The 46270-nt window shown below is 61.4% G+C and carries 38 protein-coding genes and 5 pseudogenes; 36 read left to right on the top strand and 7 right to left on the bottom strand.

The window, feature by feature from the left end; translation table 11 throughout:
- Positions 1-187 (bottom strand): annotated as a pseudogene (locus tag E4Q23_RS23300) (ISL3 family transposase); the annotation flags it as partial.
- Positions 188-2184: 1997 nt separating this feature from the next.
- On the opposite strand from E4Q23_RS23300, the gene E4Q23_RS14615 reads away from it, so the two are divergent.
- The 12 genes and pseudogenes from E4Q23_RS14615 to E4Q23_RS14560 all read left to right on the top strand — a co-directional run bounded on the left by E4Q23_RS14615 (position 2185) and on the right by E4Q23_RS14560 (position 13370).
- Positions 2185-3204: a GNAT family N-acetyltransferase gene (locus tag E4Q23_RS14615; protein ID WP_169067312.1), complete on the top strand. Its 1020-nt coding sequence runs from the start codon at positions 2185-2187 to the stop codon at positions 3202-3204.
- An 11-nt stretch (positions 3205-3215) separates the two neighbouring features.
- Positions 3216-4076 (top strand): class I SAM-dependent methyltransferase, encoded by an 861-nt coding sequence (locus tag E4Q23_RS14610; protein ID WP_169067311.1) that lies wholly within the window; start codon positions 3216-3218, stop codon positions 4074-4076.
- Positions 4077-4778: 702 nt separating this feature from the next.
- Positions 4779-5603 carry a class I SAM-dependent methyltransferase gene (locus E4Q23_RS14605; RefSeq protein WP_169067310.1) on the top strand — a complete coding sequence of 275 codons (825 nt, stop codon included), beginning with the start codon at positions 4779-4781 and terminating at the stop codon, positions 5601-5603.
- Positions 5604-5709: 106 nt separating this feature from the next.
- On the top strand, positions 5710-6669 hold the full coding sequence (locus tag E4Q23_RS14600; RefSeq protein ID WP_169067309.1) for a polysaccharide deacetylase family protein: 960 nt from the start codon (positions 5710-5712) through the stop codon (positions 6667-6669).
- A gap of 226 nt (positions 6670-6895) precedes the next feature.
- The gene (locus E4Q23_RS14595) at positions 6896-7624 is read left to right on the top strand and encodes a tetratricopeptide repeat protein (protein WP_169067308.1); all 729 of its coding nucleotides are present in this window, start codon (positions 6896-6898) and stop codon (positions 7622-7624) included.
- 166 nt (positions 7625-7790) lie between these two features.
- The gene (locus tag E4Q23_RS14590; protein WP_169067307.1) at positions 7791-9023 is read left to right on the top strand and encodes a glycosyltransferase; all 1233 of its coding nucleotides are present in this window, start codon (positions 7791-7793) and stop codon (positions 9021-9023) included.
- Between the two features lie 487 nt (positions 9024-9510).
- Positions 9511-9861 (top strand): annotated as a pseudogene (locus E4Q23_RS25265) (oligosaccharide flippase family protein); the annotation flags it as partial.
- The gene (locus E4Q23_RS14580) at positions 9836-10261 is read left to right on the top strand and encodes an oligosaccharide flippase family protein (protein WP_336511698.1); all 426 of its coding nucleotides are present in this window, start codon (positions 9836-9838) and stop codon (positions 10259-10261) included. The pseudogene E4Q23_RS25265 and the gene E4Q23_RS14580, both read left to right, overlap by 26 nt.
- Before the next feature lie 7 nt (positions 10262-10268).
- Positions 10269-10640, top strand: a complete 372-nt coding sequence (locus tag E4Q23_RS25260; RefSeq protein WP_423753346.1) for a polysaccharide biosynthesis C-terminal domain-containing protein — start codon at positions 10269-10271, stop codon at positions 10638-10640.
- A gap of 233 nt (positions 10641-10873) precedes the next feature.
- Positions 10874-11227, top strand: a complete 354-nt coding sequence (locus E4Q23_RS25255) for a hypothetical protein (RefSeq protein ID WP_169067303.1) — start codon at positions 10874-10876, stop codon at positions 11225-11227.
- 95 nt (positions 11228-11322) lie between these two features.
- Positions 11323-11886, top strand: a complete 564-nt coding sequence (locus E4Q23_RS14565) for an asparagine synthase-related protein (protein WP_169067302.1) — start codon at positions 11323-11325, stop codon at positions 11884-11886.
- Positions 11887-12992: 1106 nt separating this feature from the next.
- Positions 12993-13370, top strand: coding sequence for a hypothetical protein (locus E4Q23_RS14560; RefSeq protein ID WP_169067301.1), 378 nt, complete (start codon positions 12993-12995; stop codon positions 13368-13370).
- A gap of 162 nt (positions 13371-13532) precedes the next feature.
- Here the strand turns inward: E4Q23_RS14560 and E4Q23_RS14555 are convergent, their stop codons facing one another.
- From E4Q23_RS14555 to E4Q23_RS24905, 3 genes and pseudogenes are all read right to left on the bottom strand, one after another.
- The gene (locus E4Q23_RS14555) at positions 13533-14972 is read right to left on the bottom strand and encodes a sensor histidine kinase (protein ID WP_169067300.1); all 1440 of its coding nucleotides are present in this window, start codon (positions 14970-14972) and stop codon (positions 13533-13535) included.
- Positions 14969-15631 (bottom strand): response regulator, encoded by a 663-nt coding sequence (locus E4Q23_RS14550; protein WP_169067316.1) that lies wholly within the window; start codon positions 15629-15631, stop codon positions 14969-14971. Before E4Q23_RS14550 ends, E4Q23_RS14555 begins: the two co-directional genes overlap by 4 nt.
- A gap of 163 nt (positions 15632-15794) precedes the next feature.
- Positions 15795-15857 (bottom strand): annotated as a pseudogene (locus tag E4Q23_RS24905) (hypothetical protein); the annotation flags it as partial.
- Here E4Q23_RS24905 and E4Q23_RS24900 point away from each other — a divergent pair.
- The 10 genes and pseudogenes from E4Q23_RS24900 to E4Q23_RS23945 all read left to right on the top strand — a co-directional run bounded on the left by E4Q23_RS24900 (position 15828) and on the right by E4Q23_RS23945 (position 25528).
- Complete coding sequence (locus E4Q23_RS24900; RefSeq protein ID WP_336511699.1) at positions 15828-16031, top strand: hypothetical protein; 204 nt, start codon at positions 15828-15830, stop codon at positions 16029-16031. The pseudogene E4Q23_RS24905 and the gene E4Q23_RS24900 sit on opposite strands and share 30 nt — an antisense overlap.
- Positions 16032-16259: 228 nt before the next feature.
- Positions 16260-16664 (top strand): DUF1924 domain-containing protein, encoded by a 405-nt coding sequence (locus tag E4Q23_RS14540; RefSeq protein WP_169067299.1) that lies wholly within the window; start codon positions 16260-16262, stop codon positions 16662-16664.
- Between the two features lie 58 nt (positions 16665-16722).
- Positions 16723-17241 carry a diheme cytochrome c gene (locus E4Q23_RS14535; protein ID WP_248595462.1) on the top strand — a complete coding sequence of 173 codons (519 nt, stop codon included), beginning with the start codon at positions 16723-16725 and terminating at the stop codon, positions 17239-17241.
- A gap of 122 nt (positions 17242-17363) precedes the next feature.
- On the top strand, positions 17364-17780 hold the full coding sequence (locus tag E4Q23_RS14530) for a PepSY domain-containing protein (RefSeq protein ID WP_169067298.1): 417 nt from the start codon (positions 17364-17366) through the stop codon (positions 17778-17780).
- An 82-nt stretch (positions 17781-17862) separates the two neighbouring features.
- A pseudogene (locus tag E4Q23_RS14525) lies at positions 17863-19186 on the top strand (ferredoxin reductase family protein).
- 287 nt (positions 19187-19473) lie between these two features.
- Entirely contained in the window at positions 19474-21903 is a 2430-nt protein-coding gene (gene nirB, locus E4Q23_RS14520) for a nitrite reductase large subunit NirB (RefSeq protein ID WP_169067297.1), read from the top strand.
- Positions 21904-21927: 24 nt separating this feature from the next.
- Positions 21928-22272, top strand: a complete 345-nt coding sequence (gene nirD / locus E4Q23_RS14515; protein ID WP_169067296.1) for a nitrite reductase small subunit NirD — start codon at positions 21928-21930, stop codon at positions 22270-22272.
- A 46-nt stretch (positions 22273-22318) separates the two neighbouring features.
- The gene (locus E4Q23_RS14510) at positions 22319-23530 is read left to right on the top strand and encodes a nitrate/nitrite transporter (protein WP_169067295.1); all 1212 of its coding nucleotides are present in this window, start codon (positions 22319-22321) and stop codon (positions 23528-23530) included.
- A gap of 77 nt (positions 23531-23607) precedes the next feature.
- Complete coding sequence (locus E4Q23_RS14505) at positions 23608-25290, top strand: bifunctional protein-serine/threonine kinase/phosphatase (protein WP_169067294.1); 1683 nt, start codon at positions 23608-23610, stop codon at positions 25288-25290.
- Positions 25291-25324: 34 nt separating this feature from the next.
- Entirely contained in the window at positions 25325-25528 is a 204-nt protein-coding gene (locus tag E4Q23_RS23945) for an FAD-linked oxidase C-terminal domain-containing protein (RefSeq protein ID WP_169067314.1), read from the top strand.
- Between the two features lie 172 nt (positions 25529-25700).
- Here E4Q23_RS23945 and E4Q23_RS14495 read toward each other — a convergent pair whose 3' ends face one another.
- Entirely contained in the window at positions 25701-26291 is a 591-nt protein-coding gene (locus E4Q23_RS14495; RefSeq protein WP_169067293.1) for a PEP-CTERM sorting domain-containing protein, read from the bottom strand.
- Positions 26292-26819: 528 nt separating this feature from the next.
- Between E4Q23_RS14495 and E4Q23_RS14490 the strand changes: the two genes are divergently transcribed.
- The 11 genes and pseudogenes from E4Q23_RS14490 to E4Q23_RS14440 all read left to right on the top strand — a co-directional run bounded on the left by E4Q23_RS14490 (position 26820) and on the right by E4Q23_RS14440 (position 39512).
- The gene (locus E4Q23_RS14490; RefSeq protein WP_169067292.1) at positions 26820-27227 is read left to right on the top strand and encodes a VOC family protein; all 408 of its coding nucleotides are present in this window, start codon (positions 26820-26822) and stop codon (positions 27225-27227) included.
- 384 nt (positions 27228-27611) lie between these two features.
- On the top strand, positions 27612-28952 hold the full coding sequence (locus E4Q23_RS14485) for an anaerobic C4-dicarboxylate transporter (RefSeq protein WP_169067291.1): 1341 nt from the start codon (positions 27612-27614) through the stop codon (positions 28950-28952).
- A gap of 579 nt (positions 28953-29531) precedes the next feature.
- Positions 29532-30869 (top strand): dicarboxylate/amino acid:cation symporter, encoded by a 1338-nt coding sequence (locus E4Q23_RS14480; protein ID WP_169067290.1) that lies wholly within the window; start codon positions 29532-29534, stop codon positions 30867-30869.
- A gap of 326 nt (positions 30870-31195) precedes the next feature.
- Positions 31196-32002: a DUF2092 domain-containing protein gene (locus E4Q23_RS14475; RefSeq protein WP_169067289.1), complete on the top strand. Its 807-nt coding sequence runs from the start codon at positions 31196-31198 to the stop codon at positions 32000-32002.
- Positions 32003-32035: 33 nt separating this feature from the next.
- Positions 32036-32512: a hypothetical protein gene (locus E4Q23_RS14470; RefSeq protein ID WP_169067288.1), complete on the top strand. Its 477-nt coding sequence runs from the start codon at positions 32036-32038 to the stop codon at positions 32510-32512.
- Between the two features lie 36 nt (positions 32513-32548).
- Entirely contained in the window at positions 32549-33208 is a 660-nt protein-coding gene (locus E4Q23_RS14465; RefSeq protein WP_169067287.1) for a response regulator, read from the top strand.
- A complete protein-coding gene (locus E4Q23_RS14460; RefSeq protein ID WP_169067286.1) occupies positions 33208-34590 on the top strand; it encodes an ATP-binding protein in 1383 nt (460 codons plus the stop codon). Before E4Q23_RS14465 ends, E4Q23_RS14460 begins: the two co-directional genes overlap by 1 nt.
- Before the next feature lie 82 nt (positions 34591-34672).
- Positions 34673-36121 (top strand): DegQ family serine endoprotease, encoded by a 1449-nt coding sequence (locus E4Q23_RS14455; RefSeq protein ID WP_169067285.1) that lies wholly within the window; start codon positions 34673-34675, stop codon positions 36119-36121.
- Positions 36122-36203: 82 nt separating this feature from the next.
- Positions 36204-36716, top strand: coding sequence for a tetratricopeptide repeat protein (locus E4Q23_RS14450; protein WP_248595461.1), 513 nt, complete (start codon positions 36204-36206; stop codon positions 36714-36716).
- Between the two features lie 436 nt (positions 36717-37152).
- Positions 37153-37809: pseudogene (locus E4Q23_RS14445) on the top strand (chemotaxis protein CheB); the annotation flags it as partial.
- A 137-nt stretch (positions 37810-37946) separates the two neighbouring features.
- The gene (locus tag E4Q23_RS14440) at positions 37947-39512 is read left to right on the top strand and encodes a gamma-glutamyltransferase (RefSeq protein ID WP_169067283.1); all 1566 of its coding nucleotides are present in this window, start codon (positions 37947-37949) and stop codon (positions 39510-39512) included.
- Between the two features lie 95 nt (positions 39513-39607).
- Here E4Q23_RS14440 and E4Q23_RS14435 read toward each other — a convergent pair whose 3' ends face one another.
- Both E4Q23_RS14435 and E4Q23_RS14430 read right to left on the bottom strand, forming a co-directional pair.
- Positions 39608-41311: a DUF1302 family protein gene (locus E4Q23_RS14435; protein ID WP_211203774.1), complete on the bottom strand. Its 1704-nt coding sequence runs from the start codon at positions 41309-41311 to the stop codon at positions 39608-39610.
- Positions 41295-42152 (bottom strand): ABC transporter ATP-binding protein, encoded by an 858-nt coding sequence (locus tag E4Q23_RS14430; RefSeq protein WP_169067282.1) that lies wholly within the window; start codon positions 42150-42152, stop codon positions 41295-41297. The genes E4Q23_RS14435 and E4Q23_RS14430 overlap by 17 nt, the downstream gene beginning before the upstream one ends.
- Positions 42153-42206: 54 nt before the next feature.
- On the opposite strand from E4Q23_RS14430, the gene E4Q23_RS14425 reads away from it, so the two are divergent.
- From E4Q23_RS14425 to E4Q23_RS14415, 3 genes are all read left to right on the top strand, one after another.
- Positions 42207-43028, top strand: a complete 822-nt coding sequence (locus E4Q23_RS14425) for an outer membrane lipoprotein-sorting protein (RefSeq protein ID WP_169067281.1) — start codon at positions 42207-42209, stop codon at positions 43026-43028.
- A gap of 99 nt (positions 43029-43127) precedes the next feature.
- A complete protein-coding gene (locus tag E4Q23_RS14420; protein ID WP_169067280.1) occupies positions 43128-43919 on the top strand; it encodes a PEP-CTERM/exosortase system-associated acyltransferase in 792 nt (263 codons plus the stop codon).
- Between the two features lie 78 nt (positions 43920-43997).
- Positions 43998-46181: an HDOD domain-containing protein gene (locus E4Q23_RS14415; RefSeq protein ID WP_169067279.1), complete on the top strand. Its 2184-nt coding sequence runs from the start codon at positions 43998-44000 to the stop codon at positions 46179-46181.
- Positions 46182-46270: the final 89 nt, after the last annotated feature.

Here is a 46270-nt window from a genome sequence, read left to right as displayed (position 1 = left end):
GGCGCCAGGAACGCGCCAAGCGGTCATGCAGCGGCTGCGCTGCCGCACCGCAAGCCGGGCAAGCATGATTGGCCGCGCCAAATCGGACCTGGAAATCGATCCGTCCCGACTCTGGCTTGAAGATGACTTCAGCTACCTGCCAAGGAGCAACGAGGCCCAGAGCCTGGGTGAACAGCGTTTCAATCATGAGGAAGAGGCCGCGAGAGGAAAGGCCGCTATTGTCCTCCATGCCGAGGGCGGCAGACTGCCTTCCTCGGCCCGGAGGAAGCGTAAGCGAGCGGGCAGCGATGTAAAGGGTTCGGCTGCGCCCGGACTGCGCCCGGACTGCGCCCGGACTGCGTCCGCCCTTGACATCGCCGCCCCCTCAAACCGCCAAAACCAGCGCCCGTTCCACACGAAACGACATAGAGCCCTTCTCACCCAGTGCCAATGCCCGTCTCTGCGAACGAATCTGCCCAAGTAAATCTGTGCATCGACTACCCGCCATTTAATGAAGCCGGCCTTCATGATTCCGGCGATGGACGCTTCGTTGTCCTCGAGAACCTCGACGAACACAGCCTTATGCCCTTGCGCGCCAAGTTTTCGTGCGGTCAGAACGAGTGCACGGCTGTAGAGCCCTCGTTTCCGATGCGCACGGACCGTGCCACAAAGTCCGACGAGGGGGGGCCCGTAGATTCAAACCAAGCACCGAGTGCTGGCGAGTCCCGCACATTATCGCGCCGTATGACGCGACTTCCCTGCCGTACCAGACAACGTACAGGCCATCTGCTGCTCCAAGTTCAGCCACAAAACCGGAGGCATTCATCGCCTCAAGAGCACTATGTTCATCCGATGTGAGGTCAGTGGTTTTAGGGTATAACTGGTATTTGTACCCGGCTGGCCACTCAACTGGCGGATGATCAGCGGACATATCATCAACAAAAACCACGCTCCGCCAACGCTTGAAAACCAGTCTCCGGAACAGCGTACGTGCCAATGCGCGAACACCACCAGTTCGCAGCAGCGCGAGGATTTTTTCTATTTTACGCATCAGGACCCATGCCGAAAGAAATAATGAAACGTGGAGTCGCACTCAATTGATCGTCTCCTCGCACCACCGTTGGCAACGGAAAAGCGTGGGCTCGATTTTCGCTGTGGGAGCCGAAGCCCGGGGAAGGCGCAATCGTAAAAAGTGCCCGAATTCTCCGGCGGCCGCGTTCCTGGCTGGCCCGCCGCAGTTAAGCGGCCGAGGATCAAAGGCGATCAGGAGCGAAGCGGTACAAGGTGTTCCGTGCCGGCGCCTGTTCGAGGGTGGTGACAATGGCCGACTTCTGACGGTACCCGACTCCCGCCGCGCGCCACGGCCGTCTCGACGAACGGGCCGTCCTGGCGGCAAGGCCTCCAGACAGTCGCTTCGTTGCGGGAACTGTCTCTGTTGCAGCATATGGAAGGCGGTAGGTGCACGATTCATCCGCTTGACCGAGCTTCGCATCCAACACCGATTAACACTCGGCTTCCCGCAGATTAGGTCTTCCCAAAGCCGCGAAAAAAGCGCCTTGCCCACGCTGACAAAGATCACGATCGGTAAGGTGCATTTCAAATGCGCAGGAAATTCAACGTCGAGCAGTCTAGCCCAGATTCCGCCCAGAACCAACGCCACTGGATCTTGCCCTGTCCTGCGGCTAGCCGATGGCTACACGGCGTCCGGATCTGACCCACGACAAGTGATGAACCCATGGGAGAAGCGGCGTTGCGCCTAAACCGTGTCGCCGCAGCCGAGGGACACCTTAGTGGCTGTTGCCAACATGAGGCTTTACGCTCAACTGCAGCACTTCGCGCAATCTGGAGAAACGGCAATCTGTTGCTGGCGACATGGTCGCCATCCGGCTCGTGGGTTTCTCGACCCGCCTCGCTGCTAATCCGACCCAACCGACCCAGCCAGTAGCCCGGGGCGTTCCCCGCACGCGCAATCGTGCAGAGCGTGCAGATCGACACGGAACTGCCGTGTCCACTCACCCTTCGTGGCAGGCAGGACCTACTGAAACCCCATAGTTTGCTAGCGCCGATCATGGCCAGCGAATCGACCCGATGCGAGAATAAAGTCACCGTTTTCGGACGGAGCTTTCGGTAGACTGTCCGCACACGTCCTGTTACGCTTCCCGGCCACTCTGGCACCACCCACCGCGTCCCTGGCATGCTCGCACAATGAACCCCTCACCACCATCTGCAGAAGCCTCTCCTGCCCATCGCCCGGCTCCGCAAGCCCCTGCCGAGAGCGGCGTCGAGCCACCGCTTCCGCCAGAGATTACCTGGAAGGAGCGTACCGCGTGGCTGAACTTCCGCCTTGGGGATCTACACCTGTTCGAAGCAAAACTACCGGTTCGTACGCCCTCGAACTTCTTTCCCGAGCTTGAAACCGCAGTAAAGCTCGAAGAACTTGTGCCCGGACCAGGCGAAACCATCCTCATCAGCTCGCTCCCGATCAAAGACCCGCTGCCGCGCCTGACGCGCCGCAATGGCGTCCTGCACTACACGCCCCGTACCTACCATCGCTACATGGCCGACCTGACTGGCTCGATCGACGGCATCTTCGAACATATGTCGGGCAAATCACGCTACAACATCCGACGCACGGTAAAGAAATTCGGCGAAGCGCACGGCTCCCCGATCGACATGCGTGAGTACAGGACAGCCGACGAAGTAACTGAATATCTCGAACACGCGTGGCGGGTTTCCTCAACGACGTACCAGGACCGGTTGCTCGACTCCGGCCTGCCACGTGACGATGGATTTGTGCAACGCACCCGCAACTTTGCCGCGGATGGACGTTGGCGCGGTTATCTGCTGTTCGTTCAAGGACAAGCCATCGCCTTTGTCTACTGCTACATGCATGACCGCATCATGCGTTACGCCTACATCGGATTCGACCCGGCCTACTCGAAGGTATCACCCGGCGTCGTTCTGCAGGTTCTCATGCTCGAGCGCATGTGTGCCGAACGCTGCTCACCATGGCTTGATTACACGCAGGGAAATGGCTTGCACAAGGAACTCTTCTCTACGCATGCCTGGCTCTGTGCCGACGTCTGGCTGCTGCATCCGACGCTGTACAATCGCGGACTGCTCGGAGTCCACACCTTCGTCGACCACGTCGGCACTTCGGTCGGGCGTTTGCTCGACCGGTGGGGCATCAAGACCTGGATCAGGCGGCGAATGCGAAAACAATGACAGGTGGGCCCATGCAGCGTTTGACATCCATTCCACCGAGCCCATCCGGAGCAGAAGCACCGGAGGTCGTCGATCAGGCCGCGGACGCCGAATTCCGAAGGGCGGCCCATGCCTTGGGCTGGGATCCCGACTCACTTTGGGTCGGCGGTTATGTCCAGTACGAATGGGATCATGCTCGACATGTCTTCGAGACGTGCACCACTCCGATTCGGGGCGCAAAAGTCCTGGAATTCGGATGCAATTTCGGGGCAACGTCGGTGGTTCTGGCAGCGCTGGGAGCATCCGTCATAGCCGTAGACGTTGATTCTGAAGCCATTGATCTCGCGCGCCTAAACGCGCAGCGCTACGGCGTCCTTACCCACATAGACATCCGTCACGTCGCAGACACCAGGCAACTCCCAATCGACGACTGCACCATCGACATCGTCAGCTGCAATAGCGTCCTCGAATACGTGCCTCATGACATCCTCCCGGAAGTCCAGGGGGAAATCGCCCGCGTACTGCGTCCCGGTGGCACGATACTGATAACGGGTACCAGCAGCCGCCTTTGGCCGCGCGAAGTCCACTCCGGAGTGTTCGGGCCCAACTGGCTACCACGGTTCGTCGACAAGCTCACGGCCCGTTCGCCACAGCGAGGCGTCTGGCCTTGGGAACTTCTCAACGGCTTCGGGCCGGGGTTCGAAAATGCCGATCGCGTGGACGCATGCAGAAGTTATCTCGAGGCAAAGCACCGGATGGGCCTTTCGCCTGGCCGACTCAATGTCCTGCGTGCGATGGCACGGATTACGACCTTGCTCCGCGTGACCCCTGGCCTTCTGACTCCAAGCATATCGGTGAACCTCCTTAAGCGCGACGCGCAGAAAGTGGTCTAGACATAACGCCCAAGGACATCCGCATGCTATGTAATCTAGCCAGCGTGGTGAATAGCCGTCTGCGGTCGCTGACTCGCGAAGATTGCACTCTCACCATTTCTCGCCGATCCCCAAGGCACTCCCGGCCCGCTTCAGCGGATGCACTGTGACGAAGGGGCTCAAGGGCCTGGTGCTGTTTTCTGCTGCTTGCTGCTTCGTACCGTAGAAGACTGAGCTCCCGCGGCGGTGACGGCAAAACCACCCTCTCGCGCGGGCACGCCAACAGGCTCCACCGCGACATCCTGCTCTAGCGGGTCCCGGCGACGGGAAACAGCCCTGAACTCTTACAAATCTAGCCAAACGCGGAATAATTTCACACCCCACGGACCTGCAGTCGTTAGAATTCTTCTGCAGCCCATGCACCCAGCGCGCAATCAGTGACAAGACGAACGACAAAGCGTAGGCAGACGTGCCTCGGTTGCGGCCAGCCGTCGCGAACCAGCGCCTGTCGCCAATACCGCGAGGATTGCCATGCGCAACCATTTATCCGATGCACTAAAACGGTTGCGTGACGCAATCGCCCATGACGAGCATAGAAAAAAAAATGAGCAGCAAGATATCTGACGGCTTATCAACGACCGCCGGCAAAACCGTTTGCCTAGCGCTATCGAAGTCGGCGAATCATCTCAAGACGGTGACGACAAACGAGGTACGGTGTGTTTTATGAGTGAAGAAATAGACAATTATTCCGGCGACCTGGATTCCAGCTCAGACCCAAACTTCTTCAATTATTATGAAAACCAGAGCTTGGCGCCGGCCACCGTAGAACGTTTTACTACAGTACGTGACAAAGCCCTGAAGCTGTTTTTTGGTAAGGACCAGCCAGCCACAAAGGCACTTGACGTTGCGGATATCGGCTGCGGGGCCGGAACGCAGTGTCGGATATGGGCGCAAAAAGGCCATAACGTCTCTGGCGTTGACATCAACAAGCCACTTGTTGAACTGGCACGGCGTCGCTCGCTTGAATCCGGTCTTTCCATCCACTTTGACGTGGGATCGGCAACCAAGCTTCCATTCTCGGATGAGTCAATGGACGTATGCCTCCTACCTGAGCTTTTAGAGCATGTCGAGGACTGGCAGGCTTGTTTACGTGAGGCCGCCCGAGTATTGAAGCCCGGCGGAGTCCTATACCTTAGCACGACGAACGTCCTGTGCCCCAAGCAAGAGGAGTTCAATCTTCCCATGTATAGCTGGTATCCAGGTTTTCTCAAGCGGAAATATGAACGCTTGGCGGTAACAACAAAGCCGGAATTAGCGAATTTTGCGCGTTATCCAGCTGTTCACTGGTTCAGCTTCTATGGACTTTCGTCATTCCTTTCAGCATACAAAATTCGTTGCCACGACCGCTTCGAGATGCTGAATACTGACAAGATGGGAATCGTCCCACGCACTGCTGTGTCGCTTGTCCGCGCGCTGCCGCCGTTACGGTTTTTGGGACACGTTCTTACCCCGGATACTACAATATTCGGGGTGAAAGAGTGCACATAGCCAATCCCCTCCGACTGTGCCCTCGCCAGCCGTCGGCAACCAACGATAAGCCCGCACACGCGGGACGGCAAGACTTGCAGACTCGTAACGACCCACACTCAAGGCGATGAAAGTCTATCTTACCTTTGATATCGAGATTTGGTGCAATAGCTGGGAAGAACTCGAAGCCCGCTTTCCTCGGAGCTTCCAGCGCTACATCTATGGCCGCTCGCCTAGCGGGGATTATGCACTGCCAAAGACCATGGAGGTTCTTGATCGCCACGACCTGATGGGAGTTTTCTTCGTGGAGCCGCTATTCGCGGGTCGTTTTGGCGTCGAGCATCTGGCCATTATCGTCGAAATGATTCGTGCCGGCAAACACGATATCCAGTTGCACCTGCATCCTGAATGGACCGATGAAATCCGCCCGCTATTGTTTCCCGGTGCAAGCGCGAAGCGCCAGCATCTATCCTACTATACGCTGGAGGAACAGAGCACCCTCCTTGACTACGGACGTAGGCTTTTGGCTAGCGCCGGCTGCGATAAAATAACCGCCTTTCGGGCCGGGAGCTTCGCCTGCAACGCGAATACCTACCGCGCTCTTCGACAAAGCGGAATAGCAGTCGATAGCAGCCTCAACGCCGCCCACCCGGATAGCGGAATTGATCTCAGGAACACTCTGGATTTTAACCAACCCCAGAAATTTGAGGGTGTCAGCATCCTGCCAATGACTGTATTTCGCGACGGCTTCGGCAAACCCAGACCCGCTCAGATCGGTGCCTGCAGTTTTGCTGAAATGCGCGGCGCACTGGAGACCGCAGCCCGCAACGGAAGCCAACACTTTGTCATACTTTCCCACAATTTCGAGATGCTCCGACCGGGACGCTGCGATCCCGACAGAATCGTGGTCAGGCGTTTCGAAGCTCTTTGCGCGTTTCTGGCATCGCAGCGTGACAGATTCGAAGTCAGCACGCTGTCTCCTGCGCCAAGCATCGATCGCGAAACGCGGGGACATATTGCCAGCACGAGCCTGTCCGCAACTTTGCAACGCCACGGTGAGCAATTGGCAAGAAGACTTTTGGCTTAACAGATGTCGCCGCAGACCTCGCACTCGCCAGCGGTGCAACTATTGGCACTCCCGCGGCGTTTCACACGGGAAGCCGAATCCTCCACGACTCAGGGTGCACCGCCTTACGCTTACTTTAATTGTTTCATTCAATGATGGTGACGAACTGCTACCCGTCACCATCGGGACGAGCCCGACAGCCAAGCGGTACGCAAAGAGAATCAAGTCACACATAGGAATCCCAAGAATGGTCAATTACCAAAAGCCAAAAAGCTATCTCTTTGGAGCCACGGCGCCATACCTAACCACTGCTCTGGTTCTTCTAAGCGTGGCGACCAACGCTATCGCCGCCAAACCACAAGAAATCACCAGGCAGGAAATGGCCCTGATCCCAATCTACTGCCCATATGCTCAAGGCATGCATTTGCATGAACGATCACGTGAGTACAAAAACTGGGTTGCAAGAACGGGTCCTGGTTTTACGACAATTCATCACTATTGTTGGGGACAAATCAATCTGCTTCGTGCCTTGCGAAGCAGCACACCGCAAGATCAGAGAAAGCACCTCCTCAGCCTGGTCCTTGGTGATTATACGTACGTCATCAACAACAGCCCGCCTGATTTCATACTGCTTCCCGAAATATATACTGAAATCGGAGAAGTCGAGCTTCGCCTCGGCGCATTCAGCGATGCCAACAATTCATTTGCCAAGGCCAGAGCACTAAAACCAGACTACTGGCCCGCCTATTCGCATTGGATTGAATTTCTGATGCAGTCAGGAAACAACACGGAAGCGATGAAAGTCTTGACATCAGGTTTGAAGCACAGCCCGAACTCCAGGGTGCTACGCGAGCAACATCGCCTACTGACAGGCAAATCATCCGGCGCGAATAAGCAAAACAAACCGCTGCCCGATGGCGCTGCCCGCGAAACGGAGACGCCAGAAGCCGAAAAGCCAGCAGGCCGTACAGATTAGCGCCAGGAGAAACGCCCAAATGCGTAGAATTCGCCTTACCATAGACATTCTCCGGTTTGCAAAGAGGTAGCACCGGCTCCAGATAGGCTTTCACTGACAGGCTAAAATATAAAATGGACATTAACCAAACGTGGGACAGCATGTGGCAAATACCAGAAAACTGCTAATGATCGCCTACCACTTTCCTCCCTTCCAAGGGAGCAGTGGCATCCAGAGAACCCTGAAATTCGCGACCTATCTTCACGAGCATGGCTGGGAACCACTGGTTCTCACTATTACGCCTAAAGCCTACGAATCGACCAGTGCGAATCAGCTCAGGGAAATCCCCGAGAACCTTGTTGTCGAACGTGCCCTTGGGCTAGACAGCGCTCGCCACCTCGCAATTCGCGGCCGCTATTTCCGCTGGATGGCACAGCCGGACCGCTGGCTCAGTTGGTGGCCAGGCGCGGTCTGGAGCGGGATGCGAATGATCCGCCGCCATAAACCGGCCGCAATATTTTCAACGTCGCCAATCGCCACGGCTCACATGATTGGACTAAGCCTCTGCAAGCGCAGCGGGCTACCCTGGGTCGCTGACTTTCGTGACTCAATGACCGAACCAGGCTACCCGCGCAATCCGAAGACATGGGAAATCCATCGCAAGCTTGAGCATGAAACAGTCCATCATTGCACACGCGCCGTGTTCACCACAGAACCGACTCGACAGATGTATTCTCAAAGATATAAGGACATTGCACCATCGCGATGGGCGGTCATCGAAAACGGCTTCGATGAAGAGAACTTTCGCGACGCCGAGCTTGACCTCCCAGCGGTTCCGCTTTCAAGGCCAGGGCAGATCACGCTTCTTCATAGTGGTATTCTATACCCCATAGAAAGAAACCCTCGCCCCTTCTTCGACGCTTTGGCAATGCTCAAGCATTCAGGCAGCATCAACGGCTCGAGGCTCCAGATTATTCTTCGGGCGACTGGAAACGACGACTTTTACCGGCCGCTAATTGCGGAACTGGGCATTGGTGATATCGTCCGACTGGCAGCAACGCTTAGTTATCGCGACGCCCTCCAGGAAATGCTGCGCGTTGATGGACTCCTGTTATTCCAGGCCGCCTCCTGCAACCATCAGATCCCGGCAAAGATCTATGAGTACTACCGTTCAGGGCGCCCTATTCTGGGCTTGGTTGATCCCGACGGAATTTCCGCAAAAATGTTGTCGGATGCCAAGGCACGCCATATTGCCGATATAGCCAGCGCAGAAGATATTGCGAAAACGATCCCACGGTTCCTAGAGAGCCTCTCCGCGGGCCTTGAGCCCGGCATATCGAAGCAGTTCGCCATGAAACATTCCAGGAAATCGCGCACAAAAGAGTTGGCCCTGCTTCTCGATGAGCTGGCGAAATCATGAAACTTCTCGCGAATACTGTCGTTCCGCGGTTGCCGGTGACTCACTCCCGACTTACTCCACCAAACGAACTTAGCTACTACTTAGAACGTCTAGACATCTCTGCTTCCGCCCCGCATCGCTGCCATTTCGCTACGCTGGCGTGCGATGGCTTTTTTTTTGCGGTGCACCCCAGAGCCTATATGAACTTTAAATCACAAGTTATCGGCGGTCTAGGGTGGGTTGCCGGAACAAACTTCCTTGGGCAACTCGCCACCTGGAGCATCACCATTGTCGTCATGCGCCTACTCAGTCCGACGGACTACGGTTTGCTGGCAATGGCAAGCGTTTTTTGTAGCATTCCTAGGACTAATGGCAACAGCCGGTTTAGGGCCTGCAATTGTACAGGCAGGCACGCTGGATGACGCAATCCTTCGTCAGCTCCTCGGCTTGATAATCATTGTCAATGCCGTTCTTTTCTGCCTGCTTTACTTCGCCGCCCCAATTATAGCTGATTTTTTTTGACGAACCCAGACTAGTCGTGATTGTGCGTGTCCTGTCTTCGCAGTTTGTAATTTCGTGTTTCTCTGTAATACCTGAGTCGCTATTGGCACGCGCACTCAAGTTCAAAATACGCGCCTTGGTTAATCTTGGAGCTCAGCTTGCCGGTGGCGCCCTAACACTCGCGCTGGCTTTTTCAGGATATGGGGTATGGTCCTTGGTCGCCGGTGCTATATTCTCCACCACCATAAATATGGTCGGCGTTAATTTTGCGGCACCCTATCTTCACTGGCCGCATTTTTCATTCCTCGGCGCAGGGACTTTGATCAGTTTTGGTGGCAAGGTTACGGCCGGGAGAGTTCTGTGGTTTTTTTTATTCTCAGGCAGACATGTTTGTTGCTGGCAAACTACTCGGCAAAGAGGCGCTCGGTTTTTACTCAGTTGCAATGCACCTTGCCTCCCTGCCGGTGCAAAAGGTATCGGGCATCCTTAATCAGGTAGCATTCCCTGCATTCTCCAAAATCCAGAATGACTCGGCGACGGTCAAGCTCCACGTTCTAAAATCAGTACGTATCTTGAGTTTTCTATCTTTCCCTGTTCTCTGGGGGATATCTAGCATTGCGCCAGAAATTGTTCAGCTACTGCTTGGACCGAAATGGGAGCCGGCGATTCTTCCCCTTCAGATCCTTCCCATGATCATGCCGCTTCGCATGATTAGCAACTTTTTTACCGTCAGCTGTGGATGCGATTGGTCGCCCTGACATCACGATGAAAAACCTTATCGGTGCGAGCATAATAATGCCGGTCGCTTTCCTTATTGGCTGCCAATGGGGGGTCAAGGGTCTATGCATTGCATGGTTAGTTGGATTCCCTTTGGTCTTCCTTATCAATCTAATGCGTTTATTGCCCGCAATAAATATCCGGGTCAGAGACCTCATGGGAAGCATGATTCGGCCGGCGCTTTCCAGCATGCTCATGTATGGTAGCGTGGCCTTGGTCAGACTAAGCATGCCCGAAGAAGGGTACGTCGAGTGGCGCCTCCCGGTGATGATATTGGTCGGCGCACTGGTTTATGGTGGTGTCGCGATGACTGCGAATCGTAAAGACTTCCAAGAGGTACTCGGGGCGCTAAAACGATAGCAGCCGTAGCTTATAAAGGAATGTATCATGACGATTTTTGCTGGAGCTTTTTCTCTTGCGCCCGGCCTCGAGGTCCCGAGAGTTTTGAAGGACGCCGTTTCGAGAAACCTCCGTAGGGTCGATGACGACAAAGGGAGCCGGCAAACCCACTGTACGCCCAAGTTGTTTCTTACCAAGTGGGATTCTGGCGCTTTTTCCGAACCAGCGTGGCGGGAAACACCCGATGGTTCGGTATGTACAATCGCTGGCGATCCTCTCTTGATCGAAGCTGGTCACAGATTGAATCGCGAAAAGCAAATGTCGATAATCAGCCTACCGAGGGTTCAGTTAGTTCGACTTCACTAGCAAAGTGCCGCGGCTCTTTTTCGCTAGCCCACTATTCGGCTAAAGACGATCGGCTTTACCTGGCTACCGACGCTGTCGGCTTGCGCTCCGTTTACTATACGATTCAGGGCGGGTTTCTTATTTTCTCTACCGCACTTCGCATCCTCGAAGATTTGCCGGAGGTACGAAAGAATTTGTCTTTCCTTGGCATGGCAGAACTCGGGGTTTTTTTCGTTCCCACTCGCCGAGCGGACACCGTATGAGGGTATAAATGTTTTGCGGGAATGCCAGATACTGTCGACGACTGGGTCCGACGTCACGCTGCGCAGCTACTACGACTGGGAAAAACCGGAGACTTTTGCCAATAGCCCTGTGGATTCGGCCGCCAAACTTTATAGCACTTTTTTATGAAGCGGTTCGCATACGTGCTGGTGACGACATTCGTTCATATAGCTTTCTAAGTGGCGGCATGGATTCGCGCGCAATAGTGGCCACACTGATAAAGATGGGCCGACACGTCGAATCGCTGAACTTTTCTTCTTCTGGCTCACAAGATCAGTACTATGCGCAACAATTTGCCGAAACCACCACAAGCCAGTGTCGGCTGAATTATTATTCGGGCGGAGTTTTTCCGAATTTTTCCTTTCTGGCTCTTGCTGCAAAAGCCAATCTTGAAAGAGGGGAGCACACACCAGTAGATCGGCCGCAGTTGATTTGGTCCGGCGACGGTGGCAGCGTCGGGCTCGGGCATGTTTACATGGATGAGCGCATGCTGGAATTCGGTGACAAGGGAGATATCGAGGGCATGGTGAAGCATTTTTTTCGACGTAAACGCACTAGCGCTTCAACACGGCATTCTCACAGCACCTGCTCGAAAGAAGCTGCCCCAAATGCTGCTGAAAAGCGTCTTGGACGAGGTTAACAGGTACCCACGAGATGATATTGGTCGGCGCCTTTATTTTTTTTCTTCTTTTTTAACGACCAGCGCCGCCATCTATTCAAGCATTTCGAAACAATCGACCAGCACGGATTGGAGTTGCTAGTCCCATTCTATGACGCCGAGTTCCTAAAAGCCGTGGCGGCAACCCCCTCTCGCTGGGGTATTCTGCATCGCCTTTATGCGAGTTTTTTTTCAACACCTGCCCGAGTTTGCACTCAAAACACCGTGGCAGACCTACCCGGGACATCAGCCTTGTCCAGTGCCCCCCGACAAAAATGCAAGTTATCAGTGGGAAAAATCACAAAAACGAGGCAAGGGGACCCTTGTTGAGCGCAGCAAGACGGCAATCCAGATAGCCGGCTCGTTCAGACGGGATATGGAGCCGCAAGTTTTTTCTCGGACGAGAGTCTGGCGAGCAGCACTGGTACATGCCTTGGGTATTAGAGACTATTGGTATACTTTGCGCCTGTTGCAGATCTATCGTCATTACGACTGCATCTCGCGGGGAGATTAATAAACGGCTTATTGCAGATGACTCCTGGTAATCAGTCAGTTTCAGTCAGCGATTGGCGGACAGCCCGGTGATCTGCGACAACCACGAAAATCCGGCACCATGCGGCACATGGGCACGGGTGCGGACATCATCTAGGGCGGATCGGCGGCAAGTCGCGGCCAAGTGGCGCCGTTTGCCGAGGTGTTGGTGACGCTGCTGCCGAGCCGCTGGCACCCGCCCACCAACTGCTGGAGCCCTCGCCGCACCCAGCGACGTCGTCGTGAGCACGGGTCAGGACGCCTTGTTGCGAGTGTGCTGCCGACAAATGCGATGATGGTGGCCGGCCCACCCGGCTGTCCTTCGGCAGCCGTTCGCAAGCCGCCTGCGAGCACGCGCCCCTTGATCAAGCACCACGGATCAAGGGACAGCCCACAGAACTCGATAGCGACAGGGCGGTGCAGTAGTCATTTCGAGCACGCGGCATGGCCATGGAATTATCCCCGGCCATGCTTCTTGTGAACGCGCGGACGTGATACGTTTCCGCCTGTGCCGGCAATGGTGCTGCGCAAGCTCACAACTTCAAGGATAGAGAGAGATGGCCAAGAGACAGTTTGAGGCGATAGTGCCGGCGGAGGCTGGCTGGGTAGTGATTCACGTCGACACTTCGGCGAAAGACGACATCAAAAAGTGGAGCATCACCGAGCACCTCAACGTGATTGGCTTCGGCGTGCGCGCGGACGACGGCTACCCTGTGCCAATCACCGCCATCGGTCCGATCACGCTGTGCAACATGGATGATGGCGGTGACAAGACGCACGACTGCTATACCGGGTTCTTCCTGCAAGCGCCGAACGGCTGGATTACCGGGGCCGTGCCGGAGACGAGATGGCCTGATCTCGACAGCTTCGTCAATCAGGCCGCCCACGTTTATATCGGCATGGGACGTATTGAGCATAGCGAACTCGTCGTCTGAAGCGCGCAAGGGCGGTCGCGCCGCGGCTCGCTTCGCGCCGCGCGTTGGTGCAGACAATCATCGCCCCGTCTGGAGGCGGTAGGCGGCTGCGCCTCCACGCAATTACCGAGCAGGTGCATGATTGCGTGAAGGGGCCCGGGTGTGGCGACGGGGACCCGTCGCTCACGCCACCGCCGGCAACCTCAATACCACCCGCAAACCACCTAGCGGCGAGTCGGCCAGGCTCGGCTCACCGCCGTAGAGCTGCGCCAGATCGTCGACAATCGACAGGCCCAGCCCGGAACCCGGCACCTGCTGGTCGGCGCGCACACCACGGCGGAGCACGGCATTGCGGTCGGCGGCGGCGATTCCCTGGCCGTCGTCGTCGATAGTGATCAGCAGATCCTCGCCTTCGGCACGGGCGGCGACTTCGACGTGGCGGCTGGCCCACTTGCAGGCGTTGTCGAGCAGGTTGCCGAGCATTTCCTGCAGGTCCTGCTCTTCGCCGCGAAAGGCCAGACTCTCGGCGATCGGCTGCAGGAGCAGTTCGAGCTGCCGCTCGGCGTGAATCCGGCGCATCGTGCGCAGTAGCGCTTCGAGCGCTGGTCGCAGCGGCGTGCGCGCGCCGGGGACGCGCAGGGTCGCCGCGGCCTGCGCACGCGAGAGGTGGTAGTCGACCTGGCGCTTGGCGGCATCGACCTGGCCGACGACCAGGCGGGCGAGTTCATTGTCCTTCCCGTTGGCGGCGTTGGCGAGGACGCTCAGCGGCGTTTTGAGCGCATGCGCCAGGTTGCCCGCTTGCGTGCGCGCGCGTTCGATGACCTCGGAGTTTTGCGCCAGAACGGTATTGAACTCGTCGACCAACGGCGTGATCTCTGCCGGAAACCGGCCTTCAAGGCGTTGCGCATCGCCCTTGCGAACGCGGCCGAGTGCGGCGCGCAGGCTGCGCAGCGGCGCCAGTCCGACCATTACCTGCACCAACGCGGCGATCACCAGGCCGGCAGCGAGAATGCCTAGCGCCAGCGAGAGCTCGCCGTTGAATCTGCTTAGCGGCTCAAGCATCAGGGTCTCGTCGGCGGCAATGATCAGCCGAAAAGCGCGTGCCGCAGGCTTGGCTCCGGCAGTTGTGCCGCTGCCCTCGTCGATGCGTACGACGCGTTCGACCATGCCCAGCCACCCGCCACCGGGACCGGCCACGCGGTGCTGATGAATCTCGCCGTCTGCCGGGGCATCGGGCGGCACGGCGAGCACGCTGTCCCAGAGCGAACGCGAACGCAGCAGGCCGGCGCGCGCCGCGCGTGCCTGGGCTGCGTCGCCCTCGGCTGCCAACGCGTCGACCTGCCAATAGAGCCCGCTGTACGGCAGGCTCAGGCGCGGGTCGCTCAAAGGCACCGACAGCGTCGCCTGCTCTTCGCCGTCGACCGCCAGATGGGCGGTCAACTGGTTGAGGTGGGTTTTCAGCTCGGCGTGGAACTGCGTCGCCACGTGTTCGCGAAACAGGCTGCTCAGGCCCCAGGCGGCGACCGCAATCGACGCGGCGATCCAGAACAGCGTTCCGGCCAGGAGGCGGATACGCAGCGAGCCGCGCGCGGCAAGCGGGAAGTGCGGGGCAGGCACGCTCATCCGCCCGCGGTCAGGCGATAGCCGAGGCCACGCACGGTTTCGATCAGCCCCGGCGGCAGTTTCTTGCGCAGACGACCGATGAAGACCTCGACGGTGTTCGAGTCACGATCGAAGTCCTGCGCGTAGATGTGCTCGATGAGGTCGCTGCGCGAGATCACCTGCTCGCGATGGTGCATCAGATAGGCGAGGACACGATATTCGTGGCTGGTCAGCGTCAAGGCCTGGCCATTGACGCTTGCCCGGCTGTTGCGCGTGTCGAGCGTCAGCGGACCGCAGAGCAGTTCGGCGCTGGCGTGGCCACCGGTGCGGCGAATCAGCGCACGCAGGCGGGCGAGCAGTTCTTCCATGTGGAAAGGCTTGCTCAGGTAGTCGTCGGCGCCGGCGTCAATGCCGGCGACCTTTTCGGGCCAGCCGTCGCGGGCGGTCAGGATCAGCACCGGCATGGCCCGGCCGGCGGCCCGCCACTTCTTGAGGACGCTGATACCGTCGAGCTGCGGCAGACCGAGGTCGAGAACGATAGCGTCGTAGGAAGCGCTGTCGCCAAGGTGGTGGGCGTCGACGCCGTTGCTCGCGGTATCGACCGCGTAGCCTGCCGTGCGCAGCGCGTCGGCGAGTTGCTTCTGCAACAGGGCTTCGTCTTCGACGATCAGGATGCGCATCAATGCTGCTCCCCAGCCGGCTCGCCGCGTCCGCACCACGGCGTTCGTCGTCACTGCCACGACGCTCGCCTTGCCCGCGCTCCTCGCGCTCCTTGCGCCCCTTGACCCCTAGAATGCTGCCATCACGCGCGTCGACCTTGAGTTTAACCAGCGATCCGCCGCTGCGCAGCAGCTTGATCTCGTACTCCCAGCGGCCGTGCTCGCGCTCGAGCTCGACTTCGACGATCTGCCCCGGATAAGCGCGCTCGACGCGTTCGAGGATCACCCGCAGCGGCAGCACCTCACCGGCTTCGAGCGCCTGACGCGCACGATCGTGGTCGCCGCCGTGACGGTCGCCGGCACTGCCGGCGCTGACGACGGTACTCGCCCACGCGAGGAGCAGCGCAGCAATGGCCAGTAAAGTATTTCTCAACTGATTCATCTCCATAGTTTAACGGGCACAGACGCTTTCCAGACCGCTGCGCGCGCCTTGTAGCGGCCTGGCCCGCCCGTTCTACCGCGTTGCAGCTGAACGCAGGATGAACGAGCGCTTCAGCATCGGTTCAGTCAGCGCCGGGCAAAGTAGCGCCATGTCAAACCGAAGCGAAAGGGCACACCCATGAAACACCACCCGCGCAAGCAACCAGGAATGCTGCTATTGACAGCGACGCTGGCGCTCCTGCTCAACACAACGGCGTTCGCCGCACCCCGCGACGAGCTGCTGGCCGGCTACGCCGCGGCGGCGAAAAGCGCCGACCCGGCCTTCGCCGGTTTCTCGGCAACACGCGGCGAAGCCTTCCATCGCCAGTCATTCGCCGGCGGCAAAGCCGATACCCCGGCCTGCACCAGCTGCCATGCCAAGGACCCGCGCACATCGGGCCAGACGCCTGCCGGAAAAGCCATCGACCCGGTGGCCTTGTCGGCCAGCCCCGGCCGCTATGCCGACCCGGCAAAGGTCGAGAAATGGTTCAAGCGCAACTGCAACGAGGTGCTCGGCCGGCAGTGCACAGCGCAGGAAAAAGGCGACTGGCTGAGCTTCATGATCAGTCAGTAAGCCCGCGCAGGAAGCGATCCACAGCCACACGCAGGCAAGCACTGCCAAGGAGAATCTGATGAAGCCAATGAAGCCAATGAATGCAATAGCTCTGCCCTATCGCCAGATCGCGCTCGGCCTGCTCGCGATCGCCTTTTCGGCACTCGTTTTCCAACGCGCGCAGGCCGGTGGCAGCCATTACTTCCCGCCGGTTGGCGACCCGGTGGTCAAGGAGGAATGCGGCAGTTGCCACCTCGCCTTTCCGGCCTCGATGCTTCCCGCCAGTTCGTGGAAGCGAATGATGGGTGAGCTGACGAACCATTTCGGCGACGACGCCAGCGTCGATCCTGCCACAGCCAGGCACATCACCAACTATCTGGTGAGCAATGCCGGCGATACCGGCGGCCAACGCTACAGCGACAAACTACTGCGCGGGACGTCGACGAGCAAGGCGCCGCTGCGCATCACCGAACTCGACCGCTGGGTCAAGGAACACCGCGAAGTTCCCGCCTGGGAGTGGCAGCACAAGGAGGTGCGCAGCAAGGCCAACTGCCTGGCCTGCCACGCCGGTGCCGAACGCGGCTACTACGACGATTAAGCAGCGCAACTTCCACAACGCCAGAGGAACCGCTGCTTCACAAGACGTTCAGAAAGCGCCGCGCACCCTTGTCCCGCCCTCACCTGCGCCTCCCCACAGCCCACCAACCGGAGATTGCCCGCATGACACTGAAAAGAATCCTTCCTGCCCTGGCCATCGGCATAGCCCTCGGCGCCGCCAGCACATGGGTCACCCCTGCCTTCAGCGACGACAAGCGTGCGCCCGCCGCCGCTGGCCCTGCTGACCGGCAATGGCTGTCGATTCCGCAAATCGTCGACAAACTCGAAGCGGCCGGCTATCGGAACATCGAGAAGATCGAACGCGAGCACGGCAACTACGAAGTGCGCGCCACCAACCGCGATGGCAGGCGCAGCAAGCTCTACGTTCATCCGCAGACAGGGGAAGTCATCGACCATCGCCAGCGCGAGAGCGACGAAGGTGGCGAACGAAAAGGCGCCTCGGCCGACTGCAACGAACGGCGTTGCCGCGACGACCTGCCGCCGAGCGCCGTCGATGTGCCTCGGCCTGCCGGCAAATGAGCTCGAATTTCCATTCGCCGGGCGCCTCCCCCGGCGCCGGAGACTCCCCTGCCTGACCCACTGACGGAACGATGCGCTGACCATGAAAACTGCTCTCACCCTGATCATCACCCTCATCACCCTGGCCTGGGGCTGGGATGTACTCGTCGCCGGTACGCCCTCCGGCGGCGCAGCACTTTGGGTACTGCGCCAGGAGGCCCTCTACCTCAGCGGCCTGCTCTCGATCGCCCTGATGTCGGTGGCGATGTTTCTGGCCACCCGCCCGACATGGCTCGAAGCCCCACTGGGAGGCATGGACCGCGTCTATCGCACGCACAAGTGGGCGGCAATCCTGGCCTGCGTTTTCGCTGCCCTGCACTGGTTGATCGAAATGTCGAGTGACATCCTGAAGGCCATCATCGGCCGCGAAGGGCGAGTGCCCAAGGAAAACTTCGGCGGCTTTATCGAAGTGCTGCGCGATCTCGCCGAAGACCTCGGCGAATGGGCGATCTACGCACTCCTGGCGATGCTGGCCATCAGCCTGTGGCGACGGTTCCCGTACCGGGTGTGGCGGTTCCTGCACCGGGCAATGCCAGTGCTCTACCTGATGCTCGCCTTTCACGCGCTCCTGCTGGCGCCGACTGGCTACTGGACGCAGCCGGTCGGCGTACTCCTGGCGGTGCTCATCGCCGGCGGCGTCTACGGCAGCGTGCTCGCGCTGGGCGGACGCATCGGTCGCTCGCGCCAGGTGCGCGGAAGCGTCGTTGCGCTCGACCATCCGGCTGCCGATGTGCTTGCCGTGCGCTGCCGCCTGGACGCTGGCTGGCCGGGGCATCGGCCGGGGCAGTTCGCCTTCGTCAGTTTCGACGACAGCGAAGGTCAGCATCCCTTCACGATCGCCAGCGCCGACCACGGCGACGGTGAAATCAGCTTCCAGATCAAGGCCCTCGGCGACTATACGCGACAGCTCGCGCGGCGCCTGGCCGTCGGCCAGCCGGTGCGCATCGAAGGGCCCTACGGACGCTTCGACATCGCCCGCCAACAGCTCGACGCGCAGCAGATCTGGATCGCCGGCGGCATCGGCGTCACACCTTTCCTCGCCTGGCTGGAAGCGCAGCAAGCCAGGCCCGCCGATGCGCCCGCCTGCCGATCTGCACTACTGCACGCGGGATCGCGACGGGGATCCTTTCGTCGCCCGCCTGCAAGCGCTGTCCGCGCAGCTTCCCGGTATCCGCCTGTACGTGCACTCTGCCAGGCAGGGTCAGCAACTCGGCGCTGAAGAGCTGGCCGCCGCACACGATCGCGCACGCCCGGCCGAGGTCTGGTTTTGTGGCCCGCAGGGACTCGCCGACAGCCTGCGCAAAGACCTGCACGAGCTGTGGCAGGGTCGCCTGCGCTTCCATCAGGAGGCATTCGTTATGCGTTGATCGGGTAATGCCGGCAGTGTGGAGCAAGCGAATGCCTCGCCATGAGCGCTTGCGTCGACGACGCTGCCCCTCGCCCGCCTGGCCGCGCCCGTCGGCAAGCCACCTTCCCTGCACCAAATCCCGCACCCGAACACGGCGGCGCGCCCCGAAGTTGTGCGCCGCATCATTTTCGCGGCCGACAACTTCGCGCCGGCCAGGAAAACCTCCTGAAAAATCAATGCACACGTCTTCTGGCACGCCACTTGCTTAAGCCCCTTCATCAAGACGCATCGAATGGAGTCGCGAAGATGAGCAAGAAGAAACTGGTGATGGTCGGCAATGGCATGGCGGGCGTTCGCACGCTCGAGGAGTTGCTGAAAATCGCCCCCGAGCAGTACGAGATCACCGTCTTCGGTGCCGAAGCACACCCGAACTACAACCGCATCCTGCTCTCGCCGGTGCTCGCCGGCGAGATGACCATCCAGGACATCATTCTCAACGATCACCAGTGGTATGCCGACAACGGCATCAAGCTGCATCTGGGCAAGGCGGTGAACCGCATCGATCGCGTCAAGCGCCGGGTGATCGCCGACGATGGCACCGAAGAAAGTTATGATCGCCTGCTGCTGGCAACCGGCTCCAACCCCTTCATGCTGCCGATTCCCGGCAATGACCTGCCGGGGGTGATTTCCTACCGCGACATCGCCGACACCGACGCCATGATCGACGCCGCGAAACGCTACCAGCACGCGGTGGTCATCGGTGGCGGCCTGCTCGGCCTGGAAGCGGCCAACGGCCTGAAGCTGCGCGGCATGGACGTGACCGTGGTGCATCTCGCCGACTGGCTGCTCGAACGCCAGCTCGACGAGACGGCCGGACGCATGCTGCAGAAGTCGCTCGAAGAGCGCGGCCTCAAGTTCCTGCTCGGCAAGCAGACGGAGGCCTTGATCGCCGGCGAAAGCGGCCGCGTCGCGGCTATCCGCCTCAAGGACGGCCTGCAGATTCCGGCCGATCTGGTGGTCATGGCGGTCGGTATCCGTCCGAACATCGCGCTCGCCGAGTCGGCCGGCATCTACTGCAATCGCGGCATCGTGGTCAATGACACCATGCAGACCTACGACCCGAAAGTGTACGCGGTCGGCGAGTGCGTGGCCCACCGCGGCATCGCCTACGGCCTGGTCGCGCCGCTCTTCGAGCAGGGCAAGGTGGCGGCCAATCACCTCGGCAACTATGGCATCAGCCGCTACACCGGCTCGGTGACCTCGACCAAGCTCAAAGTGACCGGCATCGACCTGTTCTCGGCCGGCGACTTCTTCGGCGGCAAGGACAGCGAGGAAATCATCCTCAACGATGCCGCCGGCGGGGTGTACAAGAAGCTGGTCATCCAGGACAACAAGCTGGTCGGCGGCGTGCTCTACGGCGACACGGCGGACGGGCCCTGGTACTACCAGCTGCTGCGCGACGGCCAGGACATCCACGAAATTCGCGACCACCTGCTCTTCGGCCAGTCGCACGTCGGCGACGTCGGCCATCAGGGGCACAGCAAGGCGGCGGCGATGGCTGACAGCGCCGAGGTCTGCGGCTGCAACGGTATCAGCAAGGGCACGATCGTCAAGGCGATCAAGGAAAACGGCCTGTTCACGCTCGACGACATCAAGAAGCACACCAAGGCGGCATCGTCCTGTGGCTCCTGCGCCGGTCTCTGCGAGCAGATTCTCTCGGCAACCATCGGCGGTGCCTACACGCCGGCGGCATCCAACCGCAAGCCGGTCTGTGGCTGCACCGAGTTCTCGCATCAGGAAGTGCGCGATGCGATTCGTCAGCAGCCGCTGCTGAGCATCGGCGAGACCATGCGCTTCCTCGAATGGACAACGCCCGATGGCTGCGACAAGTGCCGCCCGGCACTCAACTACTACCTGATCTCGACCTGGCCGAAGCAGGCCAAGGACGATCCGCGCTCACGGCTGATCAACGAACGCGCGCACGCCAACATCCAGAAGGACGGCACCTACTCGGTGGTACCGCGGATGTGGGGCGGGCTGACCACTGCCGCCGAGCTGCGGCGCATCGCCGACGTCGCCGACAAGTACAAGGTGCCGACGATCAAGGTCACCGGCGGCCAGCGCATCGACCTGCTGGGAATCAGGAAGGATGACCTGATCGGCGTCTGGAAAGACCTCGACATGCCTTCCGGACATGCCTACGGCAAGTCGATCCGCACCGTCAAGACCTGCGTCGGCGCCGAGCATTGCCGCTTTGGCACGCAGCTGGCGATGGACATGGGCGTCAAGCTCGAGAAGATGCTCTTCGACATGTATTCGCCGCACAAGGTCAAGCTCGCCGTTTCAGGCTGCCCGCGCAACTGCGCCGAAGCCGGCATCAAGGACGTCGGCGTGATCGGCGTTGATTCCGGCTACGAACTCTACGTCGGTGGCAATGGTGGCATCAAGACCGAAGTCGCGCAGTTCTTTGTCAAGGTCGGCAGCGACGAAGAGGTCATGGAATACTCCGGCGCCTTCCTGCAGCTCTACCGCGAGGAAGCCTTCTATCTCGAACGCACCTGTCATTACCTCGAACGCGTCGGCCTTGAGCACGCCAAGACTCGCGTCGTCGACGACGAGGAAAACCGCAAGGCGCTGTACGGCCGCCTGCTCGCCGAACTGAAAGACGCCAAGGACCCCTGGGCCGAGCGCATCGCCGGTGTCGAGAAGAACGAATACGAAACGCTTGCGGTATGAAGCCGAAAAACCTGGAGAACAGCAATGCCTGAATGGAAATCGATTTGCCACATTGACGACATCCCGCGACTCGGCAGTCGCGTCGTCAGGCCAAGGAACGGCGGCAGCGGCGCGAGCCCTGACAGCGACGAGGGCGCTGACATCGCCCTCTTCCGCACCTCAAGCGACGAAGTGTTTGCGCTACGCGACCGCTGCCCGCACAAGGGTGGTCCGCTGTCACAGGGCATGGTGCACGGCAATCAGGTGACCTGCCCCCTGCATGGCTGGAAGCTGCGTCTCGATTCCGGCGAGGCCGTCGCCCCCGACCAGGGTTGTGCCCGCCGTTACCCGATCCGCATCGAAAGCGGCACGGTTTTTCTTGAAATCTGAAAGCTGATACTTGCCCCCTCCCCCCTCCCTCTGACGGACTACGACCATGGATAACTCGTTCTGGAAGGCCGGCCACCGGCCAACCCTCATCGCCTCGTTTCTCTACTTCGACATGGCCTTCATGGTCTGGGTGATGCTCGGCCCGCTGGGCGTGCAGATCGCCAGCGATCTCGGCCTGACCCATGCCCAGAAGGGAATGATGGTCGCCACACCAGTGTTGGCCGGCGCGCTGCTACGCATCGTCATGGGCCTGATGGTCGATCATCTGAAGCCCAAGCTGGCCGGTGCCATTGGCCAGGTTACGGTGATGGTCTCGCTGTTTTTTGCCTGGTATTTCGGCGTCCATAGCTACGAGCAGACCCTGATCCTCGGTGTCTTCCTCGGCGTCGCCGGCGCCTCTTTCGCGGTCGCGCTGCCGCTGGCCTCGCGCTGGTATCCACCGGAGCATCAGGGAACGGCCCTGGGCATTGCCGGTGCCGGCAACTCGGGTACCGCGCTGGCAGCGCTGATCGCACCCAGCCTGGCCATCGCCTACGGCTGGACCAACGTCTTCGGCCTGGCGCTGATGCCGCTGCTGCTGGTCTTCATCTATTACATGATCGCCGCCAAGGATGCGCCGGAGTGCCCACCGCCAAAATCGCTGGCCGAGTACCTGAAAGTGCTCAAGGACAGCGACGCCTGGTGGTTCATGTTTTTCTACTCGGTGACTTTCGGCGGCTTCGTCGGCCTCGCTTCCTCACTGACCATCTACTTCAACATCCAGTACGGCCTCGACGCCAAGACTGCCGGCTTCTTCACCGCCGCCTGCGTCTTCGCTGGTTCGCTGGTCCGACCGATCGGCGGCAATGTCGCCGACCGCATCGGCGGCATCAAGAGCCTGTCGGTGATGTACGTCTTCGCGGCGATTTTCCTGGCCATCGTCAGTATTGGCCTGCCGGAAGCATGGATGGCACTGCTCGCCTTCGTCGGCGCGATGCTGGCACTGGGCATGGGCAACGGCGCAGTCTTCCAGTTGGTACCGCAGCGCTTCCGCAAGGAAATCGGCGTCATGACCGGGCTGGTCGGCATGGCCGGCGGCGTCGGTGGCTTCTACCTGGCTTCGTCGCTCGGCTTCGCCAAGCAGCTCACCGGCAGCTATCAGATCGGCTTCCTGATTTTCGCCGCGCTGGCATTGCTGGCTCTGGCCGGACTGAGCGCCGTCAAGAACCGCTGGCGCACCACCTGGGGCGCGGCGCACCTGACCGCGGCCAAGATCTGAACGGGCGTTTCCTTTGAACAACCGGGGCGGCAAGGTACATTGCGACCTTACGCCCCATTTTCGTTTGCGGAGACTGCATGCCGCTTAGAGTCGATATCGGTCACTCCTCGCTCACCGGACCGCGCGAGCGCAACGAGGACTTCTGCGGCATGGTCACGCCGCATGGCGCCGAGCTCGACAACAAGGGCCTGATCGCTGCCGTCGCGGACGGCGTCGGCGGCCACCAGGGTGGCCGCGAAGCCGCCGAGTACACCGTGCACGGCCTGCTTTCCGACTACTACGCGACCCCCGATACCTGGAGCGTGCCGCACGCGCTTGAGAAGGTCGTCGTCGCACTCAACCGCTGGGTGATGGCCGAAGCGGGCCGGCAACCGGAGCTCACCGGCATGGCCACGACGCTGACCACCCTGGTCCTGCGCGGCCGCCGCTACATCAGCGCCCATGTCGGCGATTCCCGCCTTTACCTGCTGCGCGACGGAGTGTGCACGCGCCTCACCAGCGACCATCTCTGGGAACATCCCGAACTCAAGAACGTGCTCTCGCGCGCGGTCGGCCTCGACCGCCACTTCCAGCTCGATTTTGCCGACGGGGAACTGAAGGTCGGCGACTGTTTCCTGCTCTGCAGCGACGGCGTCTGGGCAGCCATCGGTGACGGTCGTATCCGCTCGGCACTGCTCGCCCATCCCGATGCGCAGCAGGCGGCAGCGTCGCTGACCAGCCTGGCGCTGGCTGCCGGCGGCCAGGACAACGCCAGCGCCGTCGTCGCCCGCATCGAAGAGCTGCCGGCAGAGAAGCTGCGCGACTCGCTCGAGGGAAGCGCGCGCCTGCCGCTGCCGCCACAGTTCAAGCCAGGCCAGGAAATCGACGGCTTGCAGATCAAGGAAGTGCTGCACGACTCGCGCAGCACCCTGCTCTACCGCGTCACCGATCTCTGCTCAAGCCAGCAACTGGTACTCAAGACGCTGCGCCCGGAACGGGCCGACGACAGCGACGAGATTCGGGCGCTGATCATGGAAGAGTGGCGCGGCCGGCGCATCACCTCGCCGTTCTTCGCGCAACTGCTACCCGCCGAAGGCCGCAGCTGCCTCTACTACCTGCAGACCTGGCACGAAGGCGCGACCCTGCAGCGAATGCTCGATTCCGGTCTGCATTTCACCGTCGCCGACGCCGTCCAGCACGGCGTGCGCCTGATGAAGGGCCTCTCGGCGCTGCACCGCCTCGACGTCGCCCACCGCGACATCAAGCCCGACAACATCCACATCGGTCGCGACGGTCGCCTGCGCATCCTCGACCTCGGTGTCGCCCTCAGCCTCTCCGAGGACGATCAAGCGACCGGCAGCCCCGGCACTCCCAGCTACATGGCACCCGAACTGCTCGCCGGCGAGCGCGCCGGCCCGACCCACGACCTCTATGCGGCCGGCGTCACGCTCTACCACCTGCTGACCCGCAAATATCCCTACGGTGAAATCGAACCTTTCCAGCATCCGAAATTCGGCGAGCCGGTGGCGCCGACGCGCTACCGGCCCGATATTCCCGGCTGGCTGGAGAACCTGCTGCTCAAGGCGGTCGCCAAAGACCCCGGCCAACGCTTCGAGACTGCCGAAGAGTTCCTGCTGGCACTCGAGCGCGGCGCCAACCGCCCGCTCGACCGGCCGCCGGTGACGCCACTGGCGATGCGCAACCCGCTACTCACCTGGCGGATCGTCGCCGGTGTTTCGCTGCTGCTCAATCTGATCCTGTTGATGTTGCTGACGCGCTGAGTCGCCATCGACGGCCGACGAGAACGCCGCCTTCATTGCCGCGCAAGCCGCGCTCCAGCGCATCGTTTATGAACGGGGGCACGAACTCGGCGGCAACATCAACGCCGAGCACGGCAGCGGTCGGTGGCAGCGTGACGAACTGCAGCGCTACAAGAGTCCGGTCGAGATCGAGGTGATGCGGGCGATCAGGCGAACGCTCGATCCGCAGGGCCTGATCAACCCGGGCAAGATGCTCTGAACGAACCGCCACGGCGGGCAGCGGGCAATCGGCGGCCTACGGATCGGCGGGGCCAACAAATCCGTCGCTCGTCAGTGCCCGCCGCCAATGTCCATCGCGCTCTCGCAGCGCAATAGAAAAACGGCGGCTCGGCGCCGCCGTGCAGGTGCAACCGACTTCGCGAAGCGCTTGATCAAGCCTTGCGGCGTAGCGCGCGCAGGCCGACGAGGCCGATGCCGAGCAGCGCCAAAGAGGCAGGTTCGGGTACGCCTGGCTCGGGCGGCGTCGTCACGGTATTGGTGAACGAGAAGCTGAGGTCGTTGTAGACGAAAGCGCCGCCATACAGGTCTTCAAAGCTCACCAGCGTCGTGTCGACGGCCCAGTTTTCCTCGACCCGCGCGTGCTCATGAGCGTCGGGGTTGCGGCTGGCCGGACCGGTGAAAAAGTCATAACCAGTGTTATTGACATGCAGACGGAAGATCAATTCGGTGCCGATCGCAAACGAACCGAGAGTCACCGTGCTGCCGACAGCCGACAAATGGTTATTGAAGATGAACATGTCGTTGCTCGCAATGCCGTCGTCGCCAGGCGTGCCCGAGCTGTCGAGCATCAGGTAGAGGTCGTTGCTGTATGACGCCGAGTTGCCTTCGTACTTGGCAATGATCGGATCGGTGCCGCCGACCAGGACGTTGAGGCCCTCGCCGGTGCTGGCAATGGGAAAAGCGTTGGCGACGACGGGTAGTATGCTGAGGGTGGTAGCAAGAATGGCAAGGGTCTTTTTCATGTTGTGGCTCCTACATTGACAGCTAACTTGTTGGGGGGTATCTCGACCGCGTTGATGCGGCCATGCGTATAGCTAAGCAAAACCTGTGCCATACTATATATGCGCGTATTAAATCATGACTTAAGAGCGTGAATCGCTTTTCCTTTCTTGGCCTGAACCGCACGGGTGTAAATATTTCCGACAACGTCAGGTGTCCGGCACCGAACTCGGCATTGCGGACAACGAGTCGCGGTAGACTTGCAGCGCGACCGACTGCGCTACGACGTGGCCTTCGCCAGGAGGCTTTTCCAGCGTTCTCGGCCGCACCACTGGCGCAGCTCTTTACATCAGGCCAGCGGAGCGCCAGGATTGTGGAAGACGCGAGCTAACGGTCATGACCTGTCGAGGTACCCCAGATGATGAAAGTCATGACCGTTTCCCCCTCTTTCCCGGCCTTTCTCCCACGAGGGGAGAAAGGAGGTTCGTGAGTCGCTTGCGCGACTTTCACATTAAAAACGCTTTTCTTGACCACTACACGGAGGAACGACGATGATCCAGACCTACCTGATGTTCGAGGGCCGTTGCGAGGAAGCGATCGAGTTCTACAAACAAGCGCTTGGCGCCGAAGTGCAGATGCTGATGCGCTACAAGGACAGCCCGGAACCGCCGCCCGGCTGTGATTCCCCGCAAAACGACGAAAAAGTGATGCACGCGGAGTTTCGCGTCGGCGACACGCTGCTCATGGCATCGGACGGGCGGTGCTCCGGATCGCCTGCTTTTCAGGGCTTTTCGCTGTCGATTCCGGCGACCGACGTTGGCGAAGCAGAACAGTATTTCGCCGCCCTGGCCGACGGCGGGCAGGTGATCATGCCGCTTGCCAAGACCTTCTGGTCACCGGCCTTCGGCATGCTCACCGACCGCTTTGGTGTCCCGTGGATGGTCAACGTCCTGGCCTGAGGCTTGCAAAGTAGTAGGCGCCAGGGCTGCACAGCAGGCGGGTTCCTGCCCGCGTCGTAAAGACGCGGCGGCGGGGCGCTGCTCTAACCGCTGGTCGCTCGATCGCCGCCCTGATTGACAGCTACGCGGTGACTCCCCCCGCGGGCGCCGCGCGCGTCGGCGCGCAGCGCTCACTCCCACACTGCCAGCCGCGGCCAGCACCAGGCCAGGCAGCGCCAAGCGACCGGTCGACCGGCTCACAACTGCCAGCGCGCAGCACGCCAGCATCAGCGGACATCAATCGGATATAAAATGAAGCGTGCGAGGTAACGGGCTACGCCCCTTGTTCCTCCCTACGCCACCTACCGATTAAGTCAGACCCTTGCCCGGAAAGGAACTCCCCTCATGATGCTTACTCTCCAATTGCTGCTCGTTCTGGCCTGCCTGTTCTACGGCGCACGCAAGGGCGGGGTGGCGCTCGGGCTTTTGGGCGGCCTCGGCGTCGTCATCCTCGTCTTTGTCTTCCAGATGCCGCCGGGCACGCCGCCGGTTGCGGTCATTCTGACCATTGTCGCGGTGGTCGCTGCCTCGGCGACCCTGGAGGCCTCGGGTGGTCTGGATGTGCTGTTGCTCCTGGCGGAAAAAGTGCTGCGACGCAATCCGAAGTTCGTGTCGATCATGGCGCCCTTCGCCACAACTTTTCTGACCATGCTGTGCGGTACCGGACACGTGGTCTATACGATGCTGCCGATCATCTATGACATCGCGATCAAAAACGACATCCGGCCCGAGCGCCCGATGGCGGCGGCCACGATCGGCGCCCAGATGGGTATCATGGCCAGTCCGGTGTCGGTGGCAGTGGTCTCGCTAGCGGCATTTCTCGCCAAGGCGCCGGCGGGTGCGCCGATCATCGACTTCGTGACGCTGCTGTCGATCACCATCCCGTCGACCCTGGCCGGCGTGCTGATGATCGGCATCTTCAGCTGGTTCCGTGGCAAGGACCTCGACAAGGATGAAGACTTCCAGAAATTCGTCGCCGACCCCGAGAACCACAAGTTCGTGTACGGCGAGACGGCCACTCTGCTCGGCAAAACGCTCGATCGCAGCCAGTGGATAGCGATGTGGATTTTCGTGGGTGCAATCGCCGTCGTGGCCATCCTGGGGGCGTTCGACGCCTTACGGCCGCATTTCCAGGGCAAGGCGCTGTCGATGGTGCTGACCATCCAGATGTTCATGCTCATGGCAGGCGCATTCATTATCATGTTCACCAAAACGAATCCGGCGAAAATCGGCAAGACCGAGGTGTTCCGCGCGGGAATGATCGCCGTGGTCGCCGTTTTCGGCGTCGCCTGGATGGCCGACTCGGTGTTCGAAGCCAATCTGCCGGTCATCAAGGATGGTCTTGCCGACCTCGTCAAGATGCAGCCCTGGACCTACGCCCTGGCCTTGTTGATCGTCTCCAAGTTCGTCAACTCGCAGGCGGCCGCCATCGCCGCCATGGTACCGATGGCGCTGTCCATCGGCCTTCCGCCGGGATACGTCGTTGCTTTCGCCGCAGCGTGCTATGGCTACTACATCCTGCCAACCTACCCGAGCGACCTGGCGGCGATTCAGTTCGACCGTTCGGGAACGACCCGCATCGGCAAGTACCTGATCAACCACAGCTTCATTGCGCCTGGCCTGATCGGCGTGGGCACCTCCTGCTTCGTCGGTTTCATTTTGGCGACGACGCGCGGGCTGGTTTAACGGTCATGACACGTGGAGACACCCCAAATCATGAAAGTCATGACCGTTTCCCTCTTCCCCTGCCCCTTCTCCCGCAAGGGAGAAGGGAGTTTCGTGAGTCGCTTGCGCGACTTTCACATTAAAACGCTGACCGGCAGCGTCGATCAACAGCAGGTGGATAGCTCGCGCTCCAGAGGGCGCGCGCTGCCGGCCCGACATTCCCGGCTAGCGGAGAGTGTCCTGCTCAAGGCGGTCGCGAGTGACACAATTGGCACTGCACAATCCTTCGCTTCCCCGGCACACAAACGCCGAAGCTTACGCTCGCCTGCAAGCTCGCCTTGGTGATGTGGATAATGCCTTGCCGCAATCAGGGGCGCGATGCCGGCCGCAAACCCATTGCACACCGATCACCAATTAGTGGTAATTTGTCCTCCGGAAAGACCCCAGCTTGGCCATGAACCAGAGCATCGGCTCCCTGGCACAAGGAGATAAACGAGGGTAACCCGTGCAGTTGCAAGGGAAAGCATATGCGCAGCTGACACGCGATGGATGCTCATTGCGACTCCAAAAAGACAGCTTCATCCACATTAGGAGGTGGTCATGAACTTGACAGTCAAAGTATTGCTGGGAATGGCACTAGGCATAGTGGTTGGCCTGGTGATCAACCTGGGCGGCCTTAGTCCAGCAGGCTCCTTCGTCAACGAGTACCTGGTCGATGGCTTGTTTCTCGTGGTCGGAAAGCTCTTTGTCAACGCGTTGAAGATGATGGTGGTTCCGCTGGTGCTTTTTTCGCTGATTTGTGGCGTCTGCGGTATCGGCGACATCAGGCTGCTGGGGCGTATCGGGACCAAGGCTTTCGTTCTGTACATCTTCACTACCGCGATCGCCATTGCCACAGGGATCCTGCTTGCTGCCGGACTGGGCATCGGCGAAGGCATGAACGCCGTCACGGAAACAGTATTCACCGGCAAGGATTCGCCACCGCTGTCCGAAGTGCTGATCAACATCGTCCCTTCCAATCCAGTCAGTGCCATGGCCACCGGTGAGATGCTGGCGATCATCTTCTTTGCCATCCTCTGTGGCGTCGGTATGTTGATGGTCGGCAAGAAGGCGCAGCCCGTCGTCGAGTTTGTCGAATTGCTCAACGAAGTGATGATGAAAATGGTCACCATCATCATGGCACTGGCACCTTACGCGGTCTTCTGTTTGCTTGCCAAAGCGATCGGCAGCCTGGGACTGGATTTGCTTGTCAAACTGATGGGCTATGTCGCAGTGCTGATTTCCGTCCTGCTGTTCCACCTGTTCGTGACCCTGCAAGTGATACTCAAGATTTTCTCCGGGCTGAGCTCGATGACCTTCCTGAAGAAAATGCGCAATGTGCAGGTATTTGCTTTCAGCACCTCGAGCTCGAACGCCACCATCCCGGTGACGCTGCGAACGGTTACTGAACGCCTTGGGGTCAAGAACTCGGTGGCCTCCTTTACGGTTCCGTTCGGCGCCACCATCAATATGGACGGCACGGCGATCATGCAGGGGGTGGCAACGGTATTCATCGCCAACGTCTACGGCGTCGATCTCGGCTTTGGCGGTTATCTGACCGTCATCCTGATGTCGGTCCTGGCTTCCATAGGTACCGCCGGCGTACCGGGGGTCGGACTGATCATGCTGTCGATGGTTTTCGCACAGGTTGGTTTGCCGATCGAGGGAATCGGCTTGATTCTCGGTGTCGACCGCTTGCTGGACATGATCCGGACCGCCGTCAATGTCTCGGGTGACGCCGTGGTATCGGTAATCGTCGCGAAGAGCGAAGGCCAGCTGGACCTGGACATTTATAACGACCCCGACGCTGGTGCCTTCGACACTGACGATGTACACCTCGACGAAGAAGTAGAACGCGAAATGGCGCAGATGGTCCGCAACACGCACGACCACAAATAGCAAGGCCTGTCCCGGCTTAAGAAATCGCCTAAGGCCGGGACACCACCACCGGTGGCGTCAGCGCCCAGCACCGGCGGAGTGACTCCCGACGACCACGCGCCCGCTCGGGCGGAGCGTGGTCGTTGGCCTTTCCGGAGCCTTCACGGAAGCAACAAGCGCCTGCTTGACGCCGTGCCAGGCCGCGGCGTTCGCGCCCAGCTGGCTGACCGCGCCTGCCGCCGTCACGCGACTCACCCATGGTGATCAAGCATTCGTTACACTGCGCAGCGTGGGCATGCGCAAACAGTCATTCTGAACGTATTTGCGAAGCGATAAGAGGAGAGGAAATGATGGAACGAAACGTGATGGTGCAACTTGTCGGCGGCACTTTTCTGGCCGCCACGCTGCTTCTCGGCGCCAGTGGCACGGCCCTGGCCGATGATAAAACAGAGCCGCCGGCCACGTCCGCAAAGGAGATCAAGGATCAGCGAGCCCTCAAGCTGCTGAAGGACATGGGTGACACCCTGGCCGCAGCGCGGACGCTCCAGTTCAAGGCGCGCAGCCTGCTGCCTCTGGAGTCGCCGACCGGGCAGTACATCAGCCTCTTCGCAGCTTCACGGGTGCTGCTGCAACGACCGGATCGCCTGTTCGTCGAGTCGCGCGGCGACCTCCTGCCCAACGACCTCTACTACAACGGCAAGACGGTGACGGCCATCGGACCGGCCAGGAAATTCTACGCGCAGCAAGAAGCCAGCGGCAGCACCGTCGACGAAGTCGTGCAGCAAGAACACCCGGGCGCGGACACCTTGGCACCCTTCGTTGACCTCCTGGTTTCCGATCCCTATGCCCGCCTCACAAAGGACCTCTCGAGTGCCTTTGTGGTAGGGCAATCGACGATCGCCGGAGTCAAGACCGATCACCTCGCGTTTACCGCCCCCGGCATCGACTGGGAGCTATGGATCGGCGCACAGGACAAGCTGCCGCGCCTGGCGGTCGCCTCCTACCGCAGTGGTGAGCGGCAACCAACCTTCACCGTCGAGTTCTCGGACTGGAAGCTCAATGCGCCGCTGCCGGCACAGAGCTTCGAGGTCAGCATTCCGAAAGACGCCGTCAAGCTCGAGTTCAAGCGAATCGGCCTTGCGCAGTCCAAATAAGTGACACCAGGAAGGAACACAAGGAGCAATGCGATGAAACTAACGAAAACACTCATTCTCGGCGTCGCGGTGACCGCGAGCGTACTGGTTCCCCTTGCCGATGCCAATGCCTGGGTCGCTGCCGGCCGAGGCTGGGGCGGACGAGGCTTCGTTGCCGCTGGCCACCCCGGCGGCTACTACCATGGTGGCGGCTACTACCATGGCGGTTGCTACGGATGCGGCGCAGCCGCGGGTGCGGTGGCCGGCCTGGCCGTGGGAGCGATGGCAGGTGCAGCAATTGCCAGCGCGTCGCAACCGGTTTACGTAGCCCCGCAGCCGGTCTACGTAGCCCCGCAGCCGACTTATGTCGTCCAGGGCAATCTGCCGATCGGCAGCCAGTACGCAGCACTCCCGCCCAACGCCAAACACATGACAGTGAACGGCGCCCAGTATTACCAGAGCGGACCCAACTGGTACAAGCCCTACTTCGGGTCGAGCGGCGTGTATTACGAAGTCGTGCTGGCGCCGTAACGGTCCTGCCGGGCAGACGCTCAGCGGCGCCAGACGATGCGCGTGTTATTGGTCGAAGACGACCCGATGATCGGCAAGAGTGTCCAGCAAGGCCTGCGCCAGGATGGCAGCAGCGTCGACTGGGTGCGCGACGGACAAGCGGCCGAACTGGCCCTGACGACCACGCCCTACGAGTTGCTGCTGCTCGACCTCGGCCTGCCCGGCAGGTCCGGTCTGGACGTTCTCGCCAGACTGCGACGTTCCGGCAACGACATTCCGGTGCTGATCATTACCGCCCGCGACGCTGTCGCCGACCGCATCAGGGGGCTGGACAGCGGCGCTGACGATTACCTGGTGAAACCCTTTGACCTCGACGAGCTGTCGGCACGCATGCGGGCGCTGCTGCGCCGCCATGCCGGTCGCGCCAGCCCGGTGATCGAGCACGGCGACTTGCGCATGAATCCGGCGACCCACGAGCTGACCCAGGACGGCAGGCCGGTGGCCCTTTCGGGGCGTGAATTTGCCCTCCTCCAGGCGCTGCTGGAACGGCCGGGAACGCCACTGTCGCGGACGAAACTCGAAGAGCGCCTGTACGGCTGGGGCGAAGAAATCGAAAGCAACGCCGTCGAAGTCTACATCCACTCCCTGCGGCGCAAGCTCGGCACTGAACGGATCAAGAACATCCGCGGTGTCGGCTACCTGCTCCCCCCTGGCTGATGACCTCGATCCGCCGCCAGTTGCTGCTGGCGCTGCTGTCGGTGATTACGCTGACCACGCTGCTCGGTGCGCTGGCCACCTACCGGACGGCGCGCGACGAAGCCAACGCGATGTTCGACTACCAACTGCGCCAGCTGGCCCTGTCCTTCCGCGACCAGGTCTTCCGGAGCGGTGGACAGCACAACTTCGCGCTCGACGGTGACGCGCAGGACTTCTCGATCCAGGTATGGCGCCCGGACGGCACGCGGCTCTACCTTTCGCACCCGCGCGACGGGCTACCCGACAAGACGCCGCTCGGCTTCGCGACCATCGATACCGGCCGTGGCAAGTGGCGCGTGTTCGGCATGCAGCAGCGCGGCCAGACGATTCAGGTCGCGCAGCCGATGCATTCGCGCGACGAACTGGCGCTGGCCGCCGCCTTGCGAACCGTCGCCCCGTTTCTGCTCATGCTGCCGGTTCTCGGGGTGCTGATCTGGGTGGTTGTCGGCCGCGGACTACGCCCGCTCGACGCGGTCGCGCGAGCGGTCAGCACGCGCACCGCAGTCGCCCTCGACCCCCTCCCGGAGAACCGGGTGCCTAGCGAAGTGGTGCCGCTGGTGCGGGCGCTGAACGAGCTGCTCGACCGGCTCAAGCACGCCTTGCAGGCGCAACGCGAGTTCACCGCCGACGCCGCGCACGAACTGCGCACCCCGCTGGCGGCACTGAGCCTGCAGGTGCAACTCGCTGAACGGGCACCGGATGCGGCTGCTCGTGCCGAAGCCTTCGGCGAATTGAAAGGCGGCTTGCGACGCGCGACGCATTCGGTGCAGCAGTTGCTGACCCTGGCCCGCCAGGAACCGGGCAGCGGCGGCCAGGCAGAGCATATACCAAGCCCGCTACGGCTTGGCGAGCTGGTGGCGGCGGTGATCGCCGCGCAGCTGCCGCTGGCGGAAGCAAAGGATATCGATCTCGGCGCCGCAGCAGGCAGCGGCGAGGACATGCTTGACGGCGACGAAGAGGCGCTGCGCATCCTGATCACCAACCTGGTCGGCAACGCCATTCGCTATACCCCCGCTGGCGGCCGCGTCGATGTCGCCAGCGGTGCAGACGAGAGCGGCGTGTTCATCGAAGTCAGCGACTCGGGCCCGGGCATTCCCGCCGAAGACCGGCAGCGCGTCTTCGACCGCTTCTATCGCCGCGCACAGAGCGACGAAGCGGGTAGCGGCCTGGGGCTGGCCATCGTCAAGACCATCGCCGAACGCCACCGGGCGACGGTGCAGCTCGGCGAGGCCGCGCTTGGCGGCTTGCGCGTGCGCGTTCAATTCGAGCCCTGCGCAGCTTCCTCTGGCCCTCGCGCCTTCTCTCGCGCCGCTGCCTCCTTACCTCCTGGCCGACCGTCTTAAGTCAGCTTTAAGTCGTGACCCTCTATCGTACGTGCCACTGGAAGCGAATCGCTTCCCCTCTGGAACGGAACAGGAGATCACCATGCATGCACCGACCTTCAAACGCAGTCTACTGGCAGCGGCGCTGATCGCCGCGCTTGGCACCGGCTACGCCACCCTGGGTGGCGATATCATCCGCCCCGCCGACGCCGTCGCAGCTCTCGCGCCACCGGCCGCGGCGCCGCTGGCCGGCCCCGGCATCGGGCTACCCGACTTCCGGTCAATCGTCGAGCACAGTGGCCCGGCGGTGGTCAATATCAGCGCCAGCGGGTCGTCGAAAACAGCCTTTTCAGGCGGCGGCGACGATGATCCGCGCCTCCCCGAACTCTTCCGCCGCTTCGGCAGGCCAATGCCCGAGGGCGGAACGCCCGCGCAGGGTATGGGTTCAGGCTTCATTGTCAGTGCTGACGGGCTGATTCTGACCAACGCCCACGTCGTCAGCGGCGCCGACGAGGTCACCGTCAAACTGACCGACAAGCGCGAGTTCAAGGCCAAGGTTGTCGGCCTCGACAAACTGACCGACATCGCCGTGCTGCGCATCGCCGCCAAGGACCTGCCGGTCGTTCGCCTCGGCAGCCCGGGCAGTGCCCAGGTCGGCGAATGGGTGGTCGCCATCGGTTCGCCCTTTGGCTTCGAGAACAGCGTCACTGCCGGCATCGTCTCGGCGAAAGGCCGCTCGCTGGCCAGCGACAGCTACGTGCCGTTCATCCAGACCGACGTGGCGGTCAATCCGGGTAATTCGGGCGGACCACTGATCAACCTGAACGGCGAAGTGATCGGTATCAATTCGCAGATCTACAGCCGCAACGGCGGCTATCAGGGAGTGTCATTCGCCATTCCCATCGACGTGGCGATGAACATCCAGGAGCAATTGCTGAAAAACGGCAAGGTCAGTCACGGCCGCCTCGGAGTCACCATCCAGGAGGTATCGCAGTCGCTGGCCGAGTCCTTCGGCCTGAAAAATACCGCCGGCGCGCTGATCAGCTCGGTCGACAAGACAAGCCCGGCGGCAGCCGCCGGGCTCGAAGCGGGCGATATCATCCTGAAACTGGATGGCACGGAAATCGCGCGCTCGACCGAACTGCCGCCAATCGTCGCCGCGCTCAGGCCGGGAACGCAGATCAAGCTGCAAGTCTGGCGCAAGGGCAGTACCCGCGATATCGCCTTGGCGGTCGGCGAAATCCCGACGCCGGCACAAGCGGTGGCGAGCGGCGGCGAAGCCGACAACCCACGTCTTGGTCTGGCTCTGCGTCCCCTGAACCCACAGGAGCAGCAGCAAAGCGGCATAGCCAGCGGTCTGCTCGTCGAAAACGTCAGTGGTCCGGCGGCCAAGGCCGGCATCCGGCGTGGCGACATCGTCCTGTCGCTCAACGGCCAGGAGGTGCGCGACATCGAGCAGTTGCGTGGGCTGCTCGACAAGGCCGGCAAAACCGTTGCCCTGCTGATCGAGCGCGACGACGCGAAGATCTTCGTGCCCGTCGACATCGGTTGAGCATGGCTCGGCGACGGCTGGCTACCAGTGATGCGGTCGCGCTAGCTGCAGCGCGCGCCATTTTTCGACCGCGAGGCGGCAAATGATTGACGCCCTCTTCGACCTTCTCGGCACCTTCTATCAAAGCGGCCAACTGGAGCAGGCCGAATGGATCGCGCGCAGCATCCTGGAAGCGATCCCCGACGATATCGTCTCGCTGCAGTTTCTCGGTCTGCTCTATTACCGGAGCGCGCGCCGCAGCGAGGCGATGCAGGCCTTCAACGCGGCACACATCGATGCGCCTGCGGCCGCTCCGGCAGCCGCTGCAGACCCGGATCTGCGGGCCTCGGCACAGTGCTTGCGCGCCGCGAGTGGCCACGGTTCGACACTGGCGGGGGCGTGGTACGACCTCGGCCTGGTGCTCTTCCGCCTGGGCCATTACGGGCAGGCGCTCGCCGCGTTGCAGGCGGCAATTGCCGCGCGTCCCGACTATCCGGCAGCCCAGACCGCGGTGCGCAGAATCTCCGGGTTTTCTGCGCACCGACGAGCGCACAGCAAACAGCAGAAAACAGCGCTGGCGGTCGCAAACACGCTCGACAGCCAGCCGAAAAGCTAGTGTAGTGTTGCGTTCTTGATGAGGCTTTCGGCAAGCATCTCCGACCCTCCGTCACTGCGAGGAGGCAAAGCCGACGCGGCAATCCAGAGGTTTGGCTTTTCGCGTGCTCACGATGTCGATGTGGTGGGAAATAGTGAGAGGATGGAACTGGATTGCCGCGTCGGCTGCGCCTCCTCGCAATGACGTGGGGGCTGGTGTGGCGCCGCATTCGCCATTCACCATTCCTGACGTGGCCTTGAGCACCCATGACAGCGGCGGGAAACCCGTGGGGTAGCCGGAATTTATAGGTTCCATACTGCGTGCACCACTACACCAGCGCCGGCAAGGGTGCTTGCCCACAGCGGCGAAGAGTGGAATCATGCGCAGGTAAAGGTTCCGCCCCCCACCATGAGCAAGCCCCCCAGCCAAGGAAATGATCGCCGCCGACTCGGCGCTGCTGCGCCCGAAAAACTCGGCCGACGTGATACTGTCGGCCGGGCTATCGACAGCCGTTGCCAGAAGTACCGACCAGATCGTCGCCATCGGCGCCTCGACTGGCGGCACGCAGGCGCTGGAGCTCGTTCTGCGTCGCCTGCCGGCGACTTGCCCGGGCATGGTCATCGTGCAGCACATGCCCGAGCGCTTCACGGCGATGCTCGCGCAGCGTCTCAACGCGATCTGTCAGATCGAAGTGCGTGAGGCGCGCAACGGCGATCGAGTCGGCGCGGGCCTGGCGCTGATTGCACCCGGCAACAAACACATGCTGCTCAGACGCAGCGGCACGCATTACCTGGTCGATATTGTCGACGGACCGCTGGTCAACCGCCACAAGCCTTCGGTCGACGTGCTTTTCCGCTCGGTCGCGAAGTTTGCCGGCGCCAACGCGCTGGGGATCATCATGACCGGCATGGGTGACGATGGCGCTCGCAGTCTCAAGGAAATGCGCGACGCGGGAGCCAGGACGATCGCCCAGGACGAAGCGAGTTGCGTCGTTTTCGGCATGCCCAAGGAAGCCATCAGGCGCGGTGGCGCCGAGCAGGTCATGGCTCTCGAACAGATCCCCGGCGCGTTGCTCGCCTTCGGCCGCAGCAGCGGAGTGCGCGGCATCTCCTGAAGCGAGGCTGGCCTTGTTCGGCAAAGGCCAAAGCACCGCCGCTGGCCTGTCGAGCGCGAGGTCTTGCGTGCTGCGTGCCGAGGGTTGGCAATGCAAACCAGCTTCACTAGCGCACCGGCATCGCGTATTCTCCGCGGATGGGTATTCTGGGAGTCATCGCGGCGTCGGAGCCGCATACCGCCGAAGCCGGCGCCTGTCTGCTGCGCCGCGGCGGTAACGCGGTCGATGCGATCGTCGCCGCCAAGCTCGCGGCAACGGTCACCGAACTGCCGCTGACTTCCCTGGGCGGCGGCGGTGTCTGCCTCTGGGGCGACGCTGACGCTGGCTACAAGGTCCTCGACTTTTTTGCGACCACACCCGGGCGCGGCCTCAGCAGCCCACCGCCCCTAGATTTTGCGCCGGTGACGGTCGATTTCGGACGCACCACGCAGATCTTCCATGTCGGTCGAGGGGCGGCCGCGGTTCCCGGAGAGCTGGTCGGCCTGCTCGAACTGCATCGTCGCGCCGGGCGCGTGCCGCTGCGCGAAGTCGTCGCTCCGGCGGCGGCCTGGGCCCGTGACGGTTTCACGGTCAGCCCGCAGATCGCGATGATCATCGCCCTCGTCGCGCCCATCGCCCGCCGCTCGCCAGCCGTGGCCAAGCTCTTCTTCCCGCGCGGAGTTCTGCCGCAAGCAGGTGATCGCTTGAGCAACCCCGAGCTCGGCGACTTCCTGCACGCGCTTGGCGAAGCTAACACCGACAGCCACGTCGCCCGCTACCGGGCGTCGCTGGTCGACAACTTCGGCCCGGCGCAAGGCGGACTGATCACCGCCCAGGACGTCGCGGCGTACGCACCGGTGATCCGCGAACCGCTGCGCGTCGGCTTTGGCCCCTACACGGTGCTTACCAACCCGCCGCCGGCCGCCGGCGGTGGGCTGATCGGTGCCGGCCTGCATATCGCCGAGCAACTCGGCCTCGGTGAAGAGCCCTTCCTGTCGCGCAAGCAGCAACTGGCGATGGCGGCGCTGCTGACCACCGTGTCGGAAATCCGCCAGGCCGGCTACGACCAACGCCTCTACACCGACCCCGGGGCTATCCTCGACCTGGCCGCTGGCAAGGGCATTCCTGTCTGGGCCGCGCGCGCGCAAAGCCTGTTTGCCGAGAACCAACTCGGCGCCACGACGCATATCTCGGTCATCGACGCCGACCGCATGGCCGCGGCAATGACCACCAGCAATGGCGAAGGTTGCGGTGAAGCCTTGCCGGGCCTGGGTATCCACGTCAACAATTTCCTCGGTGAAGACGACATCAACCCCGCTGGTTTCCACCAAGGGGCGCCGGGAACCTGGATGAGCACGATGATGTCGCCGACCATCGTCGTCGCTGGCGAGCGCCCGTGCTTCGCGCTCGGCAGCGGCGGCTCGAACCGCATTCGCAGCGCCATCCTGCAAACCCTGCTCAATCTGCTGGCCTATCGCCGGCCGCTAAAGGAAGCAGTGAACGCGCCTCGCCTGCATGTCGAAGGCACCCGGCTGTGGTTTGAAAGCCATGACCTCGGCGCCGGGGCCGCGGCAGCCCTGCAGGCAGCATGGCCCGCAGCGACCTGCTTCGACGAGGCAAGCCTGTTCTTCGGTGGAGTGAACTGCGTCGCCAATGGCCACGACCGTCTCTACGGCGCCGGTGACCGCCGGCGTGGCGGCGTTGTGGTCGTTGCCGAACAGTAGAGTGGTCGAATGGTGGAGAGGTCGGCTGGCGCAGGCACCCACACGCACCGTACGCCCGAATTCCCCTACCCTCTTCTCTACGGGAACGCTGCCCCTCAGAAGCTGTAGCGTACCTCCGAATAGACGCGGTCACTGTCGTCATAGCGCCCGAAGAATCCCTGTGGTGGTCCATTGAAGATATCGACGCCGACCGCCAGGTCCCAGTTCTTCTCGAAGTTCCAGCTTACGCGCGGGCGCAGCATCCAGTCGTTGCGGTTGAAGCTGGCGATATACAGCGCCTGCGCTTCGAACCGGTCGCCGAACTTGTGGTTCAAGAGCAGGCTGTAGCCGTTTTCGTTGCTCGACGGAATGATATTCGGGTCATGATCCAGGAAATGATTCTGGAATACCTGGACATTGATTCGGGTATCGGTGAACTGTGAGAAGTCGAGGCCGAGCACCCAGGTGAAGGTATTCTGCTCGACCAGGCCATCGGCGTCCGTCAGGTCGGTCACCTCATACTTCTGGCCGCCGGTGTAGACCGCTTCGCCCTTGAGCACCATCGAACCGAGGTCTTTGGCAAAGGTCGTTCCGTACTGATCGATGCGCTCGTGCTGAGCCTGATAGGTCACGCTTGGCTGGGCTCCAGCGATGATTTCCCGGTAGAAAGTCGGCGCGACGCTCATGCTGCTGTAGGCAAAAGCCGCCACATCCCAGCCGTTGTGGAGAACCGACAGGCGCATGCCATAGTTGGTGTTGGCAAGGTTGCGCGTCGGAATCTTCTCATTGCGAAAAGTCGCCTCGCCGTAGGGTACCAGCGTGTAGTCGTAGAACTGCGCGCCCGGCTTACCGATGTTGTCGTAGCTGGCCACCGGGATCCAGATCGCTTCGGCGTGGAAATCGCCCTTGAAGTACTCGGCACGTGCGGCCCACTGCGGAATGCGCAGGATATCGAACTCCGGCAGCACGAAATGCCGCATGTCTTTGGCGGAAACGACGTCACCGAAGAGCAGACCGACCATCTCGCCCCAGATGATCTGCTGCCGGCCAAAACGGAAATCCCAGTCGCCGACGCCGATATCGATGTAATTCTCGCGCAACAGCACATTCAGGGTTTGATTGTCATTCACCTTTTGGGGGTAGAAATCACTCATGGCATAAACGGCGTCGAAGTCCACGCGCACCCCCAGGTGCCATTTGACGCCGCTGCTGAAATCCCCCTGTGCGCTGAGATCGGCGCGCGTCATCGCCTCCGACCAGTGCGATGGCTCGGGCGTGGTATAAGCCATCACATTCTGGACAAAACCGCGGTAGCGCACCGGACGCGACGGCGACTTGGCAACGGTCTGCGCGGCCAGAGCTTTCGGCGAAGCATCGTCGCCGTCGCCAAACACGGCATCGCGGCGGACCGGTAGTTCACCAACTGGCGCAGGAGCGGCGGCTGGCTCGTCGCTACCGAACAAGGCATCGCGGCCGAGCGGCAGTTCGCCAGTTGGCGCAGTGGCGGCTGGCTCATCGGTGCCAAACAAGGCGTCGCGACTCAGGGGCGCAGCGCTTTCTGGAGCGGCAACTGGAGCAACGGCCGGCGCCGCAGCAGGCCCCGCGGCCGGCTCGTCGGTGCCGAACAGGTCATCCCTGCTCATCGGCAAATCGTCCGCCTTCGCAGCAAGCAGAAGCGCCGTCGGCATTGGCGAGACACGCACGGCGACGTCGCTGACAGCTCGATTGGCAGCATCCGCAGGCTGTGCCAGGAGCGGCAGCGGCAAGCTCGCGACAACCAGGGCGAGCGCGGTGAAAGGCGGCTTACTTCTGATCTGCATTGTGGTTTCCCGGGTCGTTATCTGGCGCCTCACTCGGCACGGCATTGTGCTTGTCCTTATCATTTATCGCTAGCGCCTCGGTCTCCGCGGCGCCGGCTGCGCTGTCGACAAGGGCTTCCGCCGAACGATGACGCGCAAGCGACCACCTGCGGTTCGCACGTACGCCGAGCAGGGCGATCTCGCCATCCTCGACGCGCACCAGCCGGTCAGCCTTGGCAATCACACGCTTGTCGTGGGTGGAGAAAATGAAAGTCGTTTTCAGTGCCCGGTTGATCTTCTTCATCAGCAGGAGGATTTCCTCGCCGGTCTTGTGGTCGAGGTTGGCAGTCGGTTCGTCGGCCAGCACAATGGCCGGCTTGATCACCAGGGCCCGGGCGATAGCCACGCGTTGGCGCTGGCCACCACTCAGCTGGTTCGGACGGTGGGTCGCAAACTTCGTAAGGCCAACAATGTCGAGAAAGTAGGCCACCCGCCGGCGGCGGTCCGCAGCCGACATATCCCTGCGCTGCAGCAGCGGGTATTCGACGTTTTCGGCGGCCGACAACACCGGCAACAAATTGAAGGTCTGAAAAATGAAACCGATGGTCCGGGCGCGCAGATCGGCGAGTTGGTCCGCCGTCCGGCCGCTGACGTCCTGGTCGTTAATGTAAATTTTTCCGCTGGTCGGCGTGTCAATGCAGCCGATCAGGTTTAACAAGGTCGTCTTGCCACTGCCGGAAGGACCGGCAATCGCCAGAAAGACGCCGGCGTCGAAGGCCAGAGTAATATCCTTGAGGGCTTGGACTTTCTGCTCACCGAGCTGATAATCCTTGCAGACGTGTTCGATACGGACAACGCTCATACGGTGGCACTTCCTGCCAACCGGCAGAGCGGTCAGCACAATGAGGTGAAAACGATGGAAAGCATGACGATCCGCCATTCTGGTGTCAAGACGGCCTTGCTGCTTCTCTTGCTAACTTTCTCGGCCTGGACCGCAGCAGCGCCGCTGGCGATGGCCACGCAGGAAGAAGCCGGCAACCCGGCAGACAACCAGGCAGACAACGAAGCCTTGGCTCGGATGATCGTCAAAAATGCCGACGAGGTGCGTTTTCCCGCCGACGGCTTTCAGGTCGACGTAACAATCACCACGACCGAGAAAGGCGGCCAGCCCGACGTGCATAAGTATCGAGTGCTATCGAAGGGCAACACCAACAGCGTGGTGATGGTCACCGAACCGGCATCCGAGCGTGGTCAGATCATGCTCATGAAAGATCGCAATCTGTGGATCTTCATGCCTGAAGTCTCACAGCCGATTCGGCTCGCTCTCTCGCAAAGGCTGACCGGTCAGGTTGCCAATGGCGATCTGGCGCGCGCCAACTTCGCCGACGACTACAATCCCAAGCTGCTGCGCACCGAGCAGATCGGCGATGACGACTTTTACGTGCTCGAACTGACCGGGGTCGACCGCGGAGTCACCTACCAACGGGTACTCTACTGGGTCCGGAAAAAGGACTCCTGGCCATACCGCGCGGAATTCTATTCGCTGTCCAGGCGCCTGTTGAAATCCTGCAAGTACGAGAATTTCCAGACCATGGAAGGCAGGAAGCGGCCGACGCGACTGGTCATGGAAGACGCGCTGCGCGGCGGCGAGCAGTCGGTCTTGGAGTACAACAGCATGAAGCTGCGCGATCTGCCGGACAAGATTTTCACCAAGGATTACCTCAAGAAACTCGACTAGAGCGACGCTCACCGGGGCTGCGGGCGCCACTTCGTAGTAGTATGTTTGGCTGCTGTCGACAACTCGCCGGGCAGCCAGAAAAGAGCAGAAAGGTAGCCCATGTTTCTTTCGAACTTGACAGAGCTGACCATGAGCCAGGGCTACCGGCGGTTCTTCAAGGTCGTCCCGGCACTGACCGACGAACTGCGTGCCGAAAACTACCGCATCCGCCACGAAGTGTATTGCCGGGAACTGGGTTATGAGCCACTGCGTCCTGAGGGCCTCGAAGCAGATGCCTACGATGAGCAGTCGCTGCATTGCCTGGTGCAGTCGGTTTCGACAGGCGACTTTGTCGGCTGTGCGCGCCTCGTGCTGATTGATCCCAAAATTGCGCAACAGGCCTGGCTACCGTTGGAGATCAGCTGCGCGGAAACGCTGGACCGCTCCCTTGTTGATCCGCGGACGCTGGACCGTGCGCGAATCGCGGAAATCTCCCGCCTGGCAGTGATTGGCAGCTACCGCCGCCGGCCGGGCGAGAAAGATAGACCGATCTCGATCTCGGAGGAGGACTTCGGAACAGCCAAGCAACCGCGCCAGCCCTACCTTGCTCTGGCGGTCTATCTTTGCCTGATCGCGCTGGCCCGCCACTACGGAATCACGACCCTCTTCGTGCTCACCGAACCGCGTCTGGCGTCAAACCTGACACGCATGGGCGTGAAGGTCACCCAGATAGGCGGCGCGATAGAACACCGCGGCACGCGTATTCCATCAATGCTGTCGGTCGAGGAAGTCATTGACGGCATGAACTTCGTTCTCCGCACGCTCTTCGAGGTCGTCGCGCGCGAGGTCCAGGAAGGTGTCACAGCCGCTGGCGAGAACGCGATACGCGCCGGCCACCACCCGACTACCTAGCCGACCACCAAAAAATGCACGCCTTTGCCCGCCAATCCGCTACGACGGGCATACCGTTTGGCATTTTGATCCGCCGCGATGTATAGCTTGCCGGAGCCCGTCCGCCACGCCATTGAGTCGGGACGCGCGCCATCACCGCCTCAGATATTGCTGCGCCTCCTGCAGATGGTCGACGACGACAGCACGACCATGGCCAAACTGGCCGGGCTCGTCGAGCAGGACCCGGGATTGTGCACCCGCGTGCTGACAGCGGCGAACTCACCCGCTATTCGCCGCGGCACGCAGCTGCAAAGCATCGAGAACTGTCTTATCGCACTCGGCACCCGCCTGGTACGCTCGATCGCCACCTGCCTGTCGGTCCAGAATCTCTTCGACGAGCGCGCAGCCAGCCGATCGGTCGATCTGTCCGCCTTCTGGACACACTCGCTGCTGGTCGCCGAACTGTCGCGCAGCCTGGCCGCCACCTACGGCTATCCACGACCGGACGAGGCCTACCTGGCCGGACTGCTGCACGACGTCGGCGAACTCATTCTGCTCTCGGCACTTGGCGAACCCTACCTGCAGCTTCTTGCCACCTGCCCCAGCGAAGCGGAGCTTTCCAACCGGGAAAGCGAACACTTCAGTGTGCACCATGGCGAAATCGGCACCTGGCTGGCCGACCAATGGCATCTCGATTCACCCTTCGCCGACGGCATTCTGTTCCACCATCTGCCCGCCGAGCAGATCACCACTGCCGCCCCTCTGCCGCAGTTGGTATGGCTCGCACACGCGCTGGTTTCTTGCGAAGAGATTCCCGAAGAACTGGCAGCCGTCGCCAATGAGATGTTTGCCAACGACGACAGCGACCGACTAAGACGCCTGCGCGACGAAGCCGAGCAGCGGATGTGCATCATTGCCAACGCCATCGGTATTGCCCCGCCGGAAGGAGCGGCTGCCGGCCGCAGATCGGACGGAATGCCACGGGTACTCGGCGCTCGCCGCCGCCGCAGCGAACCCGACGCCAACGAACAGATCGCCACAATCCTTGGCGAGAAGGCTTTGCTGCAACCCTTGCAGCAGGATCTGTGCAGCCTCACCAGCGACGCCGAAGTGCTCCTCTCGCTGCGTGAATCGGCGCGTATACTCTTTGACCTCAATCACCTCGCCTTCCTGCTCTGCGAGCCGCAAAACGGCCCCCTCACCGGCAACGGTATCGCCGCGCAGCCGGCCATTTTTGGCCAGGTCAGGATCCTTGCCGCGGCGCACCGCAGCCTTGCCGCCGTGGCCATGATCAATGGCCAGATCTGCTCCTCCTATGACCGCCTACCGCTAGCCGCGAAGTCGCTGATTGACATCCAGTTTGCTCGGGCCCTGTCGAGCACCGGGCTGGTGTGCATCCCGATGCTCGGCCGCAGCCGTACGATCGGGGTGATCGTCGCCGGGCTGAGTGCTGGTCAGCACAACCGCTTGGCACACCGGCTACCTTGCCTGGCTAATTTCGGACGCCTTGCCGGCGTCACCCTGGAGAGCTGGCATGACGCGCAGGCGCTTCGCCAGGAGTCCGCCGATGCGGTAGCGGCGCGCTTCACTCGCCAGGCGCGACGCGTCGTTCACGAAGCGGGAAACCCGCTGACGATCATCAAGGGCTATCTGCACATCCTTGACGGCAAGCTGCCGCCAGGAGCCGGAGTACACCATGAACTCAAAGTCCTGAGCGACGAAATCGACCGTGTTGCCGGCATCGTGCGACGCATGAGCGAAGTCCCTGCCGACACCGACGATGAGCAGGCGGTCGATGTCGGTGAGCTGGTGCGTGAATTGCTTCTGCTCTACCGCGAAGCGCTGTTCGATACGCGCGGGATCGCCATCGAAACCGCTCTGCCGCTACGCCCGCTGCGCATAGCCGCTGACCGTGCCAGCATCAAGCAGATCCTGGTCAACCTCTGGAAGAACGCTTCCGAAGCGCTATCGCCCGGACAACGGCTCAAGCTTTCACTGACCGACGACATCCTCCACCAGGGACAAGCCGTCTGCGAATTGAGAATCGAGGATAACGGTCCGGGCATGAGCGAAGCGGCGGTGCGGGCGCTGCACCGCGCCGCCGACGGCCAGCTCGGAGCGACACGCGGTATGGGGCTGTCGATCGTCGGCGCACTCGCGCACCGCCTCGGGATTCCCGTCTCCTGCCGCAGCAAGGCCGGGCACGGGACCATGATTTCCCTGCTGTTGCCAACACCGGGCCACGTAGAGCACCGGGACGATAGCAAAGTCAAACCCCACTAACGATCATGTCAGTCGAGATACCCCGGATGATGAAAGTCATGACCGTTCTCTCCTCCGTGAACGACGCGTCGCGCCTGGCGAGTGAAGCG

Origin of the sequence: Candidatus Accumulibacter phosphatis (genome assembly GCF_012939955.1) — a bacterium.
Lineage (GTDB): Bacteria > Pseudomonadota > Gammaproteobacteria > Burkholderiales > Rhodocyclaceae > Accumulibacter > Accumulibacter delftensis.
This window is presented reverse-complemented; position numbering and strand designations above follow the sequence as displayed.

What these genes read in the sequence shown, in the direction of transcription:
- E4Q23_RS25255 (WP_169067303.1), top strand. Translation starts at nt 10,874, where the DNA reads ATGTACAATCGCTGGCGATCCTCTCTTGATCGAAGCTGGTCACAGATT.
- E4Q23_RS14485 (WP_169067291.1), top strand. Translation starts at nt 27,612, where the DNA reads ATGATGCTTACTCTCCAATTGCTGCTCGTTCTGGCCTGCCTGTTCTAC.
- E4Q23_RS14540 (WP_169067299.1), top strand. Translation starts at nt 16,260, where the DNA reads ATGCTGCTATTGACAGCGACGCTGGCGCTCCTGCTCAACACAACGGCG.
- nirD (WP_169067296.1), top strand. Translation starts at nt 21,928, where the DNA reads ATGCCTGAATGGAAATCGATTTGCCACATTGACGACATCCCGCGACTC.
- E4Q23_RS14430 (WP_169067282.1), bottom strand. Translation starts at nt 42,152, where the DNA reads ATGAGCGTTGTCCGTATCGAACACGTCTGCAAGGATTATCAGCTCGGT.
- E4Q23_RS14495 (WP_169067293.1), bottom strand. Translation starts at nt 26,291, where the DNA reads ATGAAAAAGACCCTTGCCATTCTTGCTACCACCCTCAGCATACTACCC.
- E4Q23_RS14425 (WP_169067281.1), top strand. Translation starts at nt 42,207, where the DNA reads ATGGAAAGCATGACGATCCGCCATTCTGGTGTCAAGACGGCCTTGCTG.
- E4Q23_RS14510 (WP_169067295.1), top strand. Translation starts at nt 22,319, where the DNA reads ATGGATAACTCGTTCTGGAAGGCCGGCCACCGGCCAACCCTCATCGCC.
- nirB (WP_169067297.1), top strand. Translation starts at nt 19,474, where the DNA reads ATGAGCAAGAAGAAACTGGTGATGGTCGGCAATGGCATGGCGGGCGTT.
- E4Q23_RS14505 (WP_169067294.1), top strand. Translation starts at nt 23,608, where the DNA reads ATGCCGCTTAGAGTCGATATCGGTCACTCCTCGCTCACCGGACCGCGC.
- E4Q23_RS14615 (WP_169067312.1), top strand. Translation starts at nt 2,185, where the DNA reads ATGAACCCCTCACCACCATCTGCAGAAGCCTCTCCTGCCCATCGCCCG.
- E4Q23_RS14530 (WP_169067298.1), top strand. Translation starts at nt 17,364, where the DNA reads ATGACACTGAAAAGAATCCTTCCTGCCCTGGCCATCGGCATAGCCCTC.
- E4Q23_RS14490 (WP_169067292.1), top strand. Translation starts at nt 26,820, where the DNA reads ATGATCCAGACCTACCTGATGTTCGAGGGCCGTTGCGAGGAAGCGATC.
- E4Q23_RS14605 (WP_169067310.1), top strand. Translation starts at nt 4,779, where the DNA reads ATGAGTGAAGAAATAGACAATTATTCCGGCGACCTGGATTCCAGCTCA.
- E4Q23_RS14465 (WP_169067287.1), top strand. Translation starts at nt 32,549, where the DNA reads ATGCGCGTGTTATTGGTCGAAGACGACCCGATGATCGGCAAGAGTGTC.
- E4Q23_RS14450 (WP_248595461.1), top strand. Translation starts at nt 36,204, where the DNA reads ATGATTGACGCCCTCTTCGACCTTCTCGGCACCTTCTATCAAAGCGGC.
- E4Q23_RS14435 (WP_211203774.1), bottom strand. Translation starts at nt 41,311, where the DNA reads ATGCAGATCAGAAGTAAGCCGCCTTTCACCGCGCTCGCCCTGGTTGTC.
- E4Q23_RS14460 (WP_169067286.1), top strand. Translation starts at nt 33,208, where the DNA reads ATGACCTCGATCCGCCGCCAGTTGCTGCTGGCGCTGCTGTCGGTGATT.
- E4Q23_RS14455 (WP_169067285.1), top strand. Translation starts at nt 34,673, where the DNA reads ATGCATGCACCGACCTTCAAACGCAGTCTACTGGCAGCGGCGCTGATC.
- E4Q23_RS14590 (WP_169067307.1), top strand. Translation starts at nt 7,791, where the DNA reads ATGATCGCCTACCACTTTCCTCCCTTCCAAGGGAGCAGTGGCATCCAG.
- E4Q23_RS14415 (WP_169067279.1), top strand. Translation starts at nt 43,998, where the DNA reads ATGTATAGCTTGCCGGAGCCCGTCCGCCACGCCATTGAGTCGGGACGC.
- E4Q23_RS14475 (WP_169067289.1), top strand. Translation starts at nt 31,196, where the DNA reads ATGATGGAACGAAACGTGATGGTGCAACTTGTCGGCGGCACTTTTCTG.
- E4Q23_RS14600 (WP_169067309.1), top strand. Translation starts at nt 5,710, where the DNA reads ATGAAAGTCTATCTTACCTTTGATATCGAGATTTGGTGCAATAGCTGG.
- E4Q23_RS25260 (WP_423753346.1), top strand. Translation starts at nt 10,269, where the DNA reads ATGAAAAACCTTATCGGTGCGAGCATAATAATGCCGGTCGCTTTCCTT.
- E4Q23_RS14470 (WP_169067288.1), top strand. Translation starts at nt 32,036, where the DNA reads ATGAAACTAACGAAAACACTCATTCTCGGCGTCGCGGTGACCGCGAGC.
- E4Q23_RS14610 (WP_169067311.1), top strand. Translation starts at nt 3,216, where the DNA reads ATGCAGCGTTTGACATCCATTCCACCGAGCCCATCCGGAGCAGAAGCA.
- E4Q23_RS14550 (WP_169067316.1), bottom strand. Translation starts at nt 15,631, where the DNA reads ATGCGCATCCTGATCGTCGAAGACGAAGCCCTGTTGCAGAAGCAACTC.
- E4Q23_RS14420 (WP_169067280.1), top strand. Translation starts at nt 43,128, where the DNA reads ATGTTTCTTTCGAACTTGACAGAGCTGACCATGAGCCAGGGCTACCGG.
- E4Q23_RS14595 (WP_169067308.1), top strand. Translation starts at nt 6,896, where the DNA reads ATGGTCAATTACCAAAAGCCAAAAAGCTATCTCTTTGGAGCCACGGCG.
- E4Q23_RS14480 (WP_169067290.1), top strand. Translation starts at nt 29,532, where the DNA reads ATGAACTTGACAGTCAAAGTATTGCTGGGAATGGCACTAGGCATAGTG.
- E4Q23_RS14555 (WP_169067300.1), bottom strand. Translation starts at nt 14,972, where the DNA reads ATGAGCGTGCCTGCCCCGCACTTCCCGCTTGCCGCGCGCGGCTCGCTG.
- E4Q23_RS14440 (WP_169067283.1), top strand. Translation starts at nt 37,947, where the DNA reads ATGGGTATTCTGGGAGTCATCGCGGCGTCGGAGCCGCATACCGCCGAA.
- E4Q23_RS14535 (WP_248595462.1), top strand. Translation starts at nt 16,723, where the DNA reads ATGAAGCCAATGAAGCCAATGAATGCAATAGCTCTGCCCTATCGCCAG.
- E4Q23_RS14560 (WP_169067301.1), top strand. Translation starts at nt 12,993, where the DNA reads ATGGCCAAGAGACAGTTTGAGGCGATAGTGCCGGCGGAGGCTGGCTGG.